Annotated in this window: 59 protein-coding genes (1 of these 59 running past the window's edge); 17 read left to right on the top strand and 42 right to left on the bottom strand. The window is 67.6% G+C overall.

Features of this window, described 5'->3' with window-relative positions:
• Both FHS00_RS14140 and FHS00_RS14135 read left to right on the top strand, forming a co-directional pair.
• On the top strand, window positions 1–581 hold the 3' portion of the coding sequence (locus FHS00_RS14140; protein ID WP_183474737.1) for a protein-L-isoaspartate(D-aspartate) O-methyltransferase. 61 nt of this gene lie to the left of the window's left edge; the window shows 581 of its 642 coding nt (coding positions 62–642); its start codon lies off the left edge, out of view; it ends in the stop codon at window positions 579–581.
• 67 nt (window positions 582–648) lie between these two features.
• Entirely contained in the window at window positions 649–1,956 is a 1,308-nt protein-coding gene (locus tag FHS00_RS14135; protein ID WP_183474736.1) for a M23 family metallopeptidase, read from the top strand.
• Window positions 1,957–2,032: 76 nt separating this feature from the next.
• Here the strand turns inward: FHS00_RS14135 and FHS00_RS14130 are convergent, their stop codons facing one another.
• Genes FHS00_RS14130 through FHS00_RS14115 form a run of 4 tightly spaced genes read right to left on the bottom strand, consistent with a single transcriptional unit; the run spans window position 2,033 to window position 4,470 of the window.
• Window positions 2,033–2,875, bottom strand: a complete 843-nt coding sequence (locus tag FHS00_RS14130) for an ATP-binding protein (RefSeq protein ID WP_183474735.1) — start codon at window positions 2,873–2,875, stop codon at window positions 2,033–2,035.
• Window positions 2,872–3,732, bottom strand: coding sequence for a twin-arginine translocase subunit TatC (gene tatC, locus FHS00_RS14125; protein ID WP_183474734.1), 861 nt, complete (start codon window positions 3,730–3,732; stop codon window positions 2,872–2,874). Before tatC ends, FHS00_RS14130 begins: the two co-directional genes overlap by 4 nt.
• Window positions 3,729–4,217 (bottom strand): Sec-independent protein translocase protein TatB, encoded by a 489-nt coding sequence (tatB, locus tag FHS00_RS14120; protein WP_183474733.1) that lies wholly within the window; start codon window positions 4,215–4,217, stop codon window positions 3,729–3,731. Before tatB ends, tatC begins: the two co-directional genes overlap by 4 nt.
• 22 nt (window positions 4,218–4,239) lie before the next feature.
• A complete protein-coding gene (locus tag FHS00_RS14115; protein WP_183474732.1) occupies window positions 4,240–4,470 on the bottom strand; it encodes a twin-arginine translocase TatA/TatE family subunit in 231 nt (76 codons plus the stop codon).
• A 162-nt stretch (window positions 4,471–4,632) separates the two neighbouring features.
• On the opposite strand from FHS00_RS14115, the gene FHS00_RS14110 reads away from it, so the two are divergent.
• Window positions 4,633–5,304 (top strand): helix-turn-helix transcriptional regulator, encoded by a 672-nt coding sequence (locus FHS00_RS14110; protein WP_183474731.1) that lies wholly within the window; start codon window positions 4,633–4,635, stop codon window positions 5,302–5,304.
• Window positions 5,305–5,414: 110 nt separating this feature from the next.
• On the top strand, window positions 5,415–5,921 hold the full coding sequence (locus FHS00_RS14105) for a GNAT family N-acetyltransferase (RefSeq protein ID WP_183474730.1): 507 nt from the start codon (window positions 5,415–5,417) through the stop codon (window positions 5,919–5,921).
• A gap of 72 nt (window positions 5,922–5,993) precedes the next feature.
• Here FHS00_RS14105 and FHS00_RS14100 read toward each other — a convergent pair whose 3' ends face one another.
• Both FHS00_RS14100 and FHS00_RS14095 read right to left on the bottom strand, forming a co-directional pair.
• Window positions 5,994–7,124 carry an ABC transporter ATP-binding protein gene (locus FHS00_RS14100; protein WP_183474729.1) on the bottom strand — a complete coding sequence of 377 codons (1,131 nt, stop codon included), beginning with the start codon at window positions 7,122–7,124 and terminating at the stop codon, window positions 5,994–5,996.
• Between the two features lie 59 nt (window positions 7,125–7,183).
• The gene (locus FHS00_RS14095) at window positions 7,184–7,963 is read right to left on the bottom strand and encodes an SDR family oxidoreductase (protein WP_183474728.1); all 780 of its coding nucleotides are present in this window, start codon (window positions 7,961–7,963) and stop codon (window positions 7,184–7,186) included.
• Between the two features lie 88 nt (window positions 7,964–8,051).
• Here FHS00_RS14095 and FHS00_RS14090 point away from each other — a divergent pair, with 88 nt between their 5' ends.
• Complete coding sequence (locus tag FHS00_RS14090; protein WP_183474727.1) at window positions 8,052–9,029, top strand: Hint domain-containing protein; 978 nt, start codon at window positions 8,052–8,054, stop codon at window positions 9,027–9,029.
• A 43-nt stretch (window positions 9,030–9,072) separates the two neighbouring features.
• On the opposite strand, the gene FHS00_RS14085 is transcribed toward FHS00_RS14090, so the two are convergent.
• Window positions 9,073–9,669 (bottom strand): hypothetical protein, encoded by a 597-nt coding sequence (locus tag FHS00_RS14085; RefSeq protein ID WP_183474726.1) that lies wholly within the window; start codon window positions 9,667–9,669, stop codon window positions 9,073–9,075.
• A gap of 244 nt (window positions 9,670–9,913) precedes the next feature.
• On the opposite strand from FHS00_RS14085, the gene FHS00_RS14080 reads away from it, so the two are divergent.
• The gene (locus FHS00_RS14080; RefSeq protein ID WP_183474725.1) at window positions 9,914–11,509 is read left to right on the top strand and encodes a peptide chain release factor 3; all 1,596 of its coding nucleotides are present in this window, start codon (window positions 9,914–9,916) and stop codon (window positions 11,507–11,509) included.
• 62 nt (window positions 11,510–11,571) lie between these two features.
• Here FHS00_RS14080 and FHS00_RS14075 read toward each other — a convergent pair whose 3' ends face one another.
• On the bottom strand, window positions 11,572–12,000 hold the full coding sequence (locus FHS00_RS14075; RefSeq protein WP_183474724.1) for an OsmC family protein: 429 nt from the start codon (window positions 11,998–12,000) through the stop codon (window positions 11,572–11,574).
• 197 nt (window positions 12,001–12,197) lie between these two features.
• On the opposite strand from FHS00_RS14075, the gene FHS00_RS14070 reads away from it, so the two are divergent.
• A complete protein-coding gene (locus FHS00_RS14070; protein ID WP_183474723.1) occupies window positions 12,198–13,724 on the top strand; it encodes a DEAD/DEAH box helicase in 1,527 nt (508 codons plus the stop codon).
• Between the two features lie 17 nt (window positions 13,725–13,741).
• Window positions 13,742–14,392 carry a hypothetical protein gene (locus tag FHS00_RS14065; RefSeq protein WP_183474722.1) on the top strand — a complete coding sequence of 217 codons (651 nt, stop codon included), beginning with the start codon at window positions 13,742–13,744 and terminating at the stop codon, window positions 14,390–14,392.
• A gap of 139 nt (window positions 14,393–14,531) precedes the next feature.
• Here the strand turns inward: FHS00_RS14065 and FHS00_RS14060 are convergent, their stop codons facing one another.
• The 25 genes from FHS00_RS14060 to FHS00_RS13940 all read right to left on the bottom strand — a co-directional run bounded on the left by FHS00_RS14060 (window position 14,532) and on the right by FHS00_RS13940 (window position 36,572).
• Complete coding sequence (locus FHS00_RS14060) at window positions 14,532–16,199, bottom strand: ribonuclease J (protein ID WP_183474721.1); 1,668 nt, start codon at window positions 16,197–16,199, stop codon at window positions 14,532–14,534.
• A complete protein-coding gene (locus tag FHS00_RS14055; protein ID WP_183474720.1) occupies window positions 16,196–16,969 on the bottom strand; it encodes a type III pantothenate kinase in 774 nt (257 codons plus the stop codon). The genes FHS00_RS14060 and FHS00_RS14055 overlap by 4 nt, the downstream gene beginning before the upstream one ends.
• 10 nt (window positions 16,970–16,979) lie before the next feature.
• Entirely contained in the window at window positions 16,980–17,690 is a 711-nt protein-coding gene (locus tag FHS00_RS14050; RefSeq protein WP_183474719.1) for a biotin--[acetyl-CoA-carboxylase] ligase, read from the bottom strand.
• A 43-nt stretch (window positions 17,691–17,733) separates the two neighbouring features.
• A complete protein-coding gene (nuoN, locus tag FHS00_RS14045; RefSeq protein ID WP_183474718.1) occupies window positions 17,734–19,167 on the bottom strand; it encodes an NADH-quinone oxidoreductase subunit NuoN in 1,434 nt (477 codons plus the stop codon).
• Between the two features lie 12 nt (window positions 19,168–19,179).
• A complete protein-coding gene (locus FHS00_RS14040; RefSeq protein ID WP_183474717.1) occupies window positions 19,180–20,745 on the bottom strand; it encodes an NADH-quinone oxidoreductase subunit M in 1,566 nt (521 codons plus the stop codon).
• Between the two features lie 3 nt (window positions 20,746–20,748).
• The gene (gene nuoL, locus FHS00_RS14035) at window positions 20,749–22,917 is read right to left on the bottom strand and encodes an NADH-quinone oxidoreductase subunit L (RefSeq protein ID WP_183474716.1); all 2,169 of its coding nucleotides are present in this window, start codon (window positions 22,915–22,917) and stop codon (window positions 20,749–20,751) included.
• 5 nt (window positions 22,918–22,922) lie between these two features.
• Complete coding sequence (gene nuoK, locus FHS00_RS14030) at window positions 22,923–23,252, bottom strand: NADH-quinone oxidoreductase subunit NuoK (RefSeq protein ID WP_183474715.1); 330 nt, start codon at window positions 23,250–23,252, stop codon at window positions 22,923–22,925.
• 36 nt (window positions 23,253–23,288) lie between these two features.
• The gene (locus tag FHS00_RS14025) at window positions 23,289–23,897 is read right to left on the bottom strand and encodes an NADH-quinone oxidoreductase subunit J (protein WP_183474714.1); all 609 of its coding nucleotides are present in this window, start codon (window positions 23,895–23,897) and stop codon (window positions 23,289–23,291) included.
• Window positions 23,894–24,304 carry a carboxymuconolactone decarboxylase family protein gene (locus FHS00_RS14020; RefSeq protein WP_183474713.1) on the bottom strand — a complete coding sequence of 137 codons (411 nt, stop codon included), beginning with the start codon at window positions 24,302–24,304 and terminating at the stop codon, window positions 23,894–23,896. The genes FHS00_RS14025 and FHS00_RS14020 overlap by 4 nt, the downstream gene beginning before the upstream one ends.
• 10 nt (window positions 24,305–24,314) lie before the next feature.
• A complete protein-coding gene (nuoI, locus tag FHS00_RS14015) occupies window positions 24,315–24,809 on the bottom strand; it encodes an NADH-quinone oxidoreductase subunit NuoI (protein ID WP_183474712.1) in 495 nt (164 codons plus the stop codon).
• A 2-nt stretch (window positions 24,810–24,811) separates the two neighbouring features.
• Window positions 24,812–25,852, bottom strand: coding sequence for an NADH-quinone oxidoreductase subunit NuoH (gene nuoH, locus FHS00_RS14010; RefSeq protein ID WP_183474711.1), 1,041 nt, complete (start codon window positions 25,850–25,852; stop codon window positions 24,812–24,814).
• 10 nt (window positions 25,853–25,862) lie between these two features.
• Entirely contained in the window at window positions 25,863–26,252 is a 390-nt protein-coding gene (locus FHS00_RS14005) for a hypothetical protein (RefSeq protein WP_183474778.1), read from the bottom strand.
• A gap of 2 nt (window positions 26,253–26,254) precedes the next feature.
• Window positions 26,255–28,279, bottom strand: a complete 2,025-nt coding sequence (gene nuoG / locus FHS00_RS14000) for an NADH-quinone oxidoreductase subunit NuoG (protein ID WP_183474710.1) — start codon at window positions 28,277–28,279, stop codon at window positions 26,255–26,257.
• Between the two features lie 174 nt (window positions 28,280–28,453).
• A complete protein-coding gene (locus FHS00_RS13995) occupies window positions 28,454–28,864 on the bottom strand; it encodes a DUF5333 domain-containing protein (protein ID WP_183474709.1) in 411 nt (136 codons plus the stop codon).
• 137 nt (window positions 28,865–29,001) lie between these two features.
• Entirely contained in the window at window positions 29,002–29,301 is a 300-nt protein-coding gene (locus tag FHS00_RS13990) for a putative antibiotic biosynthesis monooxygenase (protein ID WP_183474708.1), read from the bottom strand.
• Entirely contained in the window at window positions 29,298–30,587 is a 1,290-nt protein-coding gene (nuoF, locus tag FHS00_RS13985) for an NADH-quinone oxidoreductase subunit NuoF (protein ID WP_183474707.1), read from the bottom strand. The genes FHS00_RS13990 and nuoF overlap by 4 nt, the downstream gene beginning before the upstream one ends.
• Before the next feature lie 4 nt (window positions 30,588–30,591).
• Window positions 30,592–30,795, bottom strand: a complete 204-nt coding sequence (locus FHS00_RS13980; protein WP_183474706.1) for a DUF5337 domain-containing protein — start codon at window positions 30,793–30,795, stop codon at window positions 30,592–30,594.
• Complete coding sequence (locus FHS00_RS13975; protein ID WP_183474705.1) at window positions 30,792–31,598, bottom strand: hypothetical protein; 807 nt, start codon at window positions 31,596–31,598, stop codon at window positions 30,792–30,794. The genes FHS00_RS13980 and FHS00_RS13975 overlap by 4 nt, the downstream gene beginning before the upstream one ends.
• Window positions 31,599–31,728: 130 nt before the next feature.
• On the bottom strand, window positions 31,729–32,796 hold the full coding sequence (gene nuoE, locus FHS00_RS13970) for an NADH-quinone oxidoreductase subunit NuoE (RefSeq protein WP_183474704.1): 1,068 nt from the start codon (window positions 32,794–32,796) through the stop codon (window positions 31,729–31,731).
• 66 nt (window positions 32,797–32,862) lie between these two features.
• Window positions 32,863–33,201, bottom strand: a complete 339-nt coding sequence (locus FHS00_RS13965; RefSeq protein ID WP_183474703.1) for a hypothetical protein — start codon at window positions 33,199–33,201, stop codon at window positions 32,863–32,865.
• A 56-nt stretch (window positions 33,202–33,257) separates the two neighbouring features.
• The gene (locus tag FHS00_RS13960) at window positions 33,258–34,484 is read right to left on the bottom strand and encodes an NADH-quinone oxidoreductase subunit D (RefSeq protein ID WP_183474702.1); all 1,227 of its coding nucleotides are present in this window, start codon (window positions 34,482–34,484) and stop codon (window positions 33,258–33,260) included.
• Window positions 34,485–34,487: 3 nt separating this feature from the next.
• On the bottom strand, window positions 34,488–35,105 hold the full coding sequence (locus tag FHS00_RS13955; protein ID WP_183474701.1) for an NADH-quinone oxidoreductase subunit C: 618 nt from the start codon (window positions 35,103–35,105) through the stop codon (window positions 34,488–34,490).
• Window positions 35,106–35,158: 53 nt separating this feature from the next.
• Window positions 35,159–35,683, bottom strand: coding sequence for a NuoB/complex I 20 kDa subunit family protein (locus FHS00_RS13950; protein ID WP_183474777.1), 525 nt, complete (start codon window positions 35,681–35,683; stop codon window positions 35,159–35,161).
• Complete coding sequence (locus FHS00_RS13945; RefSeq protein ID WP_183474700.1) at window positions 35,683–36,048, bottom strand: NADH-quinone oxidoreductase subunit A; 366 nt, start codon at window positions 36,046–36,048, stop codon at window positions 35,683–35,685. The genes FHS00_RS13950 and FHS00_RS13945 overlap by 1 nt, the downstream gene beginning before the upstream one ends.
• Before the next feature lie 110 nt (window positions 36,049–36,158).
• Window positions 36,159–36,572 (bottom strand): DUF1622 domain-containing protein, encoded by a 414-nt coding sequence (locus tag FHS00_RS13940; protein WP_183474699.1) that lies wholly within the window; start codon window positions 36,570–36,572, stop codon window positions 36,159–36,161.
• A gap of 92 nt (window positions 36,573–36,664) precedes the next feature.
• Here FHS00_RS13940 and FHS00_RS13935 point away from each other — a divergent pair, with 92 nt between their 5' ends.
• Window positions 36,665–37,132, top strand: coding sequence for a CreA family protein (locus FHS00_RS13935; protein ID WP_183474698.1), 468 nt, complete (start codon window positions 36,665–36,667; stop codon window positions 37,130–37,132).
• 34 nt (window positions 37,133–37,166) lie between these two features.
• Here FHS00_RS13935 and FHS00_RS13930 read toward each other — a convergent pair whose 3' ends face one another.
• On the bottom strand, window positions 37,167–37,826 hold the full coding sequence (locus FHS00_RS13930; protein ID WP_183474697.1) for an HAD-IA family hydrolase: 660 nt from the start codon (window positions 37,824–37,826) through the stop codon (window positions 37,167–37,169).
• Window positions 37,827–37,940: 114 nt separating this feature from the next.
• Here FHS00_RS13930 and glmU point away from each other — a divergent pair, with 114 nt between their 5' ends.
• Complete coding sequence (glmU, locus tag FHS00_RS13925; protein ID WP_183474696.1) at window positions 37,941–39,293, top strand: bifunctional UDP-N-acetylglucosamine diphosphorylase/glucosamine-1-phosphate N-acetyltransferase GlmU; 1,353 nt, start codon at window positions 37,941–37,943, stop codon at window positions 39,291–39,293.
• A 1-nt stretch (window position 39,294) separates the two neighbouring features.
• Window positions 39,295–41,115, top strand: a complete 1,821-nt coding sequence (gene glmS / locus FHS00_RS13920) for a glutamine--fructose-6-phosphate transaminase (isomerizing) (RefSeq protein WP_183474695.1) — start codon at window positions 39,295–39,297, stop codon at window positions 41,113–41,115.
• Window positions 41,116–41,183: 68 nt separating this feature from the next.
• Here glmS and FHS00_RS13915 read toward each other — a convergent pair whose 3' ends face one another.
• Window positions 41,184–41,681 carry a D-galactarate dehydratase gene (locus tag FHS00_RS13915; protein ID WP_183474694.1) on the bottom strand — a complete coding sequence of 166 codons (498 nt, stop codon included), beginning with the start codon at window positions 41,679–41,681 and terminating at the stop codon, window positions 41,184–41,186.
• Between the two features lie 108 nt (window positions 41,682–41,789).
• Here FHS00_RS13915 and moaA point away from each other — a divergent pair, with 108 nt between their 5' ends.
• The 4 genes from moaA to FHS00_RS13895 are packed head-to-tail and all read left to right on the top strand — an operon-like array spanning window position 41,790 to window position 45,653.
• The gene (moaA, locus tag FHS00_RS13910) at window positions 41,790–42,794 is read left to right on the top strand and encodes a GTP 3',8-cyclase MoaA (protein WP_183474776.1); all 1,005 of its coding nucleotides are present in this window, start codon (window positions 41,790–41,792) and stop codon (window positions 42,792–42,794) included.
• Window positions 42,791–44,062, top strand: a complete 1,272-nt coding sequence (locus tag FHS00_RS13905; protein ID WP_183474693.1) for a 3-deoxy-D-manno-octulosonic acid transferase — start codon at window positions 42,791–42,793, stop codon at window positions 44,060–44,062. The genes moaA and FHS00_RS13905 overlap by 4 nt, the downstream gene beginning before the upstream one ends.
• Window positions 44,059–45,042, top strand: a complete 984-nt coding sequence (locus tag FHS00_RS13900; RefSeq protein ID WP_183474692.1) for a polysaccharide pyruvyl transferase family protein — start codon at window positions 44,059–44,061, stop codon at window positions 45,040–45,042. Before FHS00_RS13905 ends, FHS00_RS13900 begins: the two co-directional genes overlap by 4 nt.
• A complete protein-coding gene (locus tag FHS00_RS13895; RefSeq protein ID WP_183474691.1) occupies window positions 45,039–45,653 on the top strand; it encodes a glycosyltransferase family 29 protein in 615 nt (204 codons plus the stop codon). The genes FHS00_RS13900 and FHS00_RS13895 overlap by 4 nt, the downstream gene beginning before the upstream one ends.
• 2 nt (window positions 45,654–45,655) lie before the next feature.
• Here the strand turns inward: FHS00_RS13895 and FHS00_RS13890 are convergent, their stop codons facing one another.
• The 3 genes from FHS00_RS13890 to FHS00_RS13880 all read right to left on the bottom strand — a co-directional run bounded on the left by FHS00_RS13890 (window position 45,656) and on the right by FHS00_RS13880 (window position 49,042).
• Window positions 45,656–46,819, bottom strand: coding sequence for a M20 aminoacylase family protein (locus FHS00_RS13890; protein WP_183474690.1), 1,164 nt, complete (start codon window positions 46,817–46,819; stop codon window positions 45,656–45,658).
• 86 nt (window positions 46,820–46,905) lie between these two features.
• Window positions 46,906–47,709: a glycosyl transferase gene (locus FHS00_RS13885; RefSeq protein WP_183474689.1), complete on the bottom strand. Its 804-nt coding sequence runs from the start codon at window positions 47,707–47,709 to the stop codon at window positions 46,906–46,908.
• Window positions 47,710–47,770: 61 nt separating this feature from the next.
• Complete coding sequence (locus tag FHS00_RS13880) at window positions 47,771–49,042, bottom strand: DUF3422 family protein (protein ID WP_183474688.1); 1,272 nt, start codon at window positions 49,040–49,042, stop codon at window positions 47,771–47,773.
• A 182-nt stretch (window positions 49,043–49,224) separates the two neighbouring features.
• On the opposite strand from FHS00_RS13880, the gene FHS00_RS13875 reads away from it, so the two are divergent.
• Window positions 49,225–50,229 carry an LLM class flavin-dependent oxidoreductase gene (locus FHS00_RS13875; protein ID WP_183474687.1) on the top strand — a complete coding sequence of 335 codons (1,005 nt, stop codon included), beginning with the start codon at window positions 49,225–49,227 and terminating at the stop codon, window positions 50,227–50,229.
• 79 nt (window positions 50,230–50,308) lie between these two features.
• Here FHS00_RS13875 and FHS00_RS13870 read toward each other — a convergent pair whose 3' ends face one another.
• Complete coding sequence (locus FHS00_RS13870) at window positions 50,309–51,478, bottom strand: type III PLP-dependent enzyme (RefSeq protein WP_183474686.1); 1,170 nt, start codon at window positions 51,476–51,478, stop codon at window positions 50,309–50,311.
• 286 nt (window positions 51,479–51,764) lie between these two features.
• Here FHS00_RS13870 and FHS00_RS13865 point away from each other — a divergent pair, with 286 nt between their 5' ends.
• The gene (locus FHS00_RS13865; RefSeq protein WP_221188850.1) at window positions 51,765–52,313 is read left to right on the top strand and encodes a pseudouridine synthase; all 549 of its coding nucleotides are present in this window, start codon (window positions 51,765–51,767) and stop codon (window positions 52,311–52,313) included.
• Between the two features lie 50 nt (window positions 52,314–52,363).
• Here the strand turns inward: FHS00_RS13865 and FHS00_RS13860 are convergent, their stop codons facing one another.
• The 3 genes from FHS00_RS13860 to FHS00_RS13850 form a co-directional block, all read right to left on the bottom strand.
• Window positions 52,364–52,720 (bottom strand): VOC family protein, encoded by a 357-nt coding sequence (locus tag FHS00_RS13860; protein WP_183474685.1) that lies wholly within the window; start codon window positions 52,718–52,720, stop codon window positions 52,364–52,366.
• 40 nt (window positions 52,721–52,760) lie between these two features.
• On the bottom strand, window positions 52,761–53,672 hold the full coding sequence (locus FHS00_RS13855) for a DMT family transporter (protein WP_246391344.1): 912 nt from the start codon (window positions 53,670–53,672) through the stop codon (window positions 52,761–52,763).
• A gap of 84 nt (window positions 53,673–53,756) precedes the next feature.
• A partial coding sequence (locus tag FHS00_RS13850; RefSeq protein WP_183474684.1) for an NAD(P)(+) transhydrogenase (Re/Si-specific) subunit beta occupies window positions 53,757–53,891 on the bottom strand: 135 nt, incomplete at its 5' end.

Here is a 53,891-nt window from a genome sequence, read left to right as displayed (position 1 = left end):
CGGATGCGCGGGTGCTCGACGCGATGGAAAAGATCGACCGCGCCCGGTTCGTCAAGGGCCTGTTCGCAGAACGGGCATATGCCGACATGCCGCTGCCGATCGCCTGCGGTCAGACCATCTCCCAGCCCTCGGTGGTGGGGCTGATGACGCAGGCGCTCGACGTGCAGCCGCGCGACAAGGTGCTCGAGGTCGGCTGTGGCTCGGGCTACCAAGCCGCGATCCTGAGCTATCTGGGCCGCCGGATCTACACCATCGACCGGTTTCGCAGCCTAGTCGCCGAGGCCCGCACGATCTTCACGGAACTGGACCTGCCCAACATCACGGCGATCACCGCCGACGGCTCGCACGGGCTGCCGGAGCAGGCACCCTTCGACCGCATCATCGTGACCGCCGCCGCGGAGGATCCTCCGGGGCCGCTCTTGGCGCAGCTTCGGGTGGGCGGTATCATGGTGCTTCCGGTCGGGCAGTCGGATACGGTGCAGAGCCTGATCCGGGTGACGCGGAACGAAACCGGCTTCGATTACGAGGAGCTGCGCGCTGTGCGTTTCGTGCCCCTCGTCGAGGGGCTGGGTCAGGATTGAGGGCACGCGCCCACAGGCATGAAACCCCCGGACGACACGGGGGAAATCGGGAAACGAGGTCAGATCGATGCAGAACACATCACTCCGCCGGGCGTGGCGCCTGCTGTCTTGCTCCACGGCGCTGGCGCTGTTGGCGGCTTGCGCGGAGCCCTTCGACCCGGACCTGCGCGACATGGGCAATGGCTTCGACACCTCGGCCGCAGCTCTGAACCCCGCGCCCCGGCCCCAGCCCGATGATCGCGGTGTCATCTCCTACCCCAATTACCAGGTCGCAGTTGCGCGCGAGGGCGACAGCGTCGTGACCCTGGCAAACCGGCTCGGCCTCGAGCCGGCAGCGCTGGCACGCTACAATGGCATCGCCGCGAATGCGGGCCTGCGCGGTGGCGAAGTGATCGCCCTGCCCAGCCGCGTGGCCGAACCGTCGCCTGCCACCGGCGCCACCGTTACCGGCCCGATCACCCCGTCCAACACCGGCACGCCGCCAGTCAGCACCGGCCGGATCGACGTCACCACGCTGGCAGGCGCGGCGATTGACCGTGCCTCGCCGCAGGCGCAGCCTTCCTTCCCGACCCCGGCTCCGGCCCCGCAGACACCGGCCGCCAGTGCCACCGCCAGCTCGACCCCGGCGGTCCGCCCTGTGCAGCCCACGGGTCAAGAGCCGGTGCGGCATCAGGTCGGGCGCGGCGAGACCGCCTATTCGATCGCGCGACTCTACAACGTGCCGGTGCGCAGCCTCGCGGAGTGGAACGGGCTGGGCTCGGACCTCGCGGTGCGCGAGGGGCAGTTCCTGCTGATCCCGCCGGCCGCCGCCGCGACCGCTTCGGCGGCCCCCGCACCGGCGGCGCCTGCCCCCGCCCCGGTGACGCAGCCCGGTCAGGGCAGCCCGACGCCGACCCCGCCCTCGGCCTCGGCGCCGCTGCCCGAGGAACGTCCGGCCCCGGTCGCCGCCGCGACGCCCAGCGCGCCCCAGACGCCTGCCCCGGCGCCCACGCCGCAGCCCGTGGCCGAGCAATCGGCGCCCAAGCCATCGGCCATGGCAATGCCGGCGCAGGGCAGCATCATCCGCGCCTACGCCAGGGGCCGCAACGACGGCATCGACATCGGCGCCCCGGCGGGCAGCGCGGTAAAGGCCGCCGCCGCCGGCACCGTGGCGGCGATCACCACCAACACCGAAGGCATCCAGATCGTCGTGATCCGCCATCCCGACGAACTGCTCACGGTCTATACCCACGTAGTCGACCTGACCGTCGAGCGTGGCGCGTCGGTCTCCAAGGGCCAGACCATCGGCAAGGTAAAGGCCGGCTCGCCCAGCCTGCTGCATTTCGAAGTGCGCAAGGGCATGGAGAGCCAGGACCCGACCAACTACCTGCCCTGATCGCCCGGACGGGATCCCAACACTCGAAAGGGCCGCTCCGAGGAGCGGCCCTTTCGTCGTTCGGTCCGGCGTCAGGTCAACCGATCCGGATGCCTTCGCGCCCGGCAAGATCGGTGAAGAACTGCCATGCGACCCGGCCCGAGCGGCCGCCCCGCGTCGCCTGCCATTCGATCGCCTCGGCGCGCAGCCGCGCGTCGTCGATCTGCAGCCCGAAGGCATCGCAATAGCCCCGGATCATCGACAGGAACTCGTCCTGATCGCAGGGGTGGAACCCGAGCCAGAGACCGAACCGGTCCGACAGCGACACCTTCTCCTCGACCGCCTCGGAGGGGCTGATCGCGGTGGAGCGCTCGTTCTCGATCATTTCGCGCGGCATCAGGTGGCGCCGGTTCGAGGTGGCATAGAGCACCACGTTCTCGGGCCGCCCCTCGATGCCCCCGTCGAGCACCGCCTTGAGCGATTTGTAATGCGCGTCGTCATGGCTGAAGGACAGGTCGTCGCAAAACAGGATGAAGCGCTGCGGTGCGGCCCGCAGGATCGATAGGCAGCGGTCGATCGAGGCCAGATCCTCGCGCTGCACCTCGACGATCTTGAGCTGCGGGAACTCGGACTGGAGCGAACCGTGAACGGCCTTGACGAGGCTCGACTTTCCCATTCCCCGCGCGCCCCAGAGCAGCGCGTTGTTGGCCGGAAGCCCGGCGGCGAACCGCCGGGTATTGGCCAGGAGCGTGTCGCGCGCCCGATCGATGCCGACCAGCAGGTCGAGATCGACCCGGCTCACCTTCGGCACCGCGACCATGCGGTCGGGATCGGGCTGCCACATATAGGCCGGCGCGCCGCGCAGGCTGGGCGCCGGCTGCGGCGGCGGGCTGATCCGTTCGAGCGCCAGTGCGATACGGTCGAGCGCGTCCTGGCTCATTTCACGGCCTCCTCGTCATCCTCGTCCTCATCCTCGACCCACAGCCCCTCGGCCCGGAGCCGCGCTTCGCGCTTTTTTTCGACGCGGGCGACGAGCAGGATCGACACCTCGTAGAGGCCATAGACCACGGTGAACAGGATCACCTGGCTCACCACGTCGGGCGGCGTGGCGACGGCGGCGAGCAGCAGGATCGCCACGACTGCGTATTTGCGCACGCTGCCCAGCCCCTTCGCCGAGACCAGCCCCGCCTTGCCCATCAGCGTCAGCAGGACGGGCAGTTGGAAGCACAGCCCGAAGGCCACGATGAACTTGATGGTGAGCGCCAGATAGGCTTGGGCCGAACCCTGGAAGGCAATGCCTGCCACGGCGGTTTCGGCATCGGGCCCTTCGACCAGGCTGCCGGGCTGCTGGAAGCCGAGGAAGAAGTCGAAGGCCAGCGGCGTCACGACGTAATAGGCGAAGGACGCGCCGAGGAAGAACATGAAGGGCGAGGCTATCATGAAGGGCAGGAAGGCGCCCTTCTCGGACTTGTAGAGCCCCGGTGCCACGAAACGCCACATCTGGTAGGAGATCACCGGGAAGGCCAGCACCAGCCCGCCCAGCATCGAGATCGACACCGCGACGAAGAAGCCTTCCTGCAGCGCGATCAGGATCAGCCCGCAATCCTCCTGCCCGCGCGTCGCCATGGCAGCGCAAAGCGGTCGGGTCAGGAAGTCGAAGATCGGGTTCCAGACGGTGAAGCACACGACCATGCCCGCCACGAAGGCAAGCAGTGAGCGGATCAGTCGCGACCTGAGTTCGGCCAGATGCTCGATCAGCGGGGCCGAGCTGTCCTCGATCTCGTCGAGAGGGGTCATGATGACGTCTCATCCTTTCGCGCGGGGGCAGCGGGCGCGGGGTCGTCCAGCGGTTTGGCCGGGGCGCTGATCGGCTCGGGCTCGAACTCCGGCTCGAGATCGGCCAGTTCTTCCTCGGTCGGCGCGGCGGCGGCACGTGCCTGCCGTTCGGTCGCGGCCTTGGCGGCAGCCTCCTCCACCTTGCGACGCGTCTCGGCCCGCTCCTCGGAAAGCGGCTTGTCGCTGCCCGACTTGAAGTTCTTCTTCAGCGCATCGGTCCCGAAGCTCTTGGGATCGGCGGCGGCCTTGATGGTCTTCTGGATGTCGCGCATGCCGCTCTCGTCCGCGGCATCTTCCATGGCACGCGAGAACTCCCGCGCCATGGCCTTGGCCTTGCCGGTGAAGCGACCGATTTCGCGGAACATGCCGGGCAGGTCCTTGGGACCGACCACGATCAGTGCCACGATCCCGATCAGCAGAAGCTCGCTCCAGCCCAGATCGAACATGTCGGTCTATCCTGTCTTGGGCTCAGGCCCGGTCCTTGTCCTCGACGGTGCCCGGCTCGTGCACGGTGCCCGCCTCGTTGACGGTCTTGGACTGGTCGTCGATCTCGCGCTTGCCGTCGTCGACGCCGCGCTTGAAGGCGGTGATGCCCTTGCCGACTTCGCCCATCAGCGAGGAAATCTTGCCGCGTCCGAACAGCACCAGCACCACGACGGCGATCAGAAGCAGGCCCGGCAGGCCGATATTGTTGAGCATGGCGTGTCTCCCATTCCGGCGGCCCTCGGGGCCGCGCCTTGTCTCGCAGCCCCGAGATACGCCGACCCGCCCCGCTACGAAAGAGCGCAAGCGGTGAAAGGCAGCGCTTTTCTTGACACGAAACTGTCAGGAGCGCATCCAGACCGCGACAGGAGAACCGCCATGCCCCGCTCCGACCGCCTCGTCGAGATGATCCGCATCCTGCGCGACGGACGGCTGCACCGCGCCGAAGACATGGCCGAACGGCTCGGCGTCTCCGCGCGCACGGTCTATCGCGACATGGACCGGCTGATCGCCTCGGGCGTGCCGATCGAGGGGCGCCGGGGGCTGGGCTACCGGGCCACCGCCGCCGTCACCCTGCCGCCGCTGAACCTGACGATGACCGAATTGGAAGCGCTGCATCTGGGGCTCGCGGCAGTGGCGCGTGCCGAGGATGCCGAGCTGCGCGCCGCCGCGCTGTCGCTTTCGGGGCGGATCGATGCCGTTCTGCCCGAGGATCGCGACCGCGCCGGCGGCTGGAGCTTTGCCACGCCCCCCTTGGGCGATGCCGTGACGGGCTTCCGGCACATGGGCAGCCTGCGCGCCGCGATCCGAGCGCGGCAAAAGCTGCAGGTGACGATGCGCGATGCACCGGTCACCCATGTGTTGCGACCGCTGCGGCTCGATTATTGGGGACGGGTGTGGACGCTGACCGGCTGGAATGAGACCACGCGCGATTTCGCCGAGCTGCGGGTCGATCGTATCGCCGCGCTCAAGGTGCTGCCACAGCTCTTCGTGGACGAGCCGGGGCGCATGCTCGCCGACCTCGAGGCCGCGCGGGGCGCGCGGGCATAGGGCTCGGAGGATTGGGAGCGGATGATCTGCCCGAAGTTCAGCGCGCGGAACTTGCCTCTTGCCGCGGTGCCGCAGAAAAGCAGCGCATCGCTCACACCCAAGGGGCCGCCATGAACCTCAGACCTGCACAGGCGGCCGACGCGTCGAGCCTCGCGGCCCTTTCCATCGAAGTCTGGCTGGGCACCTATATCCGCAACGGCGTAAACGGTTTCTTTGCGGATTACGCGCTGACCCAGTTCACCCCGGAAAGATACCGCGCCTGGCTCGACGACCCCGACGAGCATGTCATCGTATCCATGAACGCGGACGGGATCGACGGCTTCGCCCGTGTCAGCTCGGGCAAAACGGCACCGCTCGACCCGCGCTCGACCATGGAGCTGTCCACGCTCTACGTTCAGCCGCGGCACCACGGCAAAGGCATCGGCCGAGCCCTTCTGGAGGCGTCTTTGTGCCACGCACGTCCGACCGGCAGCCCGTCGATCTGGCTGACGACGAATGCGGAGAACATGCGGGCGATAGGATTTTACCGATCCCAAGGCTTCGAGAGGATCGGAACCACACAGTTCCAGATCGGGGACCAGAGCTATCCGAACGAGGTCTTTCGCTACAGCTTCTGAGAGCCGCTAGAAACCTTGCATCCAAACTCCGCCCCGGTCGGCCCAGCGCATTGATACGCGGCGCCCGGAGCGTCAGCCTCGGCGTCGCTTGGGAAAGACGAAGCAGCGGTCGCGGCGCATCATCAGCCACAGCCGCGTGCCGGGCTTGGGCAGGAAGACCGACGGCACGGAAGCGCGCAGGATCTCGTTGTCGTGGTCCATGCGAAACTCCACGAGACTCGACGCGCCGAGGAACCGCGACCGCTCCACCGTCCCGGCGGCGGGTGTGCCTTCGCGTGCGGTGGGGTTCGGGCCACGCCCCTGCCGGTCGAAATCGATCTTGAGGTGCTGGGGCCGGATCACGATCTCGACCTCGGTGCCGTCGGGCAGGCCCGGCGTCAGGAAATCGCCAAAGGGGGTGTCGCACAGGGCCCCCTGTACCACGCCCTCGATCACGTTGATGTCCGAGAAGAACGCCGCCGCCTCGCGGTCCTTGGGCGCGTTGTAGATGTTGTAAGGCGCACCGTGCTGCACCACCCGGCCGTCGCGCATCAACGCGATCTCATCGGCCATGCGCATCGCCTCGGCGGGCTCGTGAGTGACCAGCAGCACCGCCGTCCCCTCGGCCTTGAGCACGCCCAAGGTCTCGTCGCGGATGTCGTCGCGCAGCCGGTCGTCGAGGCCCGAGAACGGCTCGTCCATCAGCAGGATGCGCGGGCTGGGCGCCAGCGCCCGCGCCAAGGCCACGCGCTGCTGCTCGCCGCCCGACAATTCATGCGGATAGCGGTCGATGTGGCGGCGCATGCCCACCTTGTCGAGCAGCGTCTCGACCCTTGTCCGGATCTCGGCCTTGCTGCCCTTGATACCGAAGCCCACATTGCGCGCCACGTCGAGATGCGGAAACAGCGCGAAATCCTGAAACATCAGCCCGATGCCGCGCGATTCCGGCGGTACGTGCAGCGCGCCTTCGGAGATCGGCGCGCCATCGACATAGACGCCGCCCGCATCCTGCCGATCGACCCCGGCGATGATCCTCAGCGTCGTCGACTTGCCGCAGCCCGACGGCCCGAGCAGGCAGGTCACCTGCCCCGGCATCACCTTGAGCGACACCCCCGACACCACCTCGCGGCCCCCGAACACACGGGTCAGGTCGCGGATCTCGAGGCGCGGTGCGGGCGCGGTCTGCGCGGCGGTGGTCCGGGCGGGAGGGGCGGTCTCGAACAAGGTCAAATCCCGATCAAATACGTCGGATTGCCCTAGCAATCCCGCCTCCCGCCCGCAAGTCACATGGTCTGGTTGCCCGCGCCGCCGTCGAGCAGCACGTTCTGCCCCACCATGAACCCGGCATGCTGCGAGCACATGAAGGCGCAGGTGGCGCCGAATTCGGCTGCGGTGCCATAGCGCCGGACCGGGATTGTCGCCTCGCGCTTGCGGCGCGCATCCTCGACGCTGATGCCTTCCTTCTGGGAGACGCCGCCATCGAGCGAGGCCGCGCGGTCGGTATCATGGATGCCGGGCAGAAGATTGTTGATCGTCACGCCCGCATGGGCCACCTGCCGCGAGGTACCGGCGACAAAGCCGGTCAGGCCGGCACGCGCCGAGTTGGACAGGCCCAACACTGCGATCGGCGTCTTCACCGATTGCGAGGTGATGTTGACCACGCGGCCCCAGCCGCGCTCCATCATCCCCGGCACCAACGCCTTCATCAGCGCGATCGGGGTGAGCATGTTGGCGTCGAGCGCGCGGATGAAATCCTCGCGGTCCCAATCGGTCCACATACCCGGCGGCGGGCCGCCCGCATTGGTGACGAGGATGTCGACGCCCTGCGCCGCCTCGATGACCTTGCTCTGCCCCTCCGGGGTGGTCACGTCGCAGGCGACGGTCGTGACCTCGACACCGAACCGGTCGCGGATCTCCTGCGCGGTCTGCTCCAGCGCTTCGGCGCCGCGCGCGTTCATCACCAGATCGACGCCCGCCTCGGCCAGCGCCTCGGCGCAGCCACGGCCCAAGCCCTTGGACGACGCGCAGACCAACGCCCGCTTGCCCCTGATGCCCAGATCCATCAGATAACCTCCCTGTTTACCCGGATGGCCTAGCATCGGTCCGGACCCCGGGCAATGATGCCCGTGACTGCGGAGGGGAAGCGCGCGGATGGATGATGACCAAGTGCAGCAGCTCGGCGTCTACGAGGCCGGGGCCTTCCGGGTGGTGCAGGGCGTGGCCCGCGGCGAGGCGCTGAGCTTCGCCGACGATCTCGTGCCGGGCGATGTCTATCGCCTCTCCACCGACGCGCGGTTGCGGCAGATCAGCGTCCGGCCCGAGGCCGCAGGCGGGTTCCGGATCCTGTCCGGCAGCGCCGCCGAGAAGCCCGGGCGTATCCTGCATCTCGACAGCTGCCTGACCCTGATGGCCAAGAGCGGCGCCTCCGGCGAGGCGATCATCCTCGTCGAGGTCGAGGACGGCCATGCCGTGGCGATCTATCTGCTGCCGCTGGGACGGCTGGAACCCGAGGGAGAGTATCGGCTGGTCGGGATCGACCGGCATGCGGGCACCGAACGCCTGGCCCAAGTGACCTGCGTGTCCTTCACTCGCGGCACCCATATCGCCCTCGCCAGTGGCGCGCAGGTGCCGGTCGAGAATCTTCGCCCCGGCGACCGTGTTCTGACCCGCGACGACGGACCGCAGCCGCTACGCTGGATCGGCCAGACGACGCTGCGCGCCACCGGACGCTTCGCCCCGGTGCTGATCCGCGAAGGGGCCCTGCACAACGCGCGCGACCTGTTGCTGAGCCCCGATCACCGGGTCTTCGTCTGGCAGCGCGAGGATCGGCTCGGCGCCGGTCGAGCCGAGCTTCTGGTCAAGGTACGTCACCTGATCAACGGTGACAGCGTGCAGCAGCGCGAAGGCGGCTTCGTCGATTACTTCCAACTCGTCTTCGACTCGCACCAGATTGTCTATGCCGAGGGGATTGCCGCGGAGTCCCTGCTGATCGACCACCGCAACCGTGGCGCCTTGCCCGATGATCTCTCCGCGCATCCGACGCCGCGCCATCTCGACTACGAAGTCAGCGAAAGGCTGGTCTCGGGGGGCGAGGCCGTGGCCCTCTTGCGGCGCGCCTCGGGATTGTAGGCCGGGCCGCGGCAAGCGGCCCGGCGCATGCCACGCGAAGCGCTCAGCCCCCGATCCCGACATCGACCTGCGCGTCGAGGAGCCGTTTCGAGCCCGTCTTGCTGGCCTTGCCAGCCGACAGGTCGACATCCGCATCAAGCAGCGACCCGCCATTCGAGCGCAAGCCGCCGACCGAGGCATCGACGTCGGCATCGACCAGGCCGCCTGAGGAGCCCGAGCCGCCGACAGAGACGTCCGCATCCGCATTCGCTACCCCGCCCGAACTTCCTCCGGACTGCGAGCCGGAACCGCCGGATGAACCGGAACCGCTACTGGAACCCGATCCGCCGGAGCCGCCGAAGCCGGACCCAGCACCCGACCCTGTGCCGGAGCCGGAGCCGGAGCCGCTGCTTCCACCGCCCGATGCGCTGCCGTTACCCGAGCCTGTTGCCGCACCACCGGTGCCCGCACTTCCCCCTGTGTCGCCGCCGTTCGTCGATCCTCCGCCGGAACCGCCTGCTTCGCCACTGGCACTGAGCGCGAGCGAGCGGTCCGTCCCTGCTCCGCCACGGAACGCCAGATTATCCGGCTCACCGCATGCGGTGAGCGTCGAGCCGACCAGCAGCATGCCGATCGTGGTCCGAATGGTCATTGAAGTCATGACCCGTTCCTTTCAGATGCAGCCGGTGGCGCATGCGCCACCAGCACTTACCACCTCAGGTTGCTCATGGACCGTGGCAAACTTGTGGCAATGGTCACCTTAAGTGTATGATTTATATGCTTTTATCACCGAACATCGTGGAACCGCTCGACGACGAATGCGTTGAACCCTCAGCATGCCTTGACGGCAGATCGGTTCGATCCCGGCAATTGTCTCGGCGCTTCGGAGTGGCTATAGCGCCCGCATGAACAACCGCCCCGCCCTCCCGCCCGAAATCGCCCGCCGCCGGACCTTCGCGATCATCTCGCACCCCGACGCCGGCAAGACCACGCTGACCGAGAAGTTCCTCCTCTTCGGCGGGGCGATTCAGATGGCCGGTCAGGTCCGCGCCAAGGGCGAGGCGCGGCGCACACGCTCGGACTTCATGCAGATGGAGAAGGATCGCGGCATCTCGGTCTCGGCCTCGGCGATGTCCTTCGACTTCGAGCGCTTCCGCTTCAACCTCGTCGACACGCCCGGCCACTCGGACTTCTCCGAGGACACTTACCGCACGCTGACCGCCGTGGACGCGGCCGTGATGGTGATCGACGGCGCCAAGGGCGTGGAGAGCCAGACCCGCAAGCTGTTCGAGGTCTGCCGCCTGCGCGACCTGCCGATCCTGACCTTCTGCAACAAGATGGACCGCGAGAGCCGCGACACCTTCGAGATCATCGACGAGATTCAGGAAAACCTCGCCATCGACGTGACCCCGGCCTCCTGGCCGATCGGCGTCGGCCGGGATTTCCTCGGCTGCTATGATCTCCTGAACGACCGGCTCGAACTGATGGACCGCGCCGATCGCAACCGCGTGGCAGAAAGCGTCCGCATCTCGGGTCTCGACGACCCGAAGATGGAGGAGCATGTTCCCGCCCACCTGCTCGAGAAGCTGCGCGAGGAGGTTGAGATGGCACGCGAACTGCTGCCCGCACTCGATCCTCAGGCCGTGCTCGAAGGACACATGACGCCGATCTGGTTCGGTTCGGCGATCAACAGCTTCGGCGTGCGCGAGCTGATGGCCGGCATCGGCACCTATGGCCCGGAGCCGCAGGTGCAGAAAGCCGAGCCGCGCGAGATCGCGCCCGAAGAGGACAAGGTCGCGGGCTTCGTCTTCAAGGTGCAGGCCAACATGGACCCCAAGCACCGCGACCGCGTCGCCTTCGTGCGCCTCGCCTCGGGCCATTTCCAGCGCGGCCAGAAGCTCACCCATGTCCGCTCGAAGAAGCAGATGGCGATCACCAACCCGGTGTTGTTCCTCGCCTCCGACCGCGAACTGGCCGACGAGGCCTGGGCGGGCGACATCATCGGCATCCCCAACCACGGCCAGCTGCGCATCGGCGACACGCTGACCGAGGGCGAGATGCTGCGCGTGGCGGGGATCCCCTCGTTCGCACCCGAACTGCTGCAGACCTGCCGCGCAGGCGACCCGATGAAGGCCAAGCATCTCGACAAGGCGCTCAGCCAGTTTGCCGAGGAAGGCGCCGCCAAGGTGTTCAAGCCGACCTTCGGTTCGGGCTTCATCGTGGGCGTCGTCGGCGCGCTGCAGTTCGAGGTGCTCGCCAGCCGGATCGAGATGGAATACGGCCTGCCGGTGCGCTTCGAGCCGTCGCAGTTCACCTCGGCGCGCTGGATGGCCGGCGACAAGGCGGCGGTCGAGACCTTTGCCGCCAAGAACAAGCAGCACATCGCAACCGATAATGACGGCGATCTGGTCTATCTCACCCGGATGCAGTGGGACATCGACCGGGTCGAGCGCGATCACCCGGAGATCCGCCTCACCGCCACCAAGGAAATGATGGTGTAATTGAAAGAATAAGATATGCGGCCCTAGTTGGGCCGCATATCTTCCCTCCTCCGAACCATCACTCAGACGAGCTTCGCGTCCATCGTGATCTCGGCCCCCTTGAGGAGTTTCGACACCGGGCAGCCGGTCTTGGTGGCCTCGGCCGCCTTGCGGAACTGCTCCTCGGAGGCGCCGGAGACCTTCGCGCGCACGTCGAGATGGATCTTTGTGATCTCGAAGCCCTCGCCGACCTTCTCCAGGAATACGGTCGATTGCACGTAGATATCATCGGCGGTCAACTCGTCCTTGCCCAACTCCAGCGACAGCGCCATGGCGTAGCAGGCCGAATGGGCCGCGCCGATCAGCTCCTCGGGGTTGGTGCCGGGGCCGCCTTCGAAGCGGGCGTTGAAGCCATAGGGCTCGCCCTTCAGGACACCGGTCTGGGTCGATATCTCTCCACCGCCCTCCTTGATGCCGCCGCTCCAATGGGCCTTGCCGTGTTTCTTGATCATCGCCGTCTCCATCTCGGTCGCGCCCGCTTTGCGGGCTGTCGGACGCAACGCGCGCAAGCAGGCCCCGTTCCTTCGCCAAACTTGACCTGCACGGGCTTTCGGCATAAGGCGGGCCAAGTCGAACGACCCGGCAATCCGGCCGGGCGGGCCGCGCCTGCTCCTGCGGCCAATCGGTGCCGCAGTCTCGAAAGGCTCACATGACCCAGTTCAACGACCTCAATCTCGACCCCAAGGTACTCAAGGCCATCGCCGAGGCGGGCTATGAGACGCCGACGCCGATCCAGGCCGGCGCCATTCCGCCCGCGCTCGAAGGCCGCGACGTGCTGGGCATTGCCCAGACCGGTACCGGCAAGACGGCGAGCTTCACGCTGCCGATGATCACGCTCCTGGGCCGTGGCCGCGCCCGTGCCCGGATGCCGCGCAGCCTCGTGCTGTGCCCGACCCGCGAACTCGCGGCTCAGGTGGCCGAGAACTTCGACACCTATGCCAAGCACACCAAGCTCACCAAGGCGCTGCTGATCGGCGGCGTCTCGTTCAAGGAGCAGGATGCGCTGATCGACAAGGGCGTCGATGTGCTGATCGCCACCCCCGGCCGCCTGCTCGACCATTTCGAGCGCGGCAAGCTGCTGCTCACCGGCGTGCAGATCATGGTCGTGGACGAGGCCGACCGCATGCTCGACATGGGCTTCATCCCCGATATCGAGCGGATCTTCGGGCTGACCCCCTTCACCCGCCAGACGCTGTTCTTCTCGGCCACCATGGCGCCGGAGATCGAGCGGATCACCAACACCTTCCTGTCGAACCCGGAAAAGATCGAGGTGGCCCGCGCCGCCACCACGGGCGAGAACATCAAGCAGGGCGTGGTGATGTTCCGGGCCAGCCGCAAGGAGCGCGAGGCCGACGAGAAGCGCGAGCTGCTGCGCACCCTGATCGACGCCGAAGGCGAGGCCTGCACCAACGCGATCATCTTCTGCAACCGCAAGATGGACGTCGACGTGGTCGCCAAGAGCCTCAAGAAGCACGGCTACGATGCCGAGCCGATCCACGGCGACCTCGACCAGAGCCAGCGCACCCGCACGCTGGACGGCTTCCGTGCCGGCGAGGTGAAGATCCTCGTGGCCTCCGACGTCGCCGCGCGCGGCCTCGACGTCCCCTCGGTGAGCCACGTGTTCAACTTCGACGTCCCGAGCCATGCCGAGGACTACGTGCACCGGATCGGCCGCACCGGCCGCGCCGGCCGCAAGGGCACCGCGATCATGATCTGCAGCCCGCGTGACGAGAAGAACCTCGACGACGTGGAGCGGCTGGTCCAGTCCGCTATTCCGCGCCTCGAGGACCCGCGCGGCGCGCGCCCCGCTGCCGCACCTGCCGCCGAGGCCGCAACCAGCGAGGAAGAGCGTCCGCGTCGCAGCCGCAGCCGCACCCGGTCGCGCAGCCGCGACGACGCCAAGCGCGAGGAGAAGCCCGTAGCGGCCGCCCCGCAGGCCGAGACCGTGGTCGAAGCCAAGCCGGAGCCTGCCCCGCAGCCGGAACCCGCACCCCAGCCGGTTCCCGAGCCCGCCGCGGCAGCGGCGCCGGCGCAGGCCGAGCCGCGCCGCAATGATCGGGGCAATCGTGGCCGCGACCGTCGTCGCAACGAGCCGCGCGAAGAAGAGGTGGTTGGCATGGGCGACGATACCCCCGCCTTCATTCTCAAGAGCTTCGAGGAGCGGCGCGCCGGCTGAGGCCGCGCCCGAACGCGATGCGCAGCCTGATTGCCCTCGCCTTTGCCATGCTGCTCCCCGCCCTGCCCGCGCAGGCCGAGGAGCGGCGCTGCACCGCCAGCGTCAACGGACGCGAGACCGTCGTCACCTATGACGACGAGATCGCCTTCGACACCAAGCTCGGCACCCGCGAGCGCCTCTCGCGCTGGCCGGGCCGGGTCTGGAACAAGGCCTGGGGCACGCCGCCCGCCTGCGACAGCCGCGTGCTCTTCACTTATCTCTCGGTCGAGTTGCCGCCCAAGGAGACCGAAGGCTACTGCCTCCAGCGCGATCCCGACGATGATGGCTGGCTGCTGGTCCCCGGGGCGCGTGGCGATACCGCGCAATGCAGTGTCACCACCTGCGACCGCGTCAATGCCGCGGCCGACGGCGCGATCGATACCGGCGCGGCGCTGGCCGGGCTGATGCTGACTCCGCCGCCCAGCCCGGCCGAGGCCGTGGCCGAGCCGTCGCGGCTGCTGCACAGCTCGGGCGCGCTGGTGCTGAAGGGCACGGCGGACTGGCTCGCCACCAGCATCGGCACCGCCGCGCCCGGCGTCACCGCCGCGCTGACCGGCCCCGTGGCGCTTGGCGCTGCCGCGGCATCGGTCGTGGTGATCGGCGGCGCGGTCTATGTCTGCAGCGGCTGAGGCCGTATTCCGCAGAAGGCACGCATTCAAACGATGAAATGCAACGGGCCGCGCCCTCCTCGGAGAGCGCGGCCCGGTTCGTTTACGGATGCGCCGCGAGGTCCGGGGCCAAATGGCACCGAACCTCGCGGCCGAGCGATCAGCTCAGCCGGCTCACCACCACGTTGACCTCGGGCTTCTTGCCGGTCTCGGCCTGGGTGGTCGAACGCGCGATCCGCTTGAGCTCGCGGTCGAGCTTGTCCTCGTCGCGCAGCATCTTGCGGCCCGCGCGATTGACGAATTGCGCCAGATCCGATTCGAGCGTCTCGACCAGCGAGGCGTTGGAACGGCCTTTCTCGGGCAGGCCCATGATCTCGCACCACGGATCGCCCAGCGGCTCGTCGTCCTCGTCGATGATCATCGTCACCGTGACATGGCCGTTGAGCGCCATGCGGATCCGGTCGCGCACGATGCCATCCATGGCGCCGATCATGACCGAACCGTCAAGGTAGCTGCGACCGGTGTCGATGTACTCGGCCACCTTCGGCGCGTTGCCCGACAGGTCCAGCATCATGCCGTTGACCGCCACGATGCCCGAGAGCCCGCGCTCGGCGCCCAGCTTGACGTGCTCACGCAGGTGGCGGTGCTCGCCGTGCATCGGCACGAGGAACTGCGGCCGCACGATATCGTGCAGCAGCTGCAGGTCGGGACGGTTGGCGTGACCCGAAACGTGATAGAGGCCATGCGTGTCCTCGATCACGTCCACACCCTTTTCCGAGAGCTGGTTCATGATCTTGATCACGCCGCGCTCGTTGCCGGGGATGGTGCGCGAGGAGAACAGGAAGCTGTCGCCCTCCTGCAGCTTCAGGCCGAGATAGCTGCCCTGCGCCAGCTGGGCGCTGGCGGCGCGGCGCTCGCCCTGGCTGCCGGTGACGAGCAGCAGCAGCTTCTCGCGCGGGATCGAGGCGGCCTCTTCCGGTCCGACGGTCTTCGGAAAGCCGTGCAGCAGGCCGCACTCGGTCGCGGTCTCGACCATGCGGCGCATCGCGCGGCCGAGCAGACAGACGGTGCGTCCGGCGCGGTCGGCGGCCACGGCGATGGTCTTGAGACGTGCCACGTTCGAGGCAAAGGTCGTGGCGACGACCATGCCCGGCTGCGAGGCGATCAGCTTCTCGATCTCGGGGGCGAGCGTCGCCTCCGAGCGGCCCGGCTGGGGCGAGAAGACGTTGGTCGAGTCGCAGATCAGCGCCTTGACCCCGCCCTGCGACACCTCGGCCCAGAGATCGGGGTTGAACGGCTCGCCCACCACCGGGGTGTGGTCGATCTTGAAGTCGCCCGAATGGATCACCCGCCCCTCGGGGCTGTCGATCACGAGGCCCGAGCTCTCGGGGATCGAGTGGCTGATCGGCACGAAGCCGACCTTGAACGGCCCCGCCTCGACGGTAGCCGGCCAGGGCTCGACCACGTTGAGCACGCTGTCCGGCGCGCCATGCTCGTCGAGCTTGTGCCGCGCGATCGCGGCGGTGAATTTGCGGGCATGGATGGTGGCGCCGAGACGCTTCCAGAAATGGCCGACCGCGCCGACATGGTCCTCATGCGCGTGGGTGATGAAGATCGCCTCGATGCGATCCTTGCGCGCCTCGAGCCACGAGATGTCGGGCATGATCAGGTCGACGCCGGGCGTCGTGTCCATGTCGGGGAAGGTCACGCCGAGATCGACGACGATCAGCCGTTCCTGCCCCGGTTTGCCGTAGCCGTAGACATAGGCGTTCATGCCGATCTCGCCGGCACCGCCGAGAGGAAGGTAGATCAGTCTTTCGCCGCTCATGCGGTCTCCTTGTTGTAGCTATGGATGACGGTCAGCCCGTGCATCGTCAAATCGTCTTCGATATCGTCGAACAGCATGTCGCCCTGCGCGAACAGGGGCGCAAGCCCCCCGGTTCCGATGATCCGCATCGGACGGTCGCGCTCCGCCCGGATGCGGTCGCATATCCCGCGTACGAGGCCGACATAGCCCCAGAAGATGCCCGACTGCATGCAGGCAACGGTGTTGGTGCCGATCACCCGCTCGGGCTTGCTCACATCGACATGCGGCAGCGCGGCCGCCGCCTGATGCAGCGCCTCGAGGCTCAGGTTCACGCCGGGCGAAATGACACCGCCGACATAGGCACCATCGGTGTCCACCACGTCGAAGGTCGTCGCCGTGCCGAAATCGACGACCACCAGATCGCCGCCATGCCGGTCCCAGGCCCCCGCGGTGTTGACCAGCCGGTCCGGTCCGACCTGCGTGCCCGCATCAACGCGCGGCGCCACGGGCAGGCGGCAATCCGGCTTGCCCACGACCAGCGGGCGGCAGTTGAAATAGCGATCCGCAAGCACACGCAGGTTGAAGACCACCCGCGGCACCGTGGAGGAGACGATCATCTCGTCGATCTGGGCCTCGATACCGCGCATCTTCATCAGCGTCGACAGCCAGACGAAATACTGGTCCGCCGTCCGCTGCCACTCGGTCGAGGTACGCCATGTGGCGAGGAACTCGGACCCGTTCCAGATCGAGAACACGGTATTGGTGTTGCCGCAGTCTATCGCGAGAAGCATTCCCGACCTCTCAGAAAAATACGTCGGCGGCGCTGATCGCGCGGGGCCCCTTGGCTGTCCGCAGCATCAGGTTGCCGGCCAGGTCCACGGTTTCGAACACGCCGGTGATCTCTTCGGTGCCGGTACGCGCGGAGATCACCTCGCCCAGCCGGGCGGCGTGACGCAACCAGTCCTCGCGGATGCGCTCGAAGCCGAATGCGTCGAGCTTGCCCTCCTCGGTGGCAAAGGCGTCGGCGAGGTGGGTCAGGAACTCCTCCGGATCGACCAGTGGCCCGCCATTGTCGGCGACCGCGATCGGCGGGAAGGCCGCGTCGCCCAGTCCTTCGGGCGATCGCGCGAGGTTCACGCCGACACCGATGGCCAGCCAGTCGACATAGGGCCCCTGCCCGGCGCTCTCCAGAAGGATGCCCGCGACCTTGCCGCCGTCGAGTAGCACGTCATTGGGCCATTTGAGCGAGAGTCGGGTTCGGTCGACATGGATCGCCAGCGCTTCGAACAGCGCGACGGCGGCGAGGAAGCTGCGTCGCGCGGCTTCCGCCGGCGTTGCCTCGGGCTTGTAGACCAGCGTCGCCGAGAGGTTGCCGGCCTCGCTGCTCCAGACCCGGCCGCGACGGCCGCGCCCCGTGGTCTGCTCATGCGCCATGATCCAGGTCGGCCCGGCAAGACCAGAGGCCGCGCGTCGCGCGGCCTCGGCCATGGTGCTGTCGACGGTGTCGAGCACCACCCGCTCCCACCCCTCGGGCCAGAGCCCGCGGGATGTGGGGTCAGTTGACAAGGGTCGCCGCCGCGGCCGCGGCCAACGGCTCGATGCCGAACAGATTGATCACGCCGAACACCATCACCGCGGCCGAGGCCATGAGCACGCCCCACAGCAGCGGCGAGGTACCGGTGTCGAGCGCTTCGCCCTCTTCGCCGAAATACATGTAGTAGACGATCCGCAGGTAATAGAACGCACCGATCACCGAGGCGATCACGCCGAGGATCGCGAGCCAGGTCAGCCCGCCCTCATAGGCCGCGCGCAGCACGTAGAGCTTGCCGAAGAAGCCGACCATCGGCGGCACGCCGGCGAGGCTGAACAGCAGCACCAGCATCGCCAGCGCCCGCATCGGTGCATAGCGCGAATACATGTGCAACGCGTTGATGTCGGTCACCGGACGTCCGTCGCGCTCCATCGACAGGATGAAGGCGAAGGTGCCGATGTTCATGGTGACGTAGATCGCCATGTAGATCAGCATCGCCTGCACGCCGAAGGCGGTGCCGGAGGCGAGGCCCATCAGCGCGAAGCCCATGTGGGCGATCGAGGAATAGGCCATCAGGCGCTTGATGTTGGTCTGGCCGATCGCGGCGACGCCGCCCCAGAACACCGAGACCAGCGACAGGAAGGCGACGATCTGCTGCCAGTCGCCCACGACCCCGCCGAAGCCGTCATAGACGACGCGGGCGAAGAGCGCGATGGCCGCCACCTTGGGCGCGGTCGCCATGAAGGCCGTGACCGGCGTGGGGGCGCCCTCGTAGACGTCCGGCGTCCACATGTGGAACGGCGCGGCCGAGACCTTGAAGGCGAAGCCGACCATCAGGAAGACGAGGCCGAAGATCAGGCCGAGCGGCGCGCCGAGCGCGGTGGCGATGAAGATGCCCTCGAACTGGGTCGTGCCGGCGAAGCCGTAGACCAGCGAGGCACCGTAGAGCATCAGGCCCGAGCTGAGCGCGCCCAGCACGAAGTACTTGAGGCCGGCCTCGGTCGACTTCTCGCTGTCGCGGCGTAGCGAGGCCACGACATACATCGCCAGCGACTGCAGCTCGATGCCCATATAGAGCACCATCAGGTCGCCGGCCGACACCATCACCATCATGCCGACCACGGCCAGCGTCACGAGCACCGGGTACTCGAAGCGCAGCAGGTTGCGACGGGCGAGGTATTCCTGGCTCATCACCAGCACCACGGCGGCCGAGAGCAGGATCGTCACCTTGGCGAAACGGGCGAAGCCGTCATCGATGAAGCTGTTGAAGAAGGCCGGATCGGTGCCCTCGCGGGTGGCGATCAGGAAGGCCATCAGGGTGAACATCGCGGCGGTCGCCCAGATCAGCAGACCAGCCGACTTGTCCTTGGTGGTGTAGACGCCCGCCATGAGCGCGACCATCGCATAGACCGAGAGGATCACCTCGGGCAGGACGGTCTGGAGATCGAGTGAGAACATGTGTCCTGGTCCTTAGTGCTGTGCCGGGGCCGCGACTTCGGCCGCCGCGACGGCGCTCTGGCTGCCATGGGCCGCGACCGCGACCTCGACCTGATCGACGAGCGCCGCGACGCTCGGGCCGGTGATGTCGGTGACGAGGCTCGGATAGACGCCGAGCAGGATGGTCATGACCACGAGCGGCGCGAAGATCCACTTCTCGCGGGCCGTCATGTCGGTGATCGACTTCAGGCTTTCCTTGATCAGGTCGCCCATCACGACCCGGCGATAGAGATAGAGCGCGTAGGCGGCCGAGAAGATCACGCCCGTGGTGGCCACGGCGGCGACCCAGGTGTTGGCCTGGAACATGCCCATCAGCGTCAGGAATTCGCCGACGAAGCCCGAGGTGCCCGGCAGACCGACATTGGCCATGGTGAACAGCAGGAACACGGCGGCATAGGCCGGCATCCGGTTCACGAGGCCGCCATAGGCGTCGATCTCGCGGGTATGCATCCGGTCATAGATCACGCCGACGCCGAGGAAGAGCGCGCCCGAGATGAAGCCGTGGCTGATCATCTGGAACACCGCCCCGTCGAGACCCTGCTGGTTCAGCGCGAAGATGCCAGCGGTGACGAAGCCCATATGGGCGACCGAGGAGTAGGCGATCAGCTTCTTGATGTCCTTCTGCACCAGCGCCACCAGCGAGGTGTAGACGATCGCGATGGCCGAGAGCCACAGCACCAGCGGCGCCCAGATCTCGGAGGCGACCGGGAACATCGGCAGCGAGAAGCGCAGGAAGCCGTAGCCGCCCATCTTCAGCAGGATCGCGGCCAGAACCACCGATCCGGCGGTCGGCGCCTGCACGTGGGCGTCGGGCAGCCAAGTATGGACCGGCCACATCGGCATCTTCACCGCAAAGGAGGCGAAGAAGGCGAACCACAGCAGCGTCTGTACGCCGCCCAGGATCTGCACGCCGAGGATCGGGAACGTCTGCGACGAGAAGTTGTAGGCCATCAGCGTCGGGATGTCGGTGGTCCCCGCCTGCGCGAACATCGCCACCATCGCCACCAGCATCAGCACCGAGCCGAGGAAGGTGTAGAGGAAGAACTTGAAACTCGCATAGATGCGGTTCTTGCCGCCCCAGATCCCGATGATCAGGAACATCGGGATCAGGCTCGCCTCGAAGAAGAGGTAGAACAGCACGAGGTCCAGCGCCACGAATACGCCGATCATCAGCGTCTCGAGCACCAGGAAGGCGATCATGTATTCTTTGACCCGGTGCGTCACGTCCCAGCAGGCGGCGATGACGAGCGGCATCAGGAAGGTGGTCAGCATCACGAAGAGCAGCGAGATGCCGTCGACGCCGAGCTTGTAGCGCAGCCCCAGGAGCCACTGCCGATCCTCGACGAACTGGAAGCCCGGCGCCGCCGGGTCGAAATCGGCGAGGATGAACAGCGACACCAGGAAGGTGAAGACGGTGGTCGCCAGCGCCACCCATTTGGCGTTGCGCTGTGCCGCCGCATCGTCACCGCGCAGGAACAGCGCGAGGATGCCGGCGCCTAGAAGCGGGATGAAGGTGGTCAGAGAGAGAAGGTTGCCCATCTGTTATTCGGCCCCCCCGGCCAAGGTCATCCAGGTCAGGATCAGGGCGAGGCCCAGAACCATCGCGAAAGCGTAGGTGAAGACGTATCCGTTCTGCGCGCGACCGGCGAGGCGGGTGAAGAAGGGCACGATGCCCATCGCCACACCGTTGATGCCGCCGTCGATCACGCTGCCGTCGCCACGGGTCCACAGGAACCGGCCGATGGCCTGCGCCGGGCGCACGAACACGAAATCGTAGAGCTCGTCGAAGTACCACTTGTTGAGCAGGAAGTTGTAGAGCGGCCGCTGGTTGGCAGCGAGCTTGCCCGGCAGATCCGGCCTGCGGATATACATCAGATAGGCGAGGCTCAGGCCCAGCAGCATGGCGACGAAGGGCGAAACCTTGACCCAGACGGGGGCGTGGTGCGCCTCGTCGATGACGTCGTTGCCGGGCGCCATGTAGATCGCGCCCTGCCCCGGACGGGCCACGGCGACCTCGGCCGCGGTCGGCACATGCGCCGCCTCGCCCATGTCGGCGTGCTCGCCCTCGACCAGCGTCTCCTCGACGATCGCTTCGGCGGCGTGGTCGAGATCGCCCTCGGCCAGCTCGGTCGCCGCGTCGACGGGACCATGCGCCTCTTCGACCGCGCCATGCGCCGCCGCCGTCACCGGCATCCCGAACCAGCGCTGAACGCGCGCCTCGTCGCCGAAGAAGGGGGCGTACCACAGCATGCCGGCGAAGATCGCGCCGAGCGACAGCACGCCGAGCGGCACCAGCATCACGGCCGGGCTCTCATGCGCATGGTCGTGGGTGTGGTGATCGCCGCGCGCCTTGCCGTGGAAGGTCAGGAAGATCAGGCGCCAGGAATAGAAGCTCGTCATCGCGGCGGCGAGCACCAGCAGCCAGAAGGCGTAGGGCGTGGCACCGGCATAGGCGCTCTCGATGATCGCGTCCTTGGAGAGGAAGCCCGCGAAGCCGAAATGGGTCAGCGGAATGCCGACGCCGGTGATCGCCAGCGTGCCGATCATCATCGCCCAGTAGGTGTAGGGGATCTTCTTCCGCAGGGCGCCGTAATTGCGCATGTCCTGCTCGTGATGCATCGCGTGGATGACCGAGCCGGCCCCGAGGAACAGCAGTGCCTTGAAGAAGGCATGCGTGAAGAGGTGGAACATCGCCACCGAATAGACGCCCGAACCGGCGGCCACGAACATGTAGCCCAGCTGCGAACAGGTCGAATAGGCGATGACGCGCTTGATGTCGTTCTGCACCAGACCCACGGTCGCGGCGAAGAAGGCGGTCGAGGCGCCGATGAAGACGATGATCGCTTTGGCGTCGGGCGCGAATTCGAGGATCGGCGACATTCGGCAGACCAGGAACACGCCGGCCGTCACCATGGTCGCGGCGTGGATCAGCGCCGACACCGGGGTCGGGCCTTCCATCGCGTCCGGCAGCCAGGTGTGCAGCAGCAGCTGCGCCGACTTGCCCATCGCGCCGATGAACAGCAGCAGCGAGACGATTTCGACCGCCTGGAAATCGAGCCCGAGGAAGTTCAGCTCGGTGCGCGCCATCTGCGGCGCGGCGGCGAAGACGTCGGAGAAGTTGATCGAGTCCGCGAGGAAGAACAGCGCGAAGATGCCAAGCGCGAAGCCGAAATCGCCGACGCGGTTGACGATGAAGGCCTTCATCGCCGCGGCGTTGGCAGAGGGCTTGCGGTAGTAGAAGCCGATCAGGAGGTAGGAGGCGACGCCCACGCCCTCCCAGCCGAAGAACATCTGCACCAGGTTGTCGGCGGTCACCAGCGTCAGCATCGCGAAGGTAAAGAACGACAGGTAGGCGAAGAAGCGCGGCCGGTAGCTCTCGCCGGGGCGGAAGTTCTCGTCATGCGCCATGTAGCCGAAGCTGTAGAGATGCACGAGGAACGACACGCTGTTGATCACCACCAGCATGATCGCCGTCAGGCGGTCGAGCCGGATGGCCCAATCGGTCGAGAGCGAACCGCTCTCGATCCAGCGCAGGATCTGGATCTGCTCCATCTGCCCGTCATGGCCGAGGAACACGATCCACGACAGCAGGCAGGCGAGACCGACCAGCGAGGTCGAGACCCACTGCGCGCCGGCCTCGGTGATCAGTCGCCAGCCGAAGCCCGCGATCAGGGCGCCGACCAGCGGCGCGAAGAGGATGATCGTCTCCATGATCCTCAGCCTTTCATCACGTTGACGTCTTCGACTTCGATGGAGCCGCGGATCCGGAAGAAGCAGACGAGGATGGCGAGGCCGATCGCGGCCTCGGCGGCGGCGACCGTCAGCACGAAGAGCGTGAAGACCTGTCCGACCAGATCGCCCAGATAGGCGGAGAAGGCCACGAAGTTGATGTTCACCGCGAGCAGCATCAGCTCGATCGACATCAGGATGATGATGACGTTCTTGCGGTTCAGGAACAGCCCGAAGATGCCGATGACGAACAGCGCCGCCGCGACGGTGAGATAATGTTCGAGCCCTATCGGGGCTTCAGCGAGATAAGCGTCCATCATTGTCCCTCCGGGCTTTTGCCCGTTCGCGGTCTATCAGAGGCCCTGGCCGGGCTTCACGTCCTTGAGTTCCAGTGCCTTGGCCGGGTCGCGATACATCTGCGCCAGAATGTCCTGGCGCTTCACGTCCTTGCGGTGCCGCATGGTCAGCACGATCGCGCCGATCATCGCCACCAGCAGCACGAGGCCGGCGAGCTGGAACAGCAGGATGTAGCGGTCGTAGATCAGCAGGCCGAGCAGCTGGGTGTTCTCGACATCGATGATGAAGGGCGCGGCGAGGCGCTCGTCATAGCCCTCCGAGTAGTCCCAGACGCCGAAGGCCAGCGCCAGCTGCATCAGCAGGACCACCCCGATCAGCAGCGCCAGCGGCATGTACTTCGCCATCTCCGCCTTCAACTCGGCGAAATCGACGTCGAGCATCATCACCACGAAGAGGAACAGCACCGCGACGGCGCCGACATAGACGATCACCAAGAGCAGTGCCACGAACTCGGCGCCGACCAGGATGAACAGCCCCGCCGAGCTCAGGAAGGCGAGGATCAGCCACAGCACGGAATGGACCGGGTTGCGGGCAACCACGGTGAACAGCCCGCCGACCACGGTCGACAGCGCGAAGAGGTAGAAGATGATGGCGGCGGCGGTCATCGTGCGGTGTCCTTTCCGGTGTCCTCGTCCATGACCTCGGTGGCGAGTTCCATCGCCTTGGTCATCGCGGGCACGCCGCCGAACATCCCCGCCTGGGCGATGGTCTCGGCGATCTCCTGTTTCGTGGCACCCGCCTCGCGCGCGTGGCGCACGGTGAGGCGGACCTGGCTCTCGGCCTGCGCGCCGAGGATGGTCAGACCGGTCAGCGTCAGCAGCAGCCGCGTCTTGGCGTCGAGGCCCTCGGGGTTGAGGGTGCGTCCCATGAACGCCTCCATCATCTCCTTGGGCATGGTCGGCCAGAGCTGCTCGAAGCCCTTCGGCGTGAAGTGCTCGAGCGCGGGATTCATCTTCCGGGCCCAGTCCTGGCCCATCTTCATCATCTGCGCGAAGGGGTTCTGATCGGTCACGGCCTGCTCCTCAGCGGTAGGGCGCGTCGAGCTCGAGGTTGCGGGCGATCTCGGCTTCCCACCGGTCGCCATTCGCCAGAAGCCGCTCCTTGTCGTAGTAGAGCTCCTCGCGCGTCTCGGTCGAATACTCGAAGTTCGGGCCCTCGACGATCGCGTCGACCGGGCAGGCCTCCTGGCAGAAGCCGCAATAGATGCACTTGGTCATGTCGATGTCGTAGCGCGTGGTCCGGCGCGAGCCGTCCTCCCGCGGTTCGGCATCGATGGTGATCGCCTGCGCGGGGCAGACTGCCTCGCACAGCTTGCAGGCGATGCAGCGCTCTTCGCCCGACGGGTAGCGCCGCAGCGCGTGTTCGCCGCGGAAGCGCGCCGAAAGCGGGCCCTTCTCGTGCGGGTAGTTTACGGTGGCCTTGGGCTTGAAGAAGTATTTCAGGCCCAGCTTCATGCCCTGCATGAAGTCTTGCAGCAGGAAATACTTGGCGGCGCGGGTGTAGTCGATCTGCGTCATGCTCAGACTCCCAGGGTCCAGCGGGCCCAGAGCCCGCCAAGGACCTCGAATTTCGCGAGGAAGGCCACGATCACGACCCAGGCCAGCGACAGCGGCAGGAACACCTTCCAGCCCAGGCGCATCAGCTGGTCGTAGCGGTAGCGCGGGGTGATCGCCTTCACCATGGCGAAGATGAAGAAGACGAAGAACATCTTCAGCACCATCCACAGCACGCCGTCGGGCAGGCCGGGGATCGGCGACAGCCAGCCACCGAAGAACATCAGCGACACCAGCGCGCACATCAGCACGATGGCCACGTATTCGCCGATCATGAAGAGCAGGAACGGCGTCGAGGAATATTCCACTTGGTAACCGGCGACGAGCTCGGATTCGGCTTCGGGCAGGTCGAAGGGCGGGCGGTTGGTCTCGGCCATGGCCGAGATCAGGAACAGGAACAGCATCGGGAAGTGCGGCAGCCAGTACCAGTTGAACAGGCCGAAATCACCGTCCTGCGCCGCAACGATCGCGCCAAAGTTCAGGCTGCCGGTCGAAATGATGATGCCGACGATGATCAGGCCGATCGAGACCTCGTAGGAGATCATCTGAGCGGCCGAGCGCAGCGAGCCGAGGAAGGGATACTTGGAGTTCGAGGCCCAGCCACCCATGATCACGCCGTAGACCTCGAGCGAGGAGACCGCGAAGACGTAGAGCAGCGCCACGTTCAGATCCGCGAGCACCCAGCCATCGGCGAAGGGGATCACCGCCCATGCGATCACCGCCATCACGAAGGAGATCATCGGCGCCAAGAAGAACACCGGGCGGTCGGCGCCAGCGGGCACGACCACTTCCTTGACGATGTATTTCAGGAAGTCCGCAAAGCTTTGCAGCAGGCCGAACGGCCCCACGACGTTGGGGCCCTTGCGCAGCTGCACGGCGGCCCAGACCTTGCGGTCGACCAGCAGCAGGAAGGCCAGCGCGACCAGCAGCGGCACGAGCAGCAGCAGAGACTGACCGAGGATCAGCAGCACGGCTCCGATGCTGGTTTCGGTGAAGAATTCGACCATGGTGCTTCCCTCAGACCGTCGGGATGCCGTTCAGTCCGCAGTTCTGGACGGTGACTTCGGCATCGATCGTGCGCAGCCCCTCAGGCAGGGCCGGCGAGATGGTGTAAACAGCATCGGCGCGCCAGTTTCCAGCCGATTCATCGAGTTGCGTACGGACGTGACGGGCGAAGCCATAGCCCCGGATCAGGGCATATTGCGCCGCCGCGCACTCCGCATAGGCGATCACGTCCTCGGCCTTGGCACCGCCGCTCATCGCGACGTGGAAGTTGACCAGGTCGCCGTCGAGAAGGCGGGTCTCGACGCCGTCATGGCGCGGCGCGCCCTCCCGCCCGGCCGAAGCGTCCGCCTCGGCACAGCCGGCGGCGAGCGCCACCAGGGGCAGGAGGAGCGCGCCCCGCATCGTCACTCGGCCGCGATCTTCTGCTGCCGCCGCGCGCGGGCGTTGCCGGCAAGCTCGCCCATCAGCTCGCTGGCGCGGGCGATCGGGTTGGTCAGGTAGTGCTCCGCGACGATGCTGTCGAAATCGCCCAAGCTCTCATCCAGCGTGCCCAGTTCGAGCGGCTGCCACTCGTTCTCGGCGACCTCGTCGATACGGCCCAGATGGGGATGCGCCTCGACCAGCTTCTGGCGCAGCTGCGCGAGGCTGTTCCACGGCTGGACCGCGCCCAGCTCGGCCGAGAGCGCCCGCAGGATCGCCCAGTTTTCCTTGGCTTGGCCCGGCGCGAAGGAGGCACGCAGCGCCAGCTGCGGACGGCCTTCGGTGTTGACGAAGAGGCCCTGCTCCTCGACCCAGGCCGCGGCCGGCAGGATCAGGTCGGCGGCATGCGCGCCACGATCGCCATGGCTACCCTGGTAGATCACGAAGGCGCCCGAAGGCAGCGCGATCTCGTCGGCACCCATGTTGTAGATCACCTCGGCACCCTCGAGCGCGGCCTCGACGCCGCCCTCGGAGGTGGCGCCGACATCCATGGCGCCCACCCGGCTCGCGGCCGAGTGCAGTACCATAAACTTGCTCTTGGTCCGGCTCGCCAGCTCCATCGCATAGGACAGCACGGCCTCGCCATCGGCGCCGGTCAGCGCCCCCTGCCCCACGATGACGACCGAGTCTTCGTCGAGAATGCGGGTGAACTTGTGCTCGATGGTCCGCGACAGCGGCCCGCGGCCGGTGCCGACATGGGTGTAGTCGTAAGTCAGATCGACAGGCTCGCCGACCAGCCCGACATTCGCCCCGGCGAGCCATGCCTTGCGGATCCGCGCGTTGAGCACCGGCGCCTCGGCGGCGGGGTTGGTGCCGACGAGCATGATGTGCTTGGCGGTGTCGAGATCCTCGATCCGCGCCGTGCCAACATAAGCCGAGCGGTTGCCGGCGGGCAGCTTGGCCCCGTCGGTGCGGCATTCGACGACGCCGCCCTGCCCTTCGATCAGTTGCTTGAGCGCGAAGGCGGCCTCGGTCGGGGCGAGATCGCCCACGAGGCCGACCACCCGCTTGCCCTTCATGGCAGCGGCAGCGGCGGTCAGCGCCTCGGGCCAGTCGGCCTTCCGCAGCTTGCCGTTCTCACGGATATAGGGCGTGTCGAGACGCTGGCGCGCCAGCCCGTCCCAGACGAAGCGCGCCTTGTCCGACAGCCATTCCTCGTTCACGCCGTCATGGTTGCGCGGCAGGATGCGCATCACCTTGCGGCCCTTGGTGTCGACCCGGATCGAGGAGCCAAGCGCGTCCATGACGTCGATCGTCTCGGTCTTGGTCAGCTCCCACGGGCGGGCGTTGAAGGCATAGGGCTTGGAGACCAGCGCGCCCACCGGGCACAGGTCGATGATGTTGCCCTGCAGATTCGAATCGAGCGTCTGGCCGAGATAGGAGGTGATCTCCGCATCCTCGCCGCGCCCGGTCTGACCCATCTGCGAGATACCGGCCACCTCGGTGGTAAAGCGCACGCAGCGGGTACAGGAGATGCAGCGGGTCATATGCGTCTCGACCAGCGGGCCGAGATCGAGATCCTCGGTGGCGCGCTTGGGCTCGCGGTAGCGCGAGAAGTCGACGCCATAGGCCATCGCCTGGTCCTGCAGGTCGCATTCGCCGCCCTGGTCGCAGATCGGACAATCGAGCGGGTGGTTGATGAGCAGGAACTCCATCACCCCCTCGCGGGCCTTCTTCACCATCGGCGAGTTGGTCTTGACCTGCGGCGGAGCACCTTCGGGCCCGGGGCGCAGATCCTTGACCTGCATGGCGCAGGAGGCCGCCGGCTTCGGCGGGCCGCCGACCACTTCGACGAGGCACATGCGGCAATTGCCGGCGATGCTCAGTCGCTCGTGATAGCAGAAACGGGGGATCTCGATCCCCGCGGTCTCGCAGGCCTGGATGAGCGTCATCGCCCCCGGCACCTCGATGACCTTTCCGTCGATGCTGACTTTGCGCAAATCGGACATGGCAGGCCGCCCCTTTCCTCGCGTCGGACGCGTGTCCCCGGATCGGGGGCCGCGATCGAGGGGGTTCTAGCGCGGCTCGCCCGGTGATGCCAGCGCATCCACGTGCCGGATCGGGGAAATTTCCGACCTCGGGCGGCTTCGGGGCTGCGGCACGCGGGCGCAGCCCCGACCTGCCTACTGCAGCAGCGTGCCGATCCGGCTGCCCGCCGCCATCTCGCGGCGGCCGACCTCGCAATAGGTTTCCCAATCGCCCTCGACCCCGCCCTTCTGGCGCAGCAGCGCACGCGCCTCGACCTCGAGCTTGTCCTTCTCTTCCTTGTCATCGATGAAGGCGGAGATCTGGGCGCGAGTATATCCCAGTTCCAGCGCGTGGCTGCGCAGCGAGTTGAGGAATCCGATCCCGGTCAACCAGCGCGAGTCGATGCTGTCGCATTTGCGGCCGATCTCATAGGCGATCGCGGTCGAGATCAGGCCTTCGCGGATCTTGGCGTTGTCGCGCAGCGCGGGCAGCGCGGCGGTCGCACCGGCGGCAATGGTAAAGCCCAGGATCAGCGCGGCAGTGCGCGCGAAATGGGGGATGGTCATGCGGGTCTCTCCTATCGGGCCGGTTCCGGAAACTGCTCTTTCCGGCCGGCGCTTCTGGGCGAGACCTTGGACCCGAAGGCGCGCTATTCAATATCACGCTGCAGAGAGCGGCTTTGGGTGAGCGGAACCCTGCCCGACTAGCCGCGCGGGCCGCCCTCGGCCTGATCAGCTTCCTGATGCTTGAATTCGGCGGCGGTCTCGCCCTTGGCATGGGCAAGACGCTTTTCGACCCACGGCACCGCGACATAGGAAATGAGCGGCACGGTAAAGGCGGTGGAAATTAGGATCTCCAGCCAGAGCGGGAGCCCCGGCGCCAACCATGAGAACATGTAGCTGGAGATCAGCACGGCCGGATAGACCGCGAGCCAGACGCCGAAATTCTTCAGCGCCTGGTCTCGCCAGGTAACGGTGCGGCGTTCATCGCCGCGCCCGGTCATTGAGCGGCGATGGTGGCCGCGACGCCGCGGCCCCGGATCCGATCCTCGATCTCGTCGCGGAAGTTGCGGATCAGGCCCTGGATCGGCCAAGCGGCGGCATCGCCGAGCGCGCAGATCGTGTGACCTTCGACCTGCTTGGTCACGTCGAGCAGCATCTCGATTTCCTCGATCGCCGCGTCGCCGCGCACCATCCGCTCCAGCACCCGCATCATCCAGCCGGTGCCTTCACGGCAGGGCGTGCACTGGCCGCAGCTCTCGTGCTTGTAGAATTTCGACAGCCGCCAGATCGCCTTCACCATGTCAGTCGACTGGTCCATGACGATGACGGCGGCCGTGCCGAGGCCCGAGCGCTGCTCGCGCAGCCAGTCGAAATCCATGATCGCGTCTTCCATGGTCTCGGCGCGCAGCACCGGCACCGAGGAGCCGCCCGGAATGACGCCCTTGAGGTTCTTCCAGCCGCCGCGGATGCCGCCGCAATGCTTGTCGATCAGCTCTTTGAAGGAGATCGACATCTCCTCCTCGACGACGCAGGGCTTGTTGACGTGGCCCGAGATCGCGAAGAGCTTGGTGCCGGTGTTGTTCGGACGACCGAAGCCCGCGAACCATTCCGGCCCGCGCCGCAGGATCGTCGGCGCGACGGCGATGGACTCGACGTTGTTCACCGTGGTCGGGCAGCCATAGAGGCCCGCACCCGCCGGGAAGGGCGGCTTCATGCGCGGCATGCCCTTCTTGCCTTCGAGGCTCTCGAGCAGCGCCGTCTCTTCGCCGCAGATATAGGCGCCCGCGCCGTGATGCAGGTAGAGATCGAAATCCCAGCCCGATCCGGCGGCATTGCGGCCCAGCAGCCCCGCGTCATAGCACTCGTCGATCGCCTGCTGCAGCGCCTCGCGCTCGCGGATGTATTCGCCGCGCAGGTAGATGTAGCTGGCATGTGCGCCCATCGCGAAGGAGGCGATCAGGCAGCCCTCGATCAGCGTGTGCGGATCGTGGCGCATGATTTCCCGGTCCTTGCAGGTGCCGGGCTCGGATTCGTCGGCGTTGACGACTAGATAGGAGGGGCGGCCGTCGCTTTCCTTGGGCATGAAGGACCACTTCAGGCCGGTCGGGAAGCCCGCGCCGCCACGGCCGCGCAGACCGGAAGCCTTCATTTGCTCGACGATCCAGTCGCGGCCCTTCTGGATGATGCCGGCGGTGCCGTCCCAATGCCCCCGCGCCTGCGCGCCTTTCAGCGTGCGGTCATGCATCCCGTAGATGTTGGTGAAAATGCGGTCCTGATCCTTGAGCATCGGCTCACCTTTCGTCGTCCCGGCGCGCACGCCAGGTTTGATAAGTCATCCACAATCCCATGACGAACCCGGCAAGGGCCATCAGGTCGAACAATCCGCGCCATCTATGCGGCAGGTCGAACGCGTTGCCCGCGACGATGGCGATCACCCAGAACACGCCGGTCCCGGCGAGCACCAGCGCCGCGCGCCGACCCGCCGCACCGCTCATGCCTCGTCCTTCGTCAGCTCGCGCGCCTGACCGATCCAGTCATCGCGCAGGATGCGGCCCTTGAAGCCTTCGAGATGGTCGTCGACCCAGGCCGCCTCGCCCTCGCTCCACGACGCGATCTGCCGCAGGTGCCAGACGCCGAGCCGGTTGAGCTGCTCCTCGAGCCGCGGCCCGACGCCGCGCAGTTGCTTGAGGTCGTCTGCCTGCCCGCGCGGCGCGTCGAGCAGCTCGGGCTTCTCGCGCATGTCGGCGGCGACTCCGTCGGGCATCGGCAAATCGGACGTGGCGCCCTTTTCCCCTTCGCCTGCGCCATCATCCGCTTCGGCAGCCGCACGATCGAGATCCTCGGTGCGCGACACCTCTTCGCCCAGATCGCCTTCGTCCGAAGCGGCGTCGTCATCCCCGCCCTCGAGCACCGCGCTGTCGTTCACACGGCCCACCTCACCGCCCTTGGGCTTTACGCTTTCGGTGTGGCGACCGCCGGTCTCGGCCTCTGCCGCGCCTTTCGCAGGCGCACTCTGCGGGGCTTTGCTATCGCGCTGAGTGGTCTCCGGCGCCGGCACCGCATCCTTGCGGTCCACGGTCGGGGCCGGGGTCTGGGCCGATGCGTTCTCTGTCTCCGGCTCGTCGTCACGGCAGACCAGCGCCAGCGCGAGAAGCGCACCGGCGGCGGCGAGGAGCGCCGCGATCAGCAGCGAGGAGAACCAGCCGCGTTCACCCAGCGCGAGCAGGATCCACAACAGCACCCCGCCCAAGGCGGCGCCGCCGATGGTGATGGTCCGACAGTTTCCCAAGCCGTTCATGCCGCGTCCTCCCGATGGCCGGGGCCAAATGCCCCGTCCTTCGTCATAGGACGGATGCCCGCCGAATCAAACGGATGCGCGGAGCCTTCCGGCCCGCGCACCGCGTCGATCCAGAGGGCGCCGCCGCCCATCACTTGTCTTCGGAGGAAGAGTCGGACTTGGCCGTGTCGCCCGGCTTCTGGGTCTTGGGCGCGTTGTAGGCGCCACCCGGCGCCACCGGGTCGGCGGTGCCCACCTTGTCCTCGGTCGCGTCATCGGCATCGGTCGCGGGCGCGCCTTCACCCGAAGGAGCCACCGGCTTGCCGCCCTCGGGCGCCTCCTTGCCCTCGGTCGCGTTCTGCGGCTCCTCGGCCGGGAAATCGGCCGAGACCGGCTTGGCCGCGCTCGAGGCCGGGGCCTCCTGCTCGGTCACGCCGGAGGCGTCGGCCGGACGGCCATGCGCCGGTGCGGGCTCCGCAGGATCCTCGTAGCCCTCGGCCTCGTGGTCGTCCTGGCGCTGCCACGGCGTGGTCAGCGGCACCTCGGTGCCGTCGATCCGCTTGATCGTGTCGCCGATCTCCACGGCCAGCGCCACGGCGGCGTTGTGCGGGTCACGGTCGTCGGCACCTTCGGCCAGCGAGGTCAGGTTGTCCTTGGGCTCGGCAGCGTAACGGCCGTTCTGCGGGCCGGGCGTCGGCACGCGGCCGGCCGCCATCTCGTCGATGATCTCCGACAGTCGCTCGGTGGTCAGGTCCTCGTAATAGTCCTTGCCGATCTGCGCCATCGGGGCGTTGGCGCAGGCGCCGAGGCACTCGACCTCTTCCCAGGAGAACTTGCCGTCGGCCGACAGCTCATGCGGCTTCTTCGCGATCTTTTCCTGGCAGACCTTCATCAGGTCCTCCGAGCCGCACAGCATGCAGGACAGCGTGCCGCAGACCTGGATATGCGCGACCGAGCCCACCGGCTGGAGCTGGAACATGAAGTAGAAGGTCGCGACCTCGAGCACCCGGATATAGGCCATGTCGAGCATCCGCGCGACTTCCTCGATCGCGGGACGCGAGAGCCAGCCTTCCTGCTCCTGCGCGCGCCACAGCAGCGGAATCACCGCGCTGGCCTGCCGTCCCTCGGGATACTTCGTGATCTGCGCCTCGGCCCAGGCCTGGTTGGCCGGGGTGAAGGCGAAGCTCTCGGGCTGTTCGGGATGAAGTCTGCGCAGCATTCGCTCGTTCCGGTGTTCTGGGCGCCTCCCCTCGGGTGGCGCGGATCATGTCGTGAGGGCGTGCCCTCAGATGCAGTTGTCGGTCAGCACCCGGATGGTGCCGTCATCGGTGACCTCGGCGCGACCCTGGGCGGTCAGCTGCGGCCCGAGTTCGAGCAGCTGCTGCTGGGTCAGGTTGGCCTTAAGCAGCACCTGCGCCACGTTGTCGGCGGTGATCGCACAGCCCTGGGCTTCGATCGCGGCCACCAGCCGGTCGGCAGGCGCGGCCTGCGGGGCGCGCGCGGCGGCCGGGCTGACGCTGCCGAGGCTGCCCTGCGCACCGATCCCGCCGATCTGCGCGCCCGCTGTGCAGGCCCCGAGCGCGCCGAGCGCCAGGAAAGCCGAGATCATCCGCTTCGCCGTCATCTGCAGTTCCGTCCTGTCTGGGCCGCCGCGCGGCCGGTTGCCTCGATTGGCCCGCCTCAGCGGTCCACTTCGCCGAACACGATGTCCATGGTGCCGATGATGGCGGCCACGTCGGCCAGCTGGTGGCCGGTGGCGACGTGGTCCATTGCCTGCAGGTGCAGGTAGCCCGGGCCGCGCAGCTTGGCGCGGTAGGGCTTGTTGGAGCCGTCGGCCACGAGATAGACGCCGAACTCGCCCTTGGGCGCCTCGACGGCGGCATAGACCTCGCCTGCCGGCACGTGGAAGCCCTCGGTGTAGAGCTTGAAGTGGTGGATCAGCGCTTCCATCGAGGTCTTCATGTCCGACCGCTTCGGCGGCGTGAGCTTGCCGCGGGCCAGCACGTCGCCCGGCTCGTTGCGCAGCTTCTCGCAGGCCTGGCGGATGATCTTGGTCGACTCGCGCATTTCGGCCATCCGCACGAGGTAGCGATCGAAGCAGTCGCCATTCTTGCCGACCGGGATCTGGAAATCGAACTCGTCATAGCACTCGTAGGGCTGGGCACGGCGCAGGTCCCAGGCGAGGCCAGAGCCTCGCACCATGACGCCGGAGAAGCCCCAATCGGTGGCCTCCTGCTCGCTCACCACGGCGATGTCGACGTTGCGCTGCTTGAAGATGCGGTTCTCGGTCAACAGCCCGTCGATGTCGTCGAGGAAGGCCGGGAAGCCCGCGGCCCAGGCGTCGATGTCCTCGATCAGCTCGGGCGGCAGGTCCTGATGCACGCCGCCGGGCCGGAAATAGGCCGCGTGCAGGCGCGCGCCCGAGGCCCGCTCGTAGAACACCATGAGCTTTTCGCGCTCTTCGAAGCCCCACAGCGGCGGCGTCAGCGCACCGACATCCATGGCCTGCGTGGTGACATTGAGCAGGTGGTTCAGAATACGACCGATCTCGGAATAGAGAACGCGGATCAGCGAAGCGCGACGGGGCACCTCGGTGCCGGTGAGCCGCTCGATGGCGAGACACCAGGCATGCTCCTGGTTCATCGGCGCCACGTAGTCGAGCCGGTCGAAATACGGCAGGTTCTGCAGGTAGGTCCGGCTTTCCATCAGCTTCTCGGTGCCGCGATGCAGCAGGCCGATATGCGGATCGCAACGCTCGACGATCTCGCCGTCGAGTTCGAGCACCAGGCGCAGCACGCCGTGCGCCGCCGGGTGCTGCGGGCCGAAGTTGATGTTGAAGTTGCGGATCTTCTGCTCGCCGGTCTTCGTGTCCTCGAAGCCGCGGGCGTTGATGGTTGAGCCGTCCATGACTTACCCCTTCGCGCCGGTGTCGGCGGCCTTGTCATCGCCCGGGAGCACGTATTGCGCGCCTTCCCACGGGCTCATGAAATCGAACTGACGGTATTCCTGCACGAGCTTCACCGGCTCGTAGACCACCCGCTTCTGCACCTCGTCGAAGCGCACCTCGGTGTAGCCCGTGGTCGGGAAGTCCTTGCGCAGCGGGAAGCCGCGGAAGCCGTAATCGGTGAGGATGCGGCGCAGGTCCGGATGGCCCGAGAACAGGATGCCGAACATGTCGAACACCTCGCGCTCGAACCAGTTGGCCGAGGGGTGGATCTCGATGATCGAGGGCACCATCTCGTCCTCGCGCAGTTGGGCGCGAAGCCGGATGCGCTGGTTCTGGTACATCGACAGGAAGTGATAGACCACGTCGAAGCGCTTCTCGCGGCCCGGATAGTCGACGGCGGTGATGTCGACGAGCGTCGAGAACCGGCAGGTCGGGTCGGTCTTCAGCAATTCTACGAAGCCGGGGATCGCCTCGGGCGTGACGGTGACGGTGAGTTCGCCGAAGGCGATCTCCCAGCCGGTCACGCAGTCGGGGCGCTTGGCTTCGAGATGCGCGCCCAGGTCGTTCAGTGCCTCGCTCATGGCGATTCCCCCGAAAAAGATGTCTTGGCGGGCCGATCCGGCCCGCCGGGGCCTCAGCGGACGATCGTGCCGGTGCGGCGGATCTTGCGCTGCAGCTGCAGGATTCCGTAGAGCAGCGCCTCGGCGGTCGGCGGGCAGCCGGGAACGTAGACGTCCACGGGCACGATCCGGTCGCAGCCGCGCACCACCGAGTAACTGTAATGGTAGTAGCCGCCGCCATTGGCGCAGCTGCCCATCGAGATCACGTAGCGCGGCTCGGGCATCTGGTCGTAGACCTTGCGCAGCGCCGGCGCCATCTTGTTGGTCAGCGTGCCGGCGACGATCATCAGGTCGGACTGGCGCGGGGAGGCGCGCGGCGCGGTGCCGAAACGCTCGAGGTCGTAGCGCGGCATCGAGGTGTGCATCATCTCGACCGCGCAGCAGGCCAGACCGAAGGTCATCCAATGCAGCGAGCCGGTGCGCGCCCAGTTGATCATGTCCGCCGTCGAGGTGACGAGGAAACCCTTGTCGCTCAGCTCGCGGTTCAGGTTCTGCGTCGCGACCTCACGGTCCGCACCCGCAGTGTTGGCGCCGGTCATCACTCCCATTCGAGAGCTCCCTTCTTCCATTCGTAGGCGAAGCCGATGGTCAGCACGCCGAGGAACACCATCATCGACCAGAAGGCCATCATCGACACGTCACCGAAGGCCACGGCCCAGGGGAAGAGGAAGGCCACCTCGAGGTCGAAGATGATGAACAGGATCGAGACGAGGTAGAACCGCACGTCGAACTTCATCCGGGCGTCGTCGAAGGCGTTGAAGCCGCATTCATAGGCCGAGACCTTCTCGGGGTCGGGCCGGCGCACGGCAAAGACCACCGCGGCGAGAATGAAGACCAGCCCCAGGCCGATCGCGAGGCCGAGGAAGATCAGGATGGGAAGGTATTCCGCAAGAAGCAGTTCCACGTCGGGTCCTTTCGCGCGGGAGCTGTCGGTCGATTGCGCGATCCATAAACCCCGGCCCCGCAAGGGTCAACCGAGCCCGGCACGCCCGAGCTGCGTCCGATGCGCGCGTTTCAGTTCGATCCCCCCTCGCCCTGCAGTTCGTGCTTCACCTGTTCCAGTTCGCGATCGAGGAAGAACGAGATCAGCGAGCGGATGATCACCAGCAGCCCCAGAAACACCAGATCCGCGAAAGCGAGGCTCAGCGCGGTGTGGATGATGTCCGAGACGATGAACAGCTCCAGCCCTGCGAGGATGTAGCGGCCCAGCTCGATCCGCTCCAGATTGGTGCCGCGCACCCGCGCCGCGTCGTCGCGCCGCGTCTCGGCCCGGATCACCCCGGCCACGAAGCGCGCCGCCCCCACCAAGAGGAGCGCGATGGCAAAGAGATCGATCAGCGCCGCGACCCATTCGAGCCCGGCGACCAACCAGCCGAGATGCGCGTGCAGAACGCCCTCCTCGGCCCCGAATTCCCAGATCGACCCCATACGGCCCCCTTTCGCCTGTCACCCGGATACTGTCTCGGGGCGCCGACCGGTCAAGCGGGGGAACCGGGGCTCCGCACCGGCGTTGGCCGCGCATGACACGCATCACTCGCCTCGCGGCCGCCGCCCTCGCCCTTCTTCCCCTTTCCGTCTCCGCCGAGGTGGTCGGCAAGGTCGGGGTCGACTGGGTCGGCAACGACGTGATCGTCGAGGCGATCCCCGACCCCAAGGTCGAGGGCGTGACCTGCCACATAGCCTATTTCGAACGCTCGGTGATCGATCGGCTGAGCCAGGGAAACTGGTTCGAGGATCCTTCAAACGCCTCGATCGACTGCCGCCAGACCGGACCGATCACGCTGGGCGACATCGATCGCTCGCGCGATGGCGAATCCGTGTTCCGCGAGAGCCGCTCGATCATTCTGAAATCCCTCAGGATCACGCGAATCTACGACGAGACGAACCAAGTGCTGATCTATCTCGCCCATGGCAGCGAACTCACCCAGGGCTCGGCCAAGATGTCGCTTTCGACCATCCCGCTCTACGACACCGGGGCCGCGCAGTAACGTGCCCTATTTCCTGGCCACTTGAGGCTAGGGCTCAGTCCAAGGCCTGAACCGCTGCTACCAGCTCGTCGTAATGACCGATCAGCGCCTCGGGATGCAAATCGGCGGTGCGATGACCATTGGGGCCGAACTTCACCAGGATCGAGGGCACGCCGGCGGCACGGGCGGTGATCCGATCGGTCTCGGTATCGCCAACCAGAACGCAATGTGCCGGGTCCCCGCCCGCGCGCCGCACCGTCTCCCGCAGGCATTCGGGATCCGGCTTGCGTATCGCCAGCGTATCGGCACCGACGAGGCAGACGAAATGGTCGCGCACCCCGAGCCGGATCATCAGCTTCTCGGCCAGCGCCTCGGGCTTGTTGGTGCAGATCGCGACCGGGTGGCCGAGCCGCTTGAGCTCCGCGATCGCCTCCACCGCGCCGGGAAACAGCGTCGAATGGCGGTCGATCTCCTCCTCGTAATAGGCGAGCAGTCGCGGATACTGCCGGTCGACCTCGGCCTCTTCGACCTCGCCCACCCGGCTGAGGCCGAGCCGCAGCATGGCACGCGCGCCATGCATCGCGGTGGCGGCGTCCTCGCGGGGATCGAGCAGCGGGCCGAGCCCCAAATCCGAAAAGCAGCGGTTCGCGGCAGCGATCAGGTCGCCGCTGGTCTCGGCCAGCGTCCCGTCGAGGTCGAAGATCACGGCGCGCATGAACGGCTCTCCTGTAACGATGCGTAGGCTGAATTGATCGGCCGGGAACGGCCCCGGGCTTGTGCCTAGAGTTGCGGCTAGTAGAACACGGCGCAAGCAACAAGAGGGGCAGTGATGGGCACGGCATTGATCGTCCTGGCCGCGGGCCGGGGCACGCGGATGAACTCGGACCTGCCGAAGGTCCTGCACGAGATCGGCCAGTCGCCGCTTCTCCATCATGCGATGGCGGCGGGCATGGCGCTCGAGCCGTCGCGGTTGATCGTGGTGGCGGGGCATGGCGCCGAAGCGGTCGAGCGCGCCGCGACCGACTTCGACGAGGGCATCGTGACGGTCCGCCAGGAAACCCAGGATGGCACCGGCCACGCCGTGATGCAGGCCCGCGCCGCGCTGGACGGCTTCTCCGGCGACGCGATCGTGCTCTATGGCGACACGCCCTTCATCCGGCCCGAAACGCTCGAGGCGATGCTCGCCGCGCGGGGCCGCGCCGATGTGGTGGTGCTTGGCTTCGAGGCGGCCGATCCGGGCCGCTATGGCCGGCTCGTCACGCAAGGCGACAGGCTCGAGCGGATCGTCGAGTTCAAGGACGCCGATGACGCCACCCGCGCCATCACCCTGTGCAATTCCGGCGTGATCGCCGCGGATCGCGAGACGCTGTTCTCCCTGCTCGACCGGGTGACCAACGACAACGCCTCGGGCGAGTACTACCTGACCGACATCGTCGGGCTGGCGCGCGAAGCCGGGCTCACCGCCGAAGTCGTACGTTGCGACGAGGCCGAAACGCTGGGCATCAACACCCGTGCCGAGCTGGCCGCCGCCGAGGCGGCGTTTCAGTCGCGTCGCCGCCTTGAGGCCATGGAGGACGGTGTCACCCTTCTCGCCCCCGAAACCGTCACCTTCGCCCGCGACACGGTGGTCGGCCGCGATACGGTGATCGAGCCCAATGTCGTGTTTGGCCCGAATGTCACGATCGAGAGCGGCGCCAAGATCCGCGCGTTCTCGCATCTCGAGGGATGCCACGTCTCGCGCGGTGCCACCGTCGGCCCCTTTGCCCGGCTGCGTCCCGGCGCCGAGCTGGCCGAGGACGTCCATGTCGGCAACTTCGTCGAGATCAAGAACGCGCAGGTCGGCACCGGCGCCAAGGTCAATCACCTGACCTATCTCGGCGACGCGGATATCGGTGCCGGCACCAATATCGGCGCCGGCACCATTACCTGCAATTACGACGGCGTGTTCAAGCACCGCACCACCATCGGACGCGACGCCTTCATCGGCTCGAACACCATGCTGGTGGCGCCGGTGACGCTGGGCGACGGCGCGATGACCGCCACCGGCACGGTGGTGACCCATAACGTGCCGGCGGGCGACATGGCCGTGGGGCGTGCCAAGCAGACCAACAAGCCGGGTTTCGCCACCCGGTTCTTCGAAAAACTGCGCGCCGCCAAGGCCGCCAAGTCGAAAGGCGAATGAAATGTGCGGAATCGTAGGCGTTCTGGGCAGCCACGAGGTTGCGCCCATCCTGGTCGAGGCGCTGGGTCGGCTCGAATATCGTGGCTATGACAGCGCCGGCATCGCCACTGTGCATGAGGGCCAACTCGACCGCCGCCGCGCCGTGGGCAAGCTGGTGAATCTGTCAGACAAGCTGGTCCGCGAGCCCCTGCGTGGGTTTGCCGGGATCGGCCACACCCGCTGGGCCACCCATGGCGCGCCGACCGAGGCCAACGCCCATCCGCATGCCGGGCCGCGCGTGGCGGTGGTCCATAACGGCATCATCGAGAACTTCCGCGAACTGCGCGCCGAACTGGCGGTCGAAGGGATCGAGACCCGCACCGACACCGACACCGAAACGGTGGCGCTGCTGTGCCAGCTCTTCCTCGACCGGCAGATGACGCCCCGCGCCGCGACAGAGGCGACCATCGCCCGGCTGACCGGGGCCTACGCGCTGTGCTTCCTCTTCGAGGACGAGCCCGACCTGCTGATCGCCGCGCGCAAGGGCAGCCCGCTGGCGGTGGGCCATGGCGAAGGCGAGATGTTCGTGGGCTCGGACGCGATCGCGCTCGGCAACCTCACCGACCGGATCACCTATCTCGAGGAAGGCGACCGGGCCGAGGTGACGCGCGCGGGCGCAGTGATCTTCGACGCGCAGGGCCGCCAGGTCACGCGTCCGGAAAAGCGGATCGCGCAGGCGGCCGCGCAGGTCGACAAGGCCGGTCACAAGCACTTCATGTCCAAGGAGATCGCCGAGCAGCCCCGCGTGCTGGCCGAGGCGCTGCGGCACTACCTGACCCCGGAGGGCGGCATCACCCTGCCCGAGCCGGGAATCGACTTCACCGCGATCGACCGGCTGACGCTGGTCGCCTGTGGCACCGCCTTCTACGCCTGCAACGTCGCGAAATACTGGTTCGAGCAGGTAGCAAAGCTTCCCGTGGAAATCGACGTCGCCTCGGAGTTCCGTTACCGCGAGCCGCCGATCCCGGCGCGCTCTGCCGCGCTGTTCGTCAGCCAGTCGGGCGAGACCGCCGACACGCTGGCGGCGCTGCGCTACGCCAGGGGACAGGCCGACAGCATCCTGTCGGTGGTCAACGTCACCGAAAGCTCGATCGCGCGCGACAGCGACATCGCGCTGCCGATCCTCGCGGGCGCCGAGATCGGCGTCGCATCGACCAAGGCCTTCACCTGCCAGCTTCTGGTTCTGGGCATGCTGGCACTCGAGGCAGCGCGGCAGCGGGGCACGCTCGATGCGGCCGAACTGGCGGCGCATGTCCGCGGCCTGCGTGAACTGCCGGCCCTGATCGAGCAGGGGCTGAGCATCGAAGCGGAGTGCCAGCGTGTCGCGCGGGGGCTCTCCGAGGCACGCGACATCCTGTTCCTCGGGCGTGGCCGGATGTTCCCGCTCGCGCTGGAAGGCGCGCTGAAACTTAAGGAAATCAGCTACATCCACGCCGAAGCTTATGCGTCTGGCGAGCTGAAGCACGGCCCGATCGCGCTCGTCGACGAGCATGTGCCGGTGATCGTCATGGCGCCGCATGACGAGCTGTTCGACAAGACCGTGTCGAACATGCAGGAGGTCATGGCGCGCGGCGGCAAGGTGCTGCTGATCACCGACGCCAAGGGTGCGCAGGTCGCGGCCGAGGGTGCCTGGGAGGTCATCACCCTGCCCGAGATCGATCCGCTCTGGGCACCGATCCTCTACGCGCTGCCGGCGCAGCTTCTGGCCTACCACACCGCCGTGGCCAAGGGCACCGACGTGGACCAGCCACGCAACCTCGCCAAATCCGTCACCGTCGAGTGACATGCAGAGGGGGCCGCAACGGCCCCCTTTTCCATTCTCACTAATGCGGCATCGCACGTCGCCAGTGTTCAGCCGCTGTAGACCGTCAGTTCCGGCAGCGAGGTCAGCGGCACTTCGAGCAGCCGCATCGCCGGCAGGCTGATTTCGCTGCCCGATCCGGCGGCCCCGCCCGAGGGGCGCAGCTCGAGCTTCACCGATTTCCCGTTCGCCGCCTCGACGCGGCCCTGGGTCACGCTGCTCACCAGCGGGGTCTCGATCCACAGTCCCGGATCGGTTGGCGCGCCGAGCGAGGCGATGGTGGTGCCGAGCCGCCTTTCGGCCGCGGGTTCGGGGGTAGCAGTCGCCGCGGCGCGCTGCTCGGCCGTGGTGGTGTCGAGCGCCTCGGCGCTGGCCCCGCCAGCGGGCGGCGGAGGTGGCGCCGGCGCGGCGGTGGGTGCTGGCTGGGCGGCCGGGGCCGGCGCGGTCACCGAAGGCGCCTCGGCCGGGGCGGCAGCCTGTTGCAGCTCGGCGCAGGCCGAGAGCAGGCCAAGCGCGGTGAGGGCGGAGGGGATGATGAGGCGTGTCATGCGCCAAGGATAGCGGCCCGCCCCTCACCGGCAAGTGCGGCTCGCCCGCTTGCTTTCATACCGGCCCCCGCCTAGTTTCCCGACATGACAGCAGTCTCCGACCACGCCCTGACGGCGCCCCTGATCGACCCCTTCGCGCGGGCCATCCGATACCTGCGCGTCTCGGTGACGGATCGCTGCGATTTCCGTTGTGTCTACTGCATGTCCGAGAAGATGCAGTTCCTGCCCAAGGCCGATCTGCTGACGCTGGAAGAGCTCGACCGGCTCTGCTCGGCCTTCGTGCGCCTCGGTGTGGAGAAGCTGCGCATCACCGGCGGGGAACCGCTGGTGCGCCGCAACATCATGCAGTTCTTCCGCTCCATGACGCGCCATCTCGACAGCGGGGCGCTCAAGGAGCTGACGCTGACCACCAATGGCAGCCAGCTGGGCAAGTATGCCGAGGAGCTTTTTGCCGCCGGGGTGCGGCGGGTGAACGTCTCGCTCGATACGCTCGACGAGGCCAAGTTCGCCCGTGTCACCCGCTGGGGCCGGCTGCCGCAGGTGCTCGAGGGCATCGACGCGGCGCTTGCTGCCGGGATCAAGGTCAAGATCAACACCGTCGCGCTCAAGGGCTTCAACGAGGACGAGCTCTTCACCCTCACCGAGTTCTGCGCCGCGCGCGGCATGGACCTGACCTTCATCGAGGTCATGCCGATGGGCGATATCGGCAACGAGGATCGGATCGGTCAGTACTGGAACCTGCGCGAACTGCGCGACACGCTCGGCACCCGCTACACGTTGCACGACCTGCCCGATCGGACCGGTGGTCCGGCGCGCTACGTGCGGCTGGGCGAGACGCGCCAGAGGGTGGGCTTCATCACACCGATGAGCCACAATTTCTGCGAAAGCTGCAACCGGGTCAGGATCACCTGCACCGGCGAGATCTATACCTGCCTCGGGCAGGAGGGACATTCCGACCTGCGCGGTCCGCTCCGGGCCAGCGAAGGCGATCCCGCCCTCGAAGCGGCGATCCGCGATGCGATCGCGCTCAAGCCCAAGGGCCATGATTTCGACTATTCGCGCCAGACCGTCGAGGGCCGGGTCAGCCGCCACATGAGCCATACCGGCGGATGACCGCTGCGCCTTGGCCGCTCAGGCTGTGGCTCGGGGGATCCCGCGCCCTTCCCCGTCTCGCCGAGATTGCGCTGGCGCGTCGCGTGCATCGCGGTCAGTCGTCTGCCCCGGCCCGGTTGGCCGAACGCCTTGGCAAAGCTACCCTGCCCCGTCCCGAAGGACGGCTGGTCTGGATCAACGCGGCCTCCGTGGGGGAGGTCGCCTCCGTGGCCGATCTGGCGCATGATCTGCAGGCCCGGGGCTACACGGTCTTGATGACCACGACGACGACCACGGGGGGCGTGCGGGCGCGGCGGATCGACGGCGTGCTGCACCAGTACCAGCCGCTCGACACGGCGCGGTCGACGCGGCGTTTCCTCGACCACTGGACCCCGGACCTCGCCTGCTTCGTTGAAGGCGACCTCTGGCCCCGCCTGCTCGCTGAGACCGAGCGCCGCCGGATTCCGCTCGCTTTGCTCAACGCGCGCCCGTCGCGCTCGCGCAGTCGTGCGCCAAAGAGCACGGCGGCCTTGTTGCAGGTGTTCGACCTCGTGACCGCGCAGACGCCGGCCGTGCGCGACGAGATCGTGGCGTTGGGGCTGCCCGCCGCACGCGTCCTTGCCCCCGGCGACCTCAAGGCCGCCGCAGCCCCCCTGCCCGCCGATCCCGACCGGCTCACCGCGCTTCGAAGCGATCTCGGGCCTGCCCCCCGCTGGGCCGCCGTTTCGACCCATGGCGAGGATGAGGGCCCGGTCATCGCCGCGCATCTCGCGGCCCGGAAGCGCCATGGCGGCCTGCGGCTGATCCTCGCGCCGCGGCATCCCGACCGGGCCGACGCGGTGGCGCGCGCCCTTGCGGCGACCGGGTTGGAGGTCGCGCGAGGCGATAGACCCGGCGAGGCCGAGGTCTGGCTGGTTGACCGGCTGGGCGAGACAGGTGCGATCTTCCGGATTGCCCCTTTGGTGTTTCTCGGCGGCTCCTTCGGTCCGCAAGGCGGCCACAACCCTTGGGAGCCGGCAGTGCTGGGCGCAGCCCTGCTGCACGGCCCGCATGTCGCCAACGCCGCCGAGGCCCATGCCGCGCTCGACGCGGCGGGGGCGGCGCGCATGGTCGCGGATGGCGAGGCGCTGGGCGACGCGGTCGCGACGCTGCTCGGCAGCCCGGCGCTCGACGAGATGCGGACCGCCGCGGGCCGGGTCATGGCCGATCGCGGTCAGGCCCGACCACGAACCCTCGCCGCCTTGATCGGGCTGATGGACGCCACGACCCCGAACGGAGGCACGAGGTGACCCTGAACGCCGTGATCCTCAACGACACCTCGACCCGTTATCACCATGGCTGTTCGCGGGTGATGCGGCTGCTGATCGAAGGGCTGCAGCGGCACGGCCTGACGGTCACGGCCCGCAGCCCGGCCCGACACGATTGGGCCCGGGACGAGGCGTTCCTGACGGCCATGCGCGAGGCGGACGTCATCGTCGTCAACGGTGAGGGGACGCTGCATCACGGTCGGCCTCTCGGTGCCCGGCTGCTCGACGTGGCGATGCACGAGGCGCGCGGTACGACGCCGCTCGTTCTGGTCAATGCGTTGTGGCAGGACAATCCCGAGGACTGGTCCCGCCCGCTGGCCCGCTTCGACCTCGTCGCCGCGCGCGACAGCGTCAGCGCCGAGGCGATGGCCCAAGTCACCCGCCGCGACGTGCGCTGGTTGCCCGATCTGTCGCTCTCGGCCCCCGCCGAAGTCACCGCGGCCGAGCGCCACGGCGTGATGATCGGCGACAGCGTGAAACCGGGGCCCCGCAGGGCGCTGGGACGGGTGGCGAAGGATTGTCCCGACGCTGTTCTCGTCCCGACCAAGACGCTCGCCGCGCCGATCTGGCGCAACGGCGCGGTGCGCGCAGCATTGGCGGCCGCATGGTATGGCGGGTTCGGATTGCCGCGCCTCGAGATGCCCGCGAACGAGTTTGCCTATCTCGACCGCATCGCCCGATCGCGTCTGCATCTCACCGGTCGCTTCCACGCGGTCTGCCTCTCGATGCTGACCGAGACGCCCTTTCTTGCGCTCGGCTCCAACGCCTCCAAGATCGAGCGGTTGCTGTCGGATGCGGGACTGGGGACGGAGCGGCTGGTCCCACCCGACCATCTCGACACGAACGATCGGCCCTTCAATGCGGGCGAGCTCGAGCGGATCCGCGCGTTTCGCGACAGAGCCGCGCGCGATGCCGAGGCCCTCTATGCCGATATCGCGGCGCTGGCGCGGGGGGCGGCATGAACCGGCTGGTGTTCGAGATCGCCAAGCGGCGGGGCGACGAGGCTCGGCTGTCACGGCTGGGACTGCCAGAGACCGGTCTGCTGGAGCGGCTCGCGGGACGGCGCGTGGCGCTGGTCGGGAATGCACGTTCGCTGGCAGAGAAGGTGCAAGGCGCCGAGATCGACGCAGCCGACATCGTGATCCGGCTCAACGCCGCGCCGATGCCCGAGCCCGCCTCGCATGGTCGCCGCACCGACTGGCTCGCCATGTCGATCCCGGTCCCGGACGAGGTGATCGCCGCGCGCGACCCCGAATTGCTGCTGTGGATGACCCCCAAGCGCAAGCGCATGCCTTGGCGCGTGGCGCGTGCGTCGGGCTTTGCGATGCTGCCCGCCGCGCGTGCCGACGCGCTCAGGGCTGCCTTGGGCGCGCGGCCGACCACCGGCATGCTCGCCATCGACCTACTTGCGCGCTCAGAGCTGGCGCAGGCGCGGCTGTATGGCTTCGACTTCTTCGCCTCGAAATCGCTCTCGGGCGGGCGTGGTGCCGCCGATGTCCCGCATGATTTCGCGGCCGAGCGGGATCGGGTCGCGGCGCTGATCGCCGACGACCCGCGTTTCACCCTGGCCTGAGGTCAGGCCGCCGGCATCCGGCGTTCGACGACGCCGGCCCACCACGAACATCCCGCCGGGATCGCCTCGTCGGAGAAGTCGTATTCCGGATGGTGCACCGAGGCCGTGTCGCCGTTGCCGACGAGAATGTAGGCGCCGGGCCGCTCTTCGAGCATGTAGGCGAAATCCTCGCCCCCCATCACCAACGGCGCCTCGGCACAGTCGCCCGAGATCTCACGCGCGACCTCGGCCGCGAACTCGGTCTCGTCGGGATGGTTGATCATCACCGGGTAGCCCTTGATGTAGTTCACCTTGGCCTCGGCCCCATAGGCCCGCGCCGTGGTCTCGGCGATGGCCGTCAGCCGCTCCTGTCCCAGCTTGCGCAGCTCGGGCGACATGGTGCGGACCGTGCCCTTCATCTGCACCCGCTGGGCGATCACGTTGAACGCCTTGGACGATGTCTCGAAGGAGGTCACCGACACCACCATCTGCTCGGTCGGATCGGCGTTGCGGCTCGCGATCGACTGCAGCGCCAGCACGATATGCGAGGCGACGAGCGTCGAATCCACCGTTTCGTGCGGCTTGGCCGCATGGCCGCCCCGGCCTTCGACGGTGATCTCGAACTGGTCGGTCGAGGCGAAGAAGGCGCCGGGCCGGATCGCGAACTGCCCGAGCGGGATGCCAGGCCAGTTGTGCATGCCATAGACCTCCTGGATGCCGAAGCGCTCCATCAGCCCGTCGGCGCACATCTCGCGGCCACCGCCGCCGCCCTCCTCGGCGGGCTGGAAGATCACCACGACAGTGCCGTTGAAATTGCGGGTTTCGGCGAGGTACTTCGCCGCGCCCAGCAGCATCGCGGTGTGCCCGTCATGGCCGCAGGCATGCATCGCGCCGGGCGTCTTAGACGCATAGTCGCGGCCGGTCTGCTCGTGGATCGGCAGGGCATCCATGTCTGCCCTGAGCCCGATCACCTTGCCCGACGCGGTCGAGCGGCCTCTGATCACGCCGACCACGCCTGTCCGACCCAGCCCCTCGGCCACGTCGTCGCAGCCGAAGGCGCGCAGCTTTTCCGCCACGATCCCCGAGGTGCGGTGCGTCTCGTAGAGGATCTCGGGGTTCTCGTGCAGGTCGCGCCGCCAGGCGGTGATTTCGGGAAGAAGCTCGGCGAAGCGGTTCTTGATCGGCATGATGCGTCCTTCGGGCCTATCGGGTGCGGCCCGAGACTGCGCCCAAGCGGCGCGCTGTGCAAGCCGATGCCGGCGCTGCCGCGCGGTCAGGCGCGCCAGTGCTCTGCCACCCAGGGTGCGGGACGGATGTAGTGCCGCAGGTAGCGCAGCGGCTTGTCCTGCCGCACCTCCGAGAACAGGCCACGCAGATGCTCGCCGGCGCTGTCGGGCGCATAGGGTGGGTAATGCCCGTCGATGGCGTGGCTGGGATGCAGCCCGCCGGGAAAGATCACGATGCGCGCGTCGCGCGGCAGCTTGGGGGCGGCCACGTAGTTGAGGGGGAACGGCCGGCGGCAATGCATGCGGAAATGCCGGACCCAGGCGTTGGGAAAGAGCTTGGCCCCGCCCGGCGCGTTGCGGGTCACGAAGCGCTGCTCGAAGCGGTACTCGTCGGCGATGCCTTGCGGATCTGCGCGGAACCGTTCCTGCAGCGGCAGGAGCCCGCCCACCGGAAAGCGAAACACCGAGGTCTGGCCCAGCTTTTCGAGCGGCGTGTTCGGGTTGCGCGACAGGATCACGTCCTGCGGATCGCCATAGGTGAAGAAGTCGTCGAGCGAGCCGGTGATGACGAGGTCGAGATCGAGAAACAGCACCGGACCGGTCAGGTCTCCCAGCCTCGGTCCCCAGAGCCGCGACTTGGGCCAGATGCCCTTGGAGTTCTTCGGCATCTCCACGTCGATCGGCGGCAGGTCCTGGCAATCCACCTCGGGGCGGATGCCCTCGCGGTTGTCGGTGAAGCAGGTGAAGCTGAAGGGCGGCGTGATGTTACGTGCCACCATGCCGTAGAGCCGGTTGATGAAGGGCGCGCCGTATTTGGTGCCCCAGTTGATGCAGATCACCTGCTTGATCATCGCTCGCCCCCATCAATTGCCGCGCCTGTCTAGCGTGGCAAGCCCATGGCGGCCAGCCGGGTCAGTGCAGGCCGCGGCGGATCCGGCGGAGCATCAGCGCCACCATCGCCACGACCGGCAGCACCAGCGCCGCGGTCAGCGCCGTCTTGTCGAGCCCCATGGGATAGGCCAGCGGCGCCAGCAGGTAGGTGGCGAGGCTCACCGCGTAGTAGCTGATCGCCACCACGCTGAGCCCCTCGACCGTGTGCTGCAGTCTGAGCTGCGCATCGGCGCGGCGGTCCATCGAGGCCAGCAGCGCCTGGTTCTGGGCGGAGCGTTCGACATCGACCCGCGTGCGCAGCAGATCGCCCGCCCGCGCTGCCCGCTCCGACATCACGGCGAGGCGTCGGTCGGTCGATTCGACCGTGCGCATCGCCGGGTCGAAACGTCGCATCATGAACTCCGCAAAGGTCTGCCGCCCGCCGAAGCGCGACTCGCGCAGCACACTGATGCGCTGGTTCACCAGTGTCTCGTAGGCCCGCGTCGCGCCGCTGCGGAAGCCCGACTGCGCGCGCAGCTTCTCGAGCTCGGCCGACACCTCGAGCAGCACCGCAAGCGTCTCGGCCGGATCCCCCGGCCCGCCCGCCATCTCCGCCACCAGATCCGACAGCCGGGTTTCCAGCGCACCGATCCGCCCACCCATGCCGCGCGCCTGCGCGAGGCCGAGCATCGCCATGGTCTTGTAGGTCTCGATCTCGCAGAGCCGCTGCACGACTCGGCCGATCCGTCGCTCGCCCGTGCCGGGCCGGGCAAAGACCGCGAAGCGCATGTGCCCGGCCGAATCTATCCGGAAATCGCCGGCGACGATCAGCTGGTCGTCGAGCACCCGCGCCATCGCCATGCTCTCGGCCACGAACCACGCCTCCGCCCGCCGGGCGATCTCCTCCTCGCCCGCCGCGAGCTCCACCCGGACCAGCGCCGAGGTCAGGCGGCGGCCCGGCGCGCGTGCCAGCCAGTCGGAGGGAAAGCCCGACAGCCCCTCGCGGAACGGCGGCTCGGAGGGGCCGTCGCTCAGGATCATGTAGCTGACGAACTCGGTATGGCTTTCCCATTTCAGCCGGTGCCGGCCGATCTGCCCGGACCAATGGGTGGCGCCGGGCTGCGGATGCGGCGCGCCGAACCAATCCAAGAGCGCCAGCAGATGCGCGCGTTCGGCCTCGGTGTCGCGCGGTTGTCCCTCGGCCGGGCCAATAGCGAGAAAGGCCGCCTGCCCCGGCGCGCCGAGGCTGGGAAAGGGCCGGGCGTGCAGCTCGTTCGCCAGTTCCTGGCGCAGCGGGTGGTCGGCGAGGGTCATGGTGGCTCCGGCTTGACGTCGGGGGAGGATGGCCGGGCGCGACGGCACTGTAAACAGGGGAAAAGGTCGCATGAACAGCGGCTTGGCGCATGCGTTCGCATACCGCGTCCGGGTTGTGCATGCGGGGCGGTTTTCGCCGCGCCGTCACGCGCCCATATCAGCATCGACGCAGGAGCCATGACATGCAGAAGTTTTCCCTACTCGATCTCGCCCCGGTGACCGAAGACGAGACGCCGGCGCAGGCTTTGGCCCATGCCGCCGACCTTGCCCGCCACGCCGAGGCGCTGGGCTATCACCGCTACTGGCTGGCCGAGCATCACAACATGCCCGGCATCGCCTCGGCCGCGACCGCGGTGGTGATCGGCCATGTCGCGCAGGCCACCTCGACCATTCGCGTGGGCGCGGGCGGCATCATGCTGCCCAACCACGCGCCGCTGATCGTGGCCGAGCAGTTCGGCACGCTCGACGCGCTGCACCCGGGCCGGATCGACCTCGGGCTGGGCCGCGCGCCCGGCACCGACGGGGCGACGGCGCAGGCGCTGCGCCGCTACCACCAGTCGGCGGACGCCTTCCCGCAGGACGTGGTCGAGCTGATGGGCTACCTTGACGACGACGCGGGCCAAGGCCCGGTCCGCGCGGTGCCGGGCATGGGCTCGCATCTGCCGGTATGGATCCTCGGCTCCTCGACCTTCGGAGCGCAGCTCGCCGCCTATCTCGGCCTGCCCTACGCCTTTGCCAGCCATTTCGCGCCGCAGATGCTGGAGGCCGCGATTCAGGCCTATCGCGAGGGGTTCCGCCCGTCGGAGCGGCTGGAGAAGCCCTATTTCATGATGGCCGCCGGCCTGCACGCCGCCGATACGGACGAAGAGGCGCGTTATTACCGCTCCTCGCAGATCCTGTCCTTCGCGCGGCTCAGGACCGGGACGCCGGGCCGCCTCTCCCGCCCGGTCGAGAACGTCGCCGACCACGTTCCGGCCAGCGCCATTCCCGGTGCCGAAGCGGCGCTTTCGGTCTCGGCCACCGGCAGCCGGGACACGGTCCGTCGGCAGCTGCGCGAGATCATCGAGCGCTATCGGCCGGACGAGCTGATGCTCACCGGCATGATGTTCGACCCTGAGGCACGCAAGCGCAGCTTCGAGATCGGCGCCGAGGTGCTCTCCGACATGAAAACGCCCGCCATGGCCTGAGGGCCATGGCGGGCGGAGACCTGTTCGGGAATGCAGCCCCGTGGGTCGTCAACCGGGCGGCAGCGCCGCCCGGTATCTCTCAGAGGATGACCACGTCCAGCGGCGGGAAGCCATTGAAGCAGACCGAGGAATAGGTCGAGGTGTAGGCCCCGGTGTTGCGGATCAGCACCCGGTCGCCCGATTTGAGGCCGAGCGGCAGGTTCATCGGGCGCTTCTCGTAGAGCACGTCGGCGCTGTCACAGGACGGACCGGCGAGGATGCAAGGCCCGGTGGCCTCGCCGTCATGCGGGGTCACGAACTGGTAGCGGATCGCCTCGCCCTCGGTCTCTGCCAGGCCGGAGAAGCGGCCGATCGACAGATAGACCCAGCGGTGCAGGTCCCGGTCCGACTTGCGCGAGGTCAGCATCACCTCGCAGGCGATCACCCCCGCCTCGGCCACCATGCCGCGGCCGGGTTCGGCCATGATGCGCTGGGCTCCCGGGAAACGCGCTTCCACGAGCGCCATCACCGCGGCGGCATATTCCGTCGGCGCCTGGATTTCCTCGCCGTAGAAGGCCGGGAAACCACCGCCGATGTTCAGAAGCTGCAGCCGGTGGCCGGCCTCCTGCGCGGCGGTCCAGATGCGCGACAGCTCGTCGAGGACCGGCACCCACATCTCGGCATGACGGGTCTGCGATCCGACATGGAACGAGAAGCCCAGCGGCTCGAGACCCAGCTCGGTCGCCCGGTCGAGCAGCTTGAGCGCGGTGTCGCGGTCGCAGCCGAACTTGCGAGTCAGCGGCCAGTCGGCCGAAGACGTCTCGACGATCAGGCGGACATAGACCTGCGCGCCCGGTGCGTGCTCGGCGATCTTCTCCAGCTCTTCCTCGGCATCGACCGCGAACATGCGGATGCCGGCGCCATAGGCGAAGGCGATGTCGGAGACGCGCTTGATGGTGTTGCCGAAGGAGACATGCTCGGGCCGCGCGCCCTGGCTCAGGCACAGTTCGATCTCGGCGCGCGAGGCGGCGTCGAAATGCGAGCCGAGCTGCACCAGCCGCTCGATGATGGCGGGATGCGGGTTGGCCTTCACCGCGTAGTGGATGTCGGCGCGGCCGAGGCCAGCTTTCAGCGCCTCGAACTGGGTCTCCACGCGGTTGACGTCGATCACCAGCGTCGGCCGGTCGAATTCGGCGGTCGCGGCATAGGCTTCGAGGCGATTGGCAACGGCGAAGGAGGGGGCGCTGGCGCCCGCGACATATGCAGTCATGTGCATCTCCGATAGACTGACGGGAGCCCCGAAAGGCCGGCGGTTCCAAGGGAGACGTTACCGTCGCTGCATAAACGCGTGCTGGGTCTGTGCGTAGGCCCCCCGTGGGGAGGCTTGCGTCCAGGCGTGGCCAGAGGCGCGTGCGTTGGCGTCTTGCGGGGGCATTTGGGATAAACGCCGAGTCGGATCAAGAGCGAATTCCGACCCGAGGGGGTATTTTTCCCAGCCCGGTTTTCTTTCCGCCCCCTCCCGTCCTAGGGAGGCCGCACGTATCCGGAGATCTGCCATGCCGCGCCTCGTCCTGTTCAACAAGCCGATGAACGTGCTGTCGCAGTTCACCGATGCCAAGAGCCCGAGCCCACGCGCCACGCTGTCAGACTTCATCGACCGGCCCGGCATCTATCCCGCCGGACGGCTGGATCGCGATAGCGAGGGGCTGCTGCTGCTCACCGATGACGGGCGGCTGCAGGCGCGGATCTCCGACCCGAAGCACAAGATGGAGAAGACCTATCTCGTGCAGGTCGAGGGCGCGCCGACCGAGGCCGATCTCGAACCGCTCCGGCGCGGCCTGACGCTCAAGGACGGGCCGACAAAGCCCGCCCGCGCTCGGCTGATCGCGCCACCCGCCCTGTGGGAGCGCGACCCGCCGGTGCGGTTTCGCAAATCGGTGCCCGACGCCTGGATCGAGATCGCCATCCGCGAGGGGCGCAACCGCCAGGTCCGCCGCATGACCGCCGCTGCCGGCTTCCCGACGCTGCGGCTCGTGCGCTGGCGCATCGGCGACTGGGCGCTCGACGGGCTGGCGCCGGGAGAATGGCGCGAGATCGACGCCTGAGCCGTGTAGGGCCGAACGGCGGCCCGCCTGTGCGGGATGCGATGAAGGGCTTAGCTCGCCGGCTGCCACAGCTCGATCGGGTTGCCTTCGGGGTCGTGGATACGCGCAAAGCGGCCTATCTCGCTGTCCCATTCGTCGCGGCGCTCGACCGCGATGCCCGCCGCGTCGAGCTGCGCCACCATCGCGTCGAGATCGGCGACACGGAAATTGATCATCCATTGCTGCTCGGACCGGCCGAAATAGTCCGTCTCCTGCGCGAAGGGCATCAACACGGTGGGCCCGGCTTCCTGCCGCCAGATCGAAGGCCCCGGACCCTCGATGCCCAGATGGTCGAGATACCATTTCGCGAGCGCCTCCGGGTCCCGGGCCCGAAAGAACACGCCGCCGATACCGGTCACCTTTTCCATCGTCTCGCTCCCTTTCCGCCCCGGGAAGCCTAGCACATCCTCAGCGGGTCGGCGTCCGGCTTCGCCCCGGTCGCTCCGGCCGCCCCGGCTTCCAGGTGGCAAAGGTTACCATCAGGGCCGCCCCGGTAATCGCCGCCACGCCCATGAGGCCAAGCCCATCCGGCATCACGCCGAACAGCACCGCGTCGAAGCCGAGCGCCCAGACCAGCCCGGTGAAATCGAACGGCGCCAGCACGCCAACCGGCGCCCGGGCCACCGCCTCGGTCGCCGCGACATGCGCCAGCCCGCCGGTCAGCCCCGCGCCGATCAGCCAGGGCAGCATCTGTGTCGAAGGCATCTCCCAGCCGAAGGGCAGCGTCGCCAACCCCGCCAGCGCCGAGACGGCGGCAAACCAGAAAGCGATGGTCGACGGGCGCTCGCTCACTGTCATCGACTTGATATGCACCCGCACGAAGGCCATCGTCACGGCGTAGCCCAGCCCTGCCGCGACGCCGATCAACGCGCCCTGCCCCGGCGCCTCGAGCGCCGCGCCGAGCATCGCTATGACTCCGGCAAAGCCGAGGCAGGCAGCGCCCCAGACCATCGGCCCGATCCGCTCGCCGAGCAGGAGCGCCGCCAGCGGCAAGGTCAGCACCGGGGCGAGGTATCCCAGCGCCTGCGCATTGGCGACCGGCAGGTAGGCGAGCGAGACGAAGGACAGCGCCATCGACAGCGCCCCGAACAGGCTGCGCGTCAGGTGCAGGCCGGGGCGGCGGGTGGCGATGGCGGCGGGAAACTCGCGGCACAGCGCCATGTAGGCGCAGATCGGGACCAGCGCCACGGCCGAGCGCCAGAACACGATCTGGCCGAGCCCGACCTCGCGCGTCGCCACCGCCACCATCGCCGACATCGCGGTGATGAGGAACGCCGCGAGCAGCCGCAGGCCGATGCCGTGCAAAGGGCTATTCGTCATGCGGCGACACTCGCCCAGAGCGTGCACCCCTGCAACGCAAAAGGCCCCGCGCGGGGCGGGGCCTTCCTGTGATCCGGGCCGGGATCAGGCGATCTTGGCCAGCAGTTCGTCGAGCGATTTCTTGGCGTCGCCGTAGAACATGCGTGTGTTGTCCTTGAAGAAGAGGGGGTTTTCGATGCCGGAGTAGCCGGTGCCCTGGCCGCGCTTGGAGACGAAGAC

Source organism: Limimaricola variabilis, from assembly GCF_014195545.1.
Taxonomy (GTDB): Bacteria; Pseudomonadota; Alphaproteobacteria; order Rhodobacterales; family Rhodobacteraceae; genus Limimaricola; species Limimaricola variabilis.
This window is presented reverse-complemented; position numbering and strand designations above follow the sequence as displayed.

Excerpts from the sequence above, each read along its gene's own strand:
- FHS00_RS13990 (WP_183474708.1), bottom strand. The coding sequence starts at position 29,301 with ATGACCGGGCGCGGCGATGAACGCCGCACCGTTACCTGGCGAGACCAG.
- nuoK (WP_183474715.1), bottom strand. The coding sequence starts at position 23,252 with ATGGACGCTTATCTCGCTGAAGCCCCGATAGGGCTCGAACATTATCTC.
- FHS00_RS14070 (WP_183474723.1), top strand. The coding sequence starts at position 12,198 with ATGACCCAGTTCAACGACCTCAATCTCGACCCCAAGGTACTCAAGGCC.
- nuoG (WP_183474710.1), bottom strand. The coding sequence starts at position 28,279 with ATGTCCGATTTGCGCAAAGTCAGCATCGACGGAAAGGTCATCGAGGTG.
- FHS00_RS13935 (WP_183474698.1), top strand. The coding sequence starts at position 36,665 with ATGACACGCATCACTCGCCTCGCGGCCGCCGCCCTCGCCCTTCTTCCC.
- FHS00_RS13930 (WP_183474697.1), bottom strand. The coding sequence starts at position 37,826 with ATGCGCGCCGTGATCTTCGACCTCGACGGGACGCTGGCCGAGACCAGC.
- FHS00_RS14135 (WP_183474736.1), top strand. The coding sequence starts at position 649 with ATGCAGAACACATCACTCCGCCGGGCGTGGCGCCTGCTGTCTTGCTCC.
- FHS00_RS13885 (WP_183474689.1), bottom strand. The coding sequence starts at position 47,709 with ATGATCAAGCAGGTGATCTGCATCAACTGGGGCACCAAATACGGCGCG.
- FHS00_RS14075 (WP_183474724.1), bottom strand. The coding sequence starts at position 12,000 with ATGATCAAGAAACACGGCAAGGCCCATTGGAGCGGCGGCATCAAGGAG.
- FHS00_RS14110 (WP_183474731.1), top strand. The coding sequence starts at position 4,633 with ATGCCCCGCTCCGACCGCCTCGTCGAGATGATCCGCATCCTGCGCGAC.
- FHS00_RS13915 (WP_183474694.1), bottom strand. The coding sequence starts at position 41,681 with ATGACACGCCTCATCATCCCCTCCGCCCTCACCGCGCTTGGCCTGCTC.
- FHS00_RS13965 (WP_183474703.1), bottom strand. The coding sequence starts at position 33,201 with ATGACGGCGAAGCGGATGATCTCGGCTTTCCTGGCGCTCGGCGCGCTC.
- FHS00_RS13890 (WP_183474690.1), bottom strand. The coding sequence starts at position 46,819 with ATGCCGATCAAGAACCGCTTCGCCGAGCTTCTTCCCGAAATCACCGCC.
- FHS00_RS13975 (WP_183474705.1), bottom strand. The coding sequence starts at position 31,598 with ATGAACGGCTTGGGAAACTGTCGGACCATCACCATCGGCGGCGCCGCC.
- FHS00_RS13940 (WP_183474699.1), bottom strand. The coding sequence starts at position 36,572 with ATGGGGTCGATCTGGGAATTCGGGGCCGAGGAGGGCGTTCTGCACGCG.
- FHS00_RS14115 (WP_183474732.1), bottom strand. The coding sequence starts at position 4,470 with ATGCTCAACAATATCGGCCTGCCGGGCCTGCTTCTGATCGCCGTCGTG.
- FHS00_RS14090 (WP_183474727.1), top strand. The coding sequence starts at position 8,052 with ATGGATGATGACCAAGTGCAGCAGCTCGGCGTCTACGAGGCCGGGGCC.
- FHS00_RS13860 (WP_183474685.1), bottom strand. The coding sequence starts at position 52,720 with ATGGAAAAGGTGACCGGTATCGGCGGCGTGTTCTTTCGGGCCCGGGAC.
- FHS00_RS13960 (WP_183474702.1), bottom strand. The coding sequence starts at position 34,484 with ATGGACGGCTCAACCATCAACGCCCGCGGCTTCGAGGACACGAAGACC.
- tatB (WP_183474733.1), bottom strand. The coding sequence starts at position 4,217 with ATGTTCGATCTGGGCTGGAGCGAGCTTCTGCTGATCGGGATCGTGGCA.
- nuoL (WP_183474716.1), bottom strand. The coding sequence starts at position 22,917 with ATGGAGACGATCATCCTCTTCGCGCCGCTGGTCGGCGCCCTGATCGCG.
- FHS00_RS14065 (WP_183474722.1), top strand. The coding sequence starts at position 13,742 with ATGCGCAGCCTGATTGCCCTCGCCTTTGCCATGCTGCTCCCCGCCCTG.
- FHS00_RS14105 (WP_183474730.1), top strand. The coding sequence starts at position 5,415 with ATGAACCTCAGACCTGCACAGGCGGCCGACGCGTCGAGCCTCGCGGCC.
- FHS00_RS14080 (WP_183474725.1), top strand. The coding sequence starts at position 9,914 with ATGAACAACCGCCCCGCCCTCCCGCCCGAAATCGCCCGCCGCCGGACC.
- FHS00_RS14085 (WP_183474726.1), bottom strand. The coding sequence starts at position 9,669 with ATGACTTCAATGACCATTCGGACCACGATCGGCATGCTGCTGGTCGGC.
- nuoF (WP_183474707.1), bottom strand. The coding sequence starts at position 30,587 with ATGCTCAAGGATCAGGACCGCATTTTCACCAACATCTACGGGATGCAT.
- FHS00_RS14025 (WP_183474714.1), bottom strand. The coding sequence starts at position 23,897 with ATGACCGCCGCCGCCATCATCTTCTACCTCTTCGCGCTGTCGACCGTG.
- FHS00_RS13980 (WP_183474706.1), bottom strand. The coding sequence starts at position 30,795 with ATGAGCGGTGCGGCGGGTCGGCGCGCGGCGCTGGTGCTCGCCGGGACC.
- FHS00_RS13855 (WP_246391344.1), bottom strand. The coding sequence starts at position 53,672 with ATGACGAATAGCCCTTTGCACGGCATCGGCCTGCGGCTGCTCGCGGCG.
- FHS00_RS14060 (WP_183474721.1), bottom strand. The coding sequence starts at position 16,199 with ATGAGCGGCGAAAGACTGATCTACCTTCCTCTCGGCGGTGCCGGCGAG.
- FHS00_RS13905 (WP_183474693.1), top strand. The coding sequence starts at position 42,791 with ATGACCGCTGCGCCTTGGCCGCTCAGGCTGTGGCTCGGGGGATCCCGC.
- FHS00_RS13950 (WP_183474777.1), bottom strand. The coding sequence starts at position 35,683 with ATGACCGGCGCCAACACTGCGGGTGCGGACCGTGAGGTCGCGACGCAG.
- FHS00_RS14005 (WP_183474778.1), bottom strand. The coding sequence starts at position 26,252 with ATGCGGGGCGCGCTCCTCCTGCCCCTGGTGGCGCTCGCCGCCGGCTGT.
- FHS00_RS13880 (WP_183474688.1), bottom strand. The coding sequence starts at position 49,042 with ATGACCCTCGCCGACCACCCGCTGCGCCAGGAACTGGCGAACGAGCTG.
- FHS00_RS13865 (WP_221188850.1), top strand. The coding sequence starts at position 51,765 with ATGCCGCGCCTCGTCCTGTTCAACAAGCCGATGAACGTGCTGTCGCAG.
- nuoN (WP_183474718.1), bottom strand. The coding sequence starts at position 19,167 with ATGTTCTCACTCGATCTCCAGACCGTCCTGCCCGAGGTGATCCTCTCG.
- FHS00_RS13875 (WP_183474687.1), top strand. The coding sequence starts at position 49,225 with ATGCAGAAGTTTTCCCTACTCGATCTCGCCCCGGTGACCGAAGACGAG.
- FHS00_RS13995 (WP_183474709.1), bottom strand. The coding sequence starts at position 28,864 with ATGACCATCCCCCATTTCGCGCGCACTGCCGCGCTGATCCTGGGCTTT.
- FHS00_RS13895 (WP_183474691.1), top strand. The coding sequence starts at position 45,039 with ATGAACCGGCTGGTGTTCGAGATCGCCAAGCGGCGGGGCGACGAGGCT.
- glmU (WP_183474696.1), top strand. The coding sequence starts at position 37,941 with ATGGGCACGGCATTGATCGTCCTGGCCGCGGGCCGGGGCACGCGGATG.
- FHS00_RS14130 (WP_183474735.1), bottom strand. The coding sequence starts at position 2,875 with ATGAGCCAGGACGCGCTCGACCGTATCGCACTGGCGCTCGAACGGATC.
- nuoH (WP_183474711.1), bottom strand. The coding sequence starts at position 25,852 with ATGGTCGAATTCTTCACCGAAACCAGCATCGGAGCCGTGCTGCTGATC.
- tatC (WP_183474734.1), bottom strand. The coding sequence starts at position 3,732 with ATGACCCCTCTCGACGAGATCGAGGACAGCTCGGCCCCGCTGATCGAG.
- FHS00_RS13870 (WP_183474686.1), bottom strand. The coding sequence starts at position 51,478 with ATGACTGCATATGTCGCGGGCGCCAGCGCCCCCTCCTTCGCCGTTGCC.
- FHS00_RS14040 (WP_183474717.1), bottom strand. The coding sequence starts at position 20,745 with ATGGGCAACCTTCTCTCTCTGACCACCTTCATCCCGCTTCTAGGCGCC.
- nuoI (WP_183474712.1), bottom strand. The coding sequence starts at position 24,809 with ATGACGCAGATCGACTACACCCGCGCCGCCAAGTATTTCCTGCTGCAA.
- nuoE (WP_183474704.1), bottom strand. The coding sequence starts at position 32,796 with ATGCTGCGCAGACTTCATCCCGAACAGCCCGAGAGCTTCGCCTTCACC.
- FHS00_RS14095 (WP_183474728.1), bottom strand. The coding sequence starts at position 7,963 with ATGGATCTGGGCATCAGGGGCAAGCGGGCGTTGGTCTGCGCGTCGTCC.
- FHS00_RS14055 (WP_183474720.1), bottom strand. The coding sequence starts at position 16,969 with ATGCTTCTCGCGATAGACTGCGGCAACACCAATACCGTGTTCTCGATC.
- glmS (WP_183474695.1), top strand. The coding sequence starts at position 39,295 with ATGTGCGGAATCGTAGGCGTTCTGGGCAGCCACGAGGTTGCGCCCATC.
- FHS00_RS13955 (WP_183474701.1), bottom strand. The coding sequence starts at position 35,105 with ATGAGCGAGGCACTGAACGACCTGGGCGCGCATCTCGAAGCCAAGCGC.